Genomic DNA, 56,385 nt, shown 5'->3' with positions numbered 1-56,385 from the left:
GCCGCAGCGCGGCCGGCGCGAAGCCGGTGAGCAGGTGGTTCACCACGTCGTGGGCGTGCTCGCGCAGCTCCACGGTGCGCAGTTCCGCCGTCGCGCCGCGGCCGGCCAGCTCGTCGCGGGCGGCCGCGGCGAGCTGGTCGGCGAGCAGACGGGTGGACGACGGCTGGGCGAGCCCGGCCGAGACGACCGCCAGGGTACGGCGGGTCATCGCTGCTCCCCGTCGGCGGGAGCGGCGTCGCGGGCGGCCAGCAGGCCGGCGTGGGTGGGCGCCTCGGGCACGTGCGCGGGACGCAGCGAGTCGAACTCCTTGCGCAGCACCGGGACCACCTCCTCGCCCAGCAGGTCGAGCTGCTCCAGCACCGTCTTCAGCGGCAGGCCGGCGTGGTCGATCAGGAAGAGCTGCCGCTGGTAGTCGCCGACGTACTCGCGGAAGCCCAGCGTCCGGTCGATGACCTGCTGCGGGCTGCCCACCGTCAGCGGCGTCTCGCGGGTGAACTCCTCCAGCGACGGGCCGTGCCCGTAGACCGGGGCGTTGTCGAAGTAGGGGCGGAACTCGCGTACCGCGTCCTGGGAGTTGCGGCGCATGAATACCTGCCCGCCGAGGCCGACGATGGCCTGGTCGGGTGAGCCGTGGCCGTAGTGCGCGAACCGCTCCCGGTAGAGGCCGACCATCCGCTGGGTGTGCTCCTTGGGCCAGAAGATGTGGTTGGCGAAGAAGCCGTCGCCGTAGTACGCGGCCTGTTCGGCGATCTCCGGGCTGCGGATCGAGCCGTGCCAGACGAACGGCGGCACGCCGTCGAGCGGGCGCGGGGTCGAGGTGAACGCCTGCAGCGGCGTACGGAACCGGCCCTTCCAGTCGACCACGTCCTCGCGCCAGAGCCGGCGCAGCAGGTCGTAGTTCTCGATGGCCAGGGGGATGCCGTTGCGGATGTCCTGGCCGAACCACGGGTAGACGGGCCCGGTGTTGCCGCGCCCCATCATCAGGTCCACCCGGCCGTCGGCGAGGTGCTGCAGCATCGCGTAGTCCTCGGCGATCTTCACCGGGTCGTTGGTGGTGATCAGCGTGGTCGCGGTGGACAGCAGCAGCCGTTCGGTGCGCGCGGCGATCCAGCCGAGCATGGTGGTCGGCGACGACGGCACGAACGGCGGGTTGTGGTGCTCGCCGGTGGCGAAGACGTCCAGGCCGACCTCCTCGGCCTTGAGCGCGATGGCGGTCATGGCCTTGATCCGCTCACGCTCGGACGGCAGTCGCCCGTTTGTCGGGTCGGGGGTGACGTCACCGACGGTGAAGACTCCGAACTGCATGACCAGCTCCTCGCGTGGGGTCCGGACCGGTCGGCCCGGGATCGCTCCTCACAACATATTTGACGAGTCAACTATTCCGGTGGCCGCCCGCCCCGGCGTGGCCCGGATCACGCGCCTCCCACCGACTACCCTTGCCGCGATGACGTACCCCTGGCTCTCCGCGCCCGCCGCGCAGATCGCGCAGACCGCGCGGACGCTGCTCGGCTGGACCGTGTCGGCCGGCGGCGTCACGGTACGCCTCACCGAGGTGGAGGCGTACGCGGGCACCGGCGAGGACCCGGCGTCGCACGCCCACCGCGGGCCGACGCCGCGCAACCAGGTCATGTTCGGGCCTGCCGGGCACGTCTACGTGTACTTCGTGTTCGGCATGCACTGGTGCGCGAACATCGTCTGCGGGCGCGACGGCGAGGCGGCGGCGGTGCTGCTGCGCGCGGGCGAGGTGGTCGGCGGCGTCGAGACCGCCCGCGAGCGCAGGCCGCGCGCCGCCGACCGGGATCTGGCCCGCGGGCCGGCCCGGCTGGTCACCGCGCTCGGGATCGGGCGGGACGCGAACGGCACCTCGGCTATCGACGGCAGCGGCCCGCTGCTGCTGACGCCACCGGCGATCCCGGTCGACCCGGCGCACATCGTCGCCGGGCCGCGTGTCGGGGTCGCCGCCGCGCACGACCTGCCGTGGCGGTTCTGGCTGGCGGACGAGCCGAGCGTGAGCGTCTACCGGCGGCACACCCCGCGTCGCCGGCCCGCTCCGGCCGCCCCGGTGCGGAACTCGCCGGCCTGAATCGGCCGTTCCGGGCAACCCGGGACACCCCGCGGCGCGTCTGTGGTGGCATGACGCGCCGACCCTTCACCATGCGTTGAGGTCACGGTGTTTTACACGAAGGGCTTTCAACGGGGTGTTGACAACAGGCCATTCTTGGGTGTGGGATGGACGACATGGTCACCGTGGACAACGACCCGTTCACCGCTCCGGATGCTGCCCAGGCACGGGCGCACCGCAACTACGCGGCGCTGCTGCGGATCGCCGAGCGGCACGCCGGCACCAACTCCCGCCGCCGTCGCTACGCCCACCCCGACGTGCCCGACGCCTACGAGGCGGCCACGCTGGTGATGGCGCTCGCCGGGGGCGCCGAGCTGGACGAGGGTGAGGAGCCGGTCGACCAGGCCGACCTGATGGCCGCGCTGACGCTCATCCCGCACGTGCGCTCCGAGGTGGACGCACTGGAGGCCGGGCTGCTCCAGGTGGCCCGCGGCCGGGGCATGACCTGGCAGGCGATCGCCTTCGGGCTGGGGCTGGGCAGCGCCCAGGCGGCCCGGCAGCGCTACGAGCGGCTCACCGTCCGCACCGGCACCGGCGACTGACCGGCGGCGCGCACTGTCACAGCCGCGGGCAAGACTGTGCCCGACGACGGCACGGGGAGGACGCGATGACGCGCGAGGAGATGCTCGCCTACTGCCTGGCCAAGCCGGGAGCCTGGCTCGACCGGCCGTGGGAGGGCGACGAGGCGGTGAAGGTGGGCAGCCGGATCTTCGCGTTCCTCGGCTCGCCCGACGGTGAGGCGCGGGTCGGCGTGAAGTGCGGGGCGTCCCGCGAGGTGGCCGACGAGTGGCTGCACCGGTTCCCGGCCGACGCGCGCCCCTCCCCCTACATCGGCCGGTCGGGCTGGAACACGCTGCGGCTCTCCGGCGGCATCCCCGACGACGAGCTGGTCGAGGCGGTCGACGGGTCGTACGACGCGGTGGTGGCGAAGCTGCCGAAGCGCGAGCGCCCCACCGGTTGACCGGTGTGATCCGGGGGCAGGCGGGTGCCTGCCCCCGGATCAGCCGCAGGTCAGCGCGGGACGACCCGCTCGGCGGCCCACTCACGCCAGCCGGTCAGCTTGTCCGCCGCGGCGGCGAGCTGGTCGGCGACCGGGCCGGGCCCGGTGGAGCCGGGCGTGATGCGGGCGGCCAGCGCCGAACGCACCGACAGCACGTCGCGCACCGAAGGTTCCAGGTGCTCGCTGACGGCGGCCAGGTCGGCGTCGGACACCTCGTCCAGCGCGCAGTCCCGGGCCGCGCAGAGCGCCACCAGCTTGCCGGTGATCTCGTGCGCGTCGCGGAACGGCACGTTGCGCCGGACCAGCCAGTCGGCGACCTCGGTGGCGAGCGAGAAACCCGACGGGGCGCTCGCCACCAGCCGGTCCACCCGGACCGTCATCGTGGAGATCATCCCGGCCAGCGCGGGCAGCAGCAGCTCCAGCGTGTCGACCGCGTCGAACGCCGGCTCCTTGTCCTCCTGCATGTCCCGGTCGTACGTCATGGGCAGGCCCTTGAGCATGGTGAGCACGCTCATCAGGCCGCCGACCAGGCGGCCGGACTTGCCCCGGGCCAGCTCGGCGATGTCCGCGTTCTTCTTCTGCGGCATGATCGACGAGCCGGTGGCGAACGCGTCGTCCAGCTCGACCCAGCCGAACTCCTGCGACGTCCAGAGCACCACCTCCTCGCCGAGGCGGGACAGGTGCACGCCGATCATCGCGGTGACGAACAGGAACTCGGCGACGAAGTCGCGGTCCGCGACCGCGTCCATCGAGTTGGCGAACGAGGTACGAAAGCCCAGCTCCTTGGCGACCGCCACCGGGTCCAGCGGCAGCCCCGACCCGGCCAGCGCGCCCGCGCCGAGCGGGCTGATCGCGGTCCGCTCGTCCCAGTCGCGCATCCGCTCCAGGTCGCGCAGCAGCGGCTGCACGTGGGCCAGCAGCCAGTGCCCGAACGTCACCGGCTGGGCGTGCTGCAGGTGCGTCATGCCCGGCGCGGCGGTGTCCACGTGCCGCTCCGCCTGCTCGACGAGGGCCTCGGCCAGCTCGACCAGCCGGGCCGCCACCCCGCGGGCGTGGTCACGCAGGTAGAGCCGCAGGTCGGTGGCCACCTGGTCGTTGCGGGACCGGCCGGCGCGCAGCTTGCCGCCGAGGCTGCCCAGCCGCTCCAGCAGGCCACGCTCCAGCGCGGTGTGCACGTCCTCGTCGTCGACGGTCGGGCGGAACGCGCCGGAGGCGCACGCCGCCTCCAGGTCGTCCAGCGCGGCAAGCATCCGGCCCAGTTCGTCCGGGTCGAGCAGGCCGGCGCCGGCCAGGACCCGGGCGTGCGCGCGGGAACCGGCGATGTCGTACGGGGCGAGGCGCCAGTCGAACTGGACACTCACCGACAGCCGCGCGAGCGCCTCGGCGGGGCCGCCGGCGAACCGGCCGCCCCAGAGGCTCGTCCGGTTGGCGGGGGCGCTGTTCTCGGTCAGGCTCTTGTCGTCCACCCCACCCATTGTGGTGCCCCCCATCAGACTCCTCCCATCCGGGCGTCCCGCGCCGCCGCCATCCGGCTGGGCAGGCCCCACAACTGCACGAAACCCTTCGCCAGCGACTGGTCGAACGTGTCACCGGTGTCGTACGTGGCGAGGCCGAAGTCGTACAGGCTCGCCTCGGAACGCCGGCCGGTCACCACGGCCCGGCCGCCGTGCAGCCGCAGCCGCACCTCGCCGCTGACGTGCCGCTGCGCGTCGTCGATGAACGCGTCCAGCGCGCGCTTCAGCGGCGAGAACCAGAGCCCGTCGTAGACCAGCTCACCCCAGCGCTGGTCGACGCCGCGCTTGAACCGGGCCAGGTCCCGCTCGACTGTCACCGCCTCCAGCTCCTGGTGGGCGGTGATCAGCGCGACCGCGCCGGGTGCCTCGTACACCTCGCGGCTCTTGATGCCGACCAGTCGGTCCTCGACCATGTCGAGCCGGCCCACGCCGTGCGCCCCGGCGCGCCGGTTCAGCTCCCGGATCGCCTCGTACGGGGTGACCGTCTCGCCGTCGATCGCGACCGGGATGCCGGCGTCGAACGTGAGCACCACGTCGTCCGGGTCGCGTTCCGACGCCGGGTCGACGGTGTACGCGTAGAGGTCCTCGACCGGGGCGTTCCAGATGTCCTCCAGGAAGCCGGTCTCCACCGCGCGGCCCCACAGGTTCTGGTCGATCGAGTACGGCGACTTCGCCGACACGTCGATCGGCAGCCCCTTCTCCTCGGCGAACGCGATCGCCTTGTCCCGGGTCCAGGCGAAGTCCCGGGCCGGCGCGATCACCTTCAGGTCGGGCGCGAGCGCGCCCAGGCCGACCTCGAAGCGGACCTGGTCGTTGCCCTTGCCGGTGCAGCCGTGCGACACGATCGTGCCGCCGTGGCCGCGCGCCGCGGCCACCAGGTGCTTGACGATCAGCGGCCGGGACAGCGCGGACACCAGCGGGTACCGGTCCATGTAGAGGGCGTTGGCCCGGATGGCCGGCAGGCAGTAGTCGGCGGCGAACTCGTCGCGCGCGTCCACCACCTCGGCCTCGACCGCGCCGCAGTCGAGCGCGCGCTGCCGGATCACGGCCATGTCCTCGCCGCCCTGGCCGACGTCGACCGCCACCGCGATGATCTCCGCGCCGGTCTGCTCGGCCAGGTACGGAATGGCGACCGAGGTGTCCAGGCCCCCGGAGTACGCCAGCACGACCCGCTCGGTCACGTCGTGCTCCCTTCGACTGTGTCGTCCCGGCGGGCCCAGGCGGCGAGCCGCTCACCCAGCGCCGCCCCGCCGTCGGCCTCCCGGGCCACGACGAGGATGGTGTCGTCGCCGGCGATGGTGCCGACGATCTCGGTGAGGCCGGCCCGGTCCAGCGCGCTGGCGAGGTACTGGGCCGCGCCCGGCGGGGTGCGCAGCACCGCGATGTTGCCGCTGGAGTCGACGCCGTTGAGCAGCTCACGCAGCAGCCGGACCAGCCGGGCCGGCGCGCCCTCGGCGTCGCGCAGCGGCCGGTGCCCGTCCTCCGGGATCAGGTAGACGCCCCGCCCGTCACCGCCGCGCGCGGTCACCGCCCCCAGTTCCTTCAGGTCCCGCGACAGCGTGGCCTGGGTGACCTGGATGCCGTCCCCGGCGAGCAGGTCGGCCAGCTCGGTCTGCGAGTGGATCGGGGTGTCGCGGATCAGCTCGACGATGCGGGCGTGCCGCGCGGCGCGGGTCAGCGGAGCGGTCATGCGGATTCCTCCAGGAGAAACGTCAGCAGCGCCTTCTGGGCGTGCAGCCGATTCTCCGCCTGGTCGAACACCGCGCTGTGCGGGCCGTCGAGCGCCTCGTCGGTGATCTCCTCGCCCCGATGGGCGGGCAGGCAGTGCAGCACGATCACGTCGGCGTCGGCGTGGCCGAGCAGCGCGGCGTTGACCTGGTACGGCAGGAACGGCGTGATCCGGTCCAGCCCGTCGGCCTCCTGTCCCATCGACGTCCAGGTGTCGGTGGCGACGACGTGCGCGCCGCGTACCGCCTCGGCCGGGTCGGTGAGCACCTGGACCGAGCCGCCGGTGGTGGCGGCGATCTTCTCCGCGCGGGCCACGATCTCCGGGTCCGGCTGAAACCCGGCCGGGCCGGCGATCCGCACGTGCATCCCGGCGGTCGCGCCGGCCAGCAGGTACGAGTGGGCCATGTTGTTCGCCGCGTCGCCCACGTACGCGAGGATCCGCCCGGCGGTGCCGCCGAAGCGCTCCCGCACGGTGAGCAGGTCGGCCAGCATCTGGCAGGGGTGGTACGTGTCGGTGAGCGCGTTGACCACCGGCACCGTGGCGTGCTCGGCGACCTCGGCGATCCGGTCGTCGCCGTGGGTGCGCAGCACGATCGCGGCGACGTAGCGGGACAGCACCCGGCCGGCGTCGGCGAGCGTCTCGCCGCGGCCGAAGTGGGTGACCTGGGTGTCCACCACCAGCGGGTGCCCGCCCAGTTCGGCGATGCCCACGTCGAACGAGATCCGGGTCCGCAGGCTCTGCTTGTCGAACAGCACCGCCACCGACTTCGGCCCGGCCAGCGGCTGGTGGCCGTACCGGTCGGTCTTCATCCGGGCGGCGAGGTCGAGCACGGCGGCCTGCTCGGCGGGCGTGAGGTCGTCGTCGCGCAGGAAGTGGCGGATCATGCGGGAGCCTCCGTCGGGGTCGTGGCGTCGGACGCGGCGTCGTCGGCGGTCGCTGCGGCGTCGGTGGAAGGGTGCGGCGCGGCGGCGGACAGCGCGGCGGGCAGCGCGGCGACGAAGGCGTCGGCCTGCGCCACGGTGAGGATCAGCGGCGGGGCGAGCCGGATCACGTCCGGCTGCACCGGGTTCACCAGGAAACCCGCGTCGCGCAGCGCTGCCGCCGCGGCGGCGGAGACCGGCTGGTCGAGCACGATGCCGAGCAGCAGGCCGGCACCGCGCACCTCGCGGACCAGCGGGTGACCGAGCGCCTCGACGCCGCGCCGCAGCCGCTCGCCGACGCGCTTGACGTGGTCGAGCAGGCCCTCGTGCGCGATCGTGGAGACGACCGCGAGCGCGGCGGCGCAGCTGATCGGGTTGCCGCCGAACGTGGTGCCGTGCGAGCCGGGGGTGAGCAGGTCGGCGGCCCGGCCGAAGGCCAGGCAGGCGCCCAGCGGCAGTCCGCCGCCGAGGCCCTTGGCGAGCGTGATGACGTCCGGCTCGACGCCCTCGGCCTGGTGGGCGAACCAGTGGCCGGTCCGGCCGATGCCGGTCTGCACCTCGTCCAGCACCAGCAGCGCGCCGTGCGCGGCGGTGATCCGCCGGGCCGCGGCGAGGTAGCCGGGCTGCGGGACGACCACGCCGTTCTCGCCCTGGATCGGCTCGATGATCAGCATGGCGGTGTCGTCGGTGACCGCCTCGGCCAGCGCGTCGGCGTCGCCGAACGGCACGTGCGTCACGTCGCCTGGTAGCGGGCGGAACGGGTCGGCCTTGGCGGGCTGCCCGGTCAGCGCCAGCGCGCCCATGGTCCGGCCGTGGAAGCCGCCGTGGGTGGCGACCACGTGCCGGCGGCCGGTGAGCCGGGACAGTTTGAACGCCGCCTCGTTGGCCTCCGCGCCGGAGTTGGCGAAGAACACCCGGCCGGGGCGGCCGGCCAGCGCGAGCAGCAGCTCGGCCAGCGCCACCGGCGGCTCGGCGACGAACAGGTTGGACACGTGCCCGAGCGTCGCGACCTGCTTGCTGACGGCGGCCACCACCGCCGGGTGGGCGTGGCCGAGCGCGTTGACGGCGATGCCACCGAGCAGGTCGACGTACTCCCGGCCGGTCTCGTCGGTCACGACGGCGCCGGAGCCGGAGACGAGCGCCAGCGGCGGCGTGCCGTAGTTGTCCATCATGGTGGCGTTCCACCGCTGCACCAGCGTGCTCATGAGTCGATCACCATGGTTCCGAAGCCCTCCGACGTGAACACTTCCAGCAGCGTGGAGTGGGCAACCCGGCCGTCGACGACGTGCGCGGCGGGCACTCCCCCGCGCACCGCCCGCAGGCAGGCCTCCATCTTCGGGACCATGCCCGACTCCAGGGACGGCAGCAGCTTCGCCAGGTCGTCCGCGGTGATCTCGCTGACCAGGCTGGACGTGTCCGGCCAGTCGGCGTACAGGCCCGGGACGTCGGTCAGCACGACCAGCTTGCGGGCGTCCAGCGCCACCGCGAGCGCGGCGGCGGCGGTGTCCGCGTTGAGGTTGTGCAGCACCCCGTCGGCGTCCGGCGCGACTGTCGAGATGACCGGGATCCGGCCGGCGGCGATCAGGTCGGTGACCGCCGAGACGTTCACCGACTCCACGTCGCCCACCTGGCCCACGTCGACCGCTTCGCCGTCCACGTACGCGGGACGGCGCACGGCGGTGAACAGCCCGGCGTCCTCGCCGGAGAGGCCGACCGCGTACGGGCCGTGCGCGTTGATCAGCCCGACCAGTTCCCGGCCGACCTGGCCGACCAGGACCATCCGGACCACGTCCATCGCCTCCGGGGTGGTGACCCGCAGGCCGCCCCGGAACTCGCTGGCGATGCCCAGCCGGCCGAGCATGGCGGAGATCTGCGGGCCGCCGCCGTGCACCACCACCGGCTTCAGGCCGGCGTAGCGCAGGAACACCATGTCGGCGGCGAACGCCCGCTGCAGTTCCGGGTCGACCATGGCGTTGCCGCCGTACTTGACCACGACGGTGGCGCCGGAGAAGCGGGCCAGCCAGGGCAGCGCCTCGATCAGCGTGGCGGCCTTGGCCTGGGCCCGGGTGAGGTCAGCACTCAAGTTCATGTGGAATAGGCCGAGTTCTCGTGTACGTACGCGTGGGACAGGTCGTTGGTCCAGATGGTGGCGGTGTCGACGCCGGCGTGCAGGTCGATCCGGACGGTGACGCCGCGGCCGGTGAGGTCCACCTTGGCGCGGTCCTCGGCGGCGGCGCCGCCCCGGCACACCCAGATGCCGTTGACCGCGACGTCGACGCCGTCCGGCTCGAACACGGCGGTGGTGGTGCCGACCGCGGCGAGGATGCGGCCCCAGTTCGGGTCGTTGCCGAACAGCGCGGTCTTGACCAGGTTGTTGCGGGCCACCGTACGGCCCACCTCGACCGCGTCGTCCTCGCTGGCCGCGCCGACCACCTCGATCGCGACCTCCTTGGTCGCGCCCTCGGCGTCGGCCAGGAGCTGCTGGGCCAGGTCGTGGCAGGCGGCGGTGACCGCGGCGGTCAGCTCCTCGGCGGTCGGCTCGATCCCGGACGCGCCGCTTGCCAGCAGCAGCACCGTGTCATTCGTGGACATGCAGCCGTCGGAGTCGATCCGGTCGAACGTGATCCGGGTGGCGGCGCGCAGCGCGGCGTCCAGGGCGTCCGGCCCGGCCACCGCGTCGGTGGTGAGCACGCAGAGCATGGTGGCCATGGCCGGGGCGAGCATGCCCGCGCCCTTGGCCATGCCGCCGACGGTCCAGCCCGTACCCTGCGCCACTGTCGTCTTGGGCCGGGTGTCGGTGGTCATGATGGCCTCGGCGGCCGCCGGGCCGCCGTCGCGGGACAGGCCGCGCACCGCGTCGCGTACGCCGGGAAGCAGCTTGTCCATCGGCAGCCGCTCGCCGATCAGGCCGGTCGAGCAGACCGCGACCTCGCCCGCGCCGACGATGAGCCGCGCGTTCGCCGCGGTGATCGCGGCGGCGGTGTGCTCGGCGGTGGCGTGCGTGTCCTGGAACCCGGCCGGGCCGGTGCAGGCGTTCGCGCCGCCGGAGTTGAGCACTACGGCGCGCACGACGCCGCCGTGCACGACCTGCTGGCTCCAGAGCACCGGCGCGGCCTTGACCCGGTTGGCGGTGAAGACACCGGCGACACCGGCGTCCGGGCCGTCGTTGATCACGAGGGCGACGTCGGGCGCGCCGGAGGACTTCAGCCCGGCCGCGACACCTGCGGCGCGGAACCCACGGGGGACGGTGACGCTCACGGGGCCACTCCAAACACGGACAGACCGGTGGTCTCGGGGAGACCCACCATCAGGTTGGCGTTCTGCACGGCCTGGCCGGCCGCGCCCTTGCCCAGGTTGTCGATCGCGCTGACCACGATCACCCGCCCCGAGTCGACGTCCACGGTCGCCTGGAGGTGGCAGGCGTTCGAGCCGGCGGTGGCGGCGGTGTGCGGCCACGCGTCCTCGGGCAGCACGTGCACGAACGGCGCGTCGGCGTAGGCGGCGGCCAGCACCGCGCGCGGGTCGGCGTCGCCGGTGGGCACGGCGGTGACGGTGGCCAGGATCCCCCGGGGCATCGGCGCGAGCACCGGGGTGAAGGACAGGCCGGTCGCGCCGGTGGCCTGCTTGATCTCCGGCACGTGCTGGTGCGCGCCCACCTTGTAGGGCGACAGGTCGCCCATCACCTCGCTGCCGAGCAGGTGGGTCTTGGCGGCCCGGCCCGCGCCGGAGGTGCCGGAGGCGGCGACCACCACCACGTCGTCGGGGCGTACCGCGCCGGCCGCGATCAGCGGCGCCAGCGCCAGCGTGGTCGCCACCGCGTAGCAGCCGGTGCTGGCCACCCGCGACGCGGCGGCGATCTCGGCCCGCTGGCCGGGCAGCTCGGGCAGCCCGTAGGTCCAGGCGCCGGCGTGCTCCCCGCCGTAGTAGCGGGACCAGGCGCCGGCGTCACGCAGCCGGTGGTCCGCGCCCAGGTCGACCACCTTGACCGTGTCGGGCAGCGCCGCGGCGAGCGCCGCGGACTGCCCGTGCGGCAGGGCCAGGAAGACCAGGTCCGCGTCGGCCAGGGTCGCCGGTTCGGTCGCGGCGAAGACCAGGTCCAGGCCGGCGAGCTGCGGGTGTACGGCGGTGACCGGCTGACCGGCCTGGGTGTGCGCGGTGGCGGCGATCAGCTCGAACTCGGGGTGACCGGCGAGCAGGCGCAGCAGTTCGCCCCCGGCGTATCCACTCGCCCCGGCCACCACTGTTCGAATGCCCATACCCACCTCCGCATGACTATGCAGAGAAGGGTACCGGTCGGGGCGACCTCATCGCAAGGTCATACGGCGCGCTGCATAGCCATGAGACGACGTTCACGGGCGGCTCGCGTGCGCGCGGTGTTAAAAGGGGCCCCCTCCTCTACCGGAGGCGTTAAGAGGGGGCCCCTCCTTTCAGGCGCCGCGCAGGGTGGCGCCGAAGCGCTCGGCGGCGACAGCGACCGCCGCGTCGCGCGCCGCCACCGCCTCCTCGCCCGCGAGGGTCCGGTCCGGGGCGCGGAACGTCAGCTTGTACGCCAGCGACTTGCGCCCCTCGCCGAGCTGCTCGGAGGTGTAGACGTCGAACAGGCGGACGTCCTCCAGCAGCGCGCCCGCGCCCTCGACCAGCGCCGCCCGCACCTCGGCGGCCGGCACCGCGTCGTCCACCACGAGCGCCACGTCGATCAGCGCCGGCGGGAACGTGGAGATGGTCGGGCCGGCCACCAGGGGGGCGGCGGGCAGCGCGTCCAGGTCCAGCTCCATGGCGCTGGTACGCCGGGGCAGCTCCAGCGCGGCCAGCACGGCCGGGTGCAGCTCACCGGCGTGGCCGACGACCACGTCGTCCACCACCAGTTCGGCGCAGCGGCCCGGGTGCCAGGGCGCGCGCTCCCCGGCCCGTACCGTCACCCGGTCGGCGGGGATCCCGGCGGCGTCGAGCACGGCCCGGCCCGCCTCGATCGCGTCGGCCCAGCCGGCCGCGCGGCCCGCGCCCCACCAGCCGGCCGGCTCGATCTCACCGGTCAGCGCCACCGCGACGTGCCGCGGCTGGGCAGGTACCACCGCGTCGGCGGCGGCGAACTCCTCGTCGGTGGGCCGCCGGTCCACGCCCATCGCGGGCGGGGCGCCGGCGCCGGGACGCGGGTGGAAGACGGTGCCGATCTCGTAGATCGCCACGTCCCGCTGACCCCGGCCGACGTTGCGCCTGACGATGCCGAGCAGCGGGCCGAGCAGCGTGGTGCGCAGCAGCGGCTCCTCCTCCGACAGCGGGTTCGCCAGGCGTACCGCGGGGCGGCGCGGGTCGTCGGCGGGCAGGCCGAGCTGGTCGACCAGTTCCGGCGCGACGAACGGCTGCGCCAGCACCTCGACGTAGCCGCGCTCGGCGAGCGAGCGGGCGACGGCCCGGCGGCGCTGCTGCTGCCAGGTCAGGCCCCGGCCGGGCGGCGCGGTGGGCAGCACCGACGGCACCCGGTCGTAGCCGTCGAGGCGTACCACCTCCTCCACCAGGTCGGCCGGGTCGGTCAGGTCGGGCCGCCAGCTCGGCGGCGTCACGGTCAGCACCTCACCCGCGCCGGAGCCGACCCCGGCCGTGCCCGGGTCCTCGGCGAGCCGGTCCGCGCCGCGCGTGACTGTGCAACCGACCTGCTCCAGCAGCTCCACCACCCGGTCCGGCGAGTAGGACACGCCGACCCGCCGCGACGGCAGGTCCACCGGCAGCGTCACCGGCGTACGCGGCGCGACGTGGTCGATGTCGAGCACCTCGTCGCCGGCCGTGCCGCCGGCGAGGTCGGTGAGCAGCCGGACCGCCTTGTCCAGCGCGACCAGCGGCAGCGCCGGGTCGACGCCCCGCTCCCACCGCTTCGCCGCCTCGCTGAACAGCTTGTGCCGCCGCGCGGTACGGCCGACGGTCGCCGGGTCCCAGTGCGCCGCCTCGAACAGCACGTTCGTGGTGGAGGCGAGCACCTCGCTGGTCTCGCCGCCCATCACCGCGGCCAGCGAGATCGGACCGGTGTCGTCGCAGATCACCAGGTCCTCGGCGGACAGCGAGCGGCTCACCCCGTCCAGCGTGGTCAGCTTCTCCCCCGGCTCGGCGCGGCGCACCACGAGCGGCCCGGCGATCCGGTCCGCGTCGAAGGCGTGCATCGGCTGGCCGAGTTCGAGCATCAGGTAGTTGGTGATGTCGACGGCGAGCGAGATGCTGCGTACGCCGGCCACGGTGAGCCGCTGCCGCATCCAGCCCGGCGTCTCCACAGTCGGGTCGACGCCGCGCACCATCCGCGCCGCGAACCGGTCGCAGCCGACCGGGTCACGGACCTCCACCGGGTACGCGGGCTCGGCGGTCGCGCCGGGCGCGGGCGCGTCGGCCGGGTCGCGGAACGGCACGCCGAGCGCGTGCGACAGCTCCCGGGCGATGCCGCGCACGCTCAGCGCGTACCCGCGGTCCGGGGTGATCTCCATCTCGACCACGACGTCGTCCAGGCCGACGACGGGCCGGGCGTCGTCGCCGGGCTGGGCCTTGACGTCCTCGGGCAGCACGACGATGCCCGAGTGGTCGTCGCCCAGTCCCAGCTCCTGGGCCGAGCAGATCATGCCGTGGGAGTTGCGCCCGTACGTCTTGCGCGCGCCGATCGCGAACCCGCCGGGCAGCACGCCGCCGGGGAGGATCACCACGACCTTGTCGCCCTGGGCGAAGTTGCGCGCCCCGCAGACGATCTCCTGCGGCTCGCCGGTGCCGTTCGCGGCGCCGACGTCGACCCGGCAGAAGCGGATCGGCTTCTTGAAGCCGGTCAGCTCCTCGATCTCCAGTACCTCGCCGACGACCAGCGGGCCGGTGACGGACTCGCGCAGGTCCACCACGGACTCGACCTCGATGCCGAGGTCGACCAGCGCCTGCTCCAGGTCGCCGGTGGGCAGGTCGGCCGGCAGGTCGACGTACTCGCGCAGCCAACTGACAGAAACTCGCATGACTGTTAAACCACCGTTCCCGTAGCTCAGGCGCCGAACGCGCGGGTGAACCGCACGTCGCCCTCGGCCATGTCCCGCATGTCGCTGACGCCGTGCCGGACCATCACGGTCCGGTCGATGCCCATGCCGAACGCGAATCCGGAGTAGACCTCCGGGTCGATGCCGCAGGCGCGCAGCACCCGCGGGTTGACCATGCCGCAGCCGCCCCACTCGACCCACTGCGGACCGTCCCGGTGCTCCGGGAACCAGACGTCGAACTCCGCCGACGGCTCGGTGAACGGGAAGTAGTGCGGCCGCCAGCGGGTCTTCGCGCCCTCGCCGAACATGGCCCGGGCGAAGTGGTCGAGCGTGCCGCGCAGGTGCGCCATGGTGATGCCCTTGTCCACCACGAGGCCCTCGACCTGGTGGAAGACCGGCGCGTGGGTGGCGTCCAGCTCGTCGGTGCGGTAGACCCGGCCGGGCACCACCACGTAGATGGGCGGCTTGCGGCTGAGCATGGTGCGCGCCTGCACCGGCGACGTGTGGGTGCGCAGCACCAGGCCCGAGCCCTCGGGTGCGATGTGGAACGTGTCCATCAGGCCGCGCGCCGGGTGGTCGGCCGGGATGTTCAGCGCGTCGAAGTTGGTCCACTCCAGCTCGACCTCGGGACCCTCGGCCACCTCGTAGCCCATGCCGATGAACAGGTCACTGATCTGCTCCATCAGCACGCTCAGCGGGTGGCGGGCGCCACGCGGCCGGCGGTCGTACGGCAGGGTCACGTCGACCCGCTCCTCGACCAGCACCCGCTCGGCCTGCTCGCGCTCCAGGATCTCCTGCCGGGCGGCGTACGCGGACTCGATCGCGCGGCGGGCCTCGTTGACCCGCTTGCCGGCGTCGGCCTTCGCGGCCGGCGGCAGCGCGCCGATCTCCCGGCGCGCCAGCGACACCGGGGACCGGTCGCCGAGGTGCGCGGGGCGCAGCGCGGTGAGCGCGTCCGGGTCGGTGGCGTCGGCGAACGCCTTCTCGGCGTCGGCCACTGCTCCGGCCAGGGCGTCCGGGTCGAGCAGGGCGACCTGCTTCGGGTCGTACGGATCGTTGCGGTAGCTCATGGTGAACGGGCACTCCCTCACGGCGGCGCCGACCCTCACGGGTGGCTAGGCGAGTCTACGGACGCGCGGCTTCGCCGCAGCCCGCCGGTGGGGAGTCGTGCAGGGGGAAGGGTCAGGCCCGCCGCCCGCCGACACCGGCGGGCTGGCTAAACGAACGCCGTGGCGCGTTCATGACGAGGCGGACTCCCCTGCTGTCTCTCGCGTGCCCCGGGGGACACGCAGTGCTCTGGCGGAAGAATACAGGCAGACAGCGGCAGCCGCAGCCAGGTTCAGGCTCTCCGCGCGCCCGTGCAGCGGCACCCGGACCCGGGCGTCGGCGGCGGCGGTCAGCTCCTCGGGCAGGCCGTGCGCCTCCGATCCGAACAGCCACGCTGTCGGTGCGGCCAGCCTTCCCGCGTCGGCGAGGTCGTCCAGGTCGCTGTCGCCGTACCCGGTGGTGGCGAAGATCTTCAGGCCGGCGGTCCGCAGCGCCTCGACGGCCGCGAGCGGGTCGGCGGCGCGCACCACGTCGACGTGGAAGAGGCTGCCGGCGGAGGCCCGCACACACTTGCCGTTGTAGGGGTCGACCGCCTCGCCCGCGAAGATCACCGCGCCCGCCCCGGCCGCGTCGGCGGTGCGCAGCACGGTGCCGGCGTTGCCCGGGTCGCGGATCCCGGCGAGCACCGCGACCAGTCGCGGTCCGCGCGCCACGGCCTGCGCCAGGGGTACGTCGAGGTGCCGGCACACCGCCACCAGTCCCTGCGGCGCGACCGTCTCGGCCAGCGCGACGAGCGCGTCGTCGGTCACCTCGGAGACCGGCACGTCGGCCCGGGCGGCCGCGGCGGCGAGGTCGGCGTACCTGTCGAGCGCCGCCGGGGTGCCGAACAGCTCGACCACGGTGCCGGCGCAGACCAGCGCCTCCCGGACCGCCTGCGGCCCCTCGGCCAGGAACCGGCCGGCCTGGTCGCGGTCGCGCCGGCGGTGCAGCCGGCGGGCCGCCACGACCCTGGGGGTACGCGGGGTGAACGGTCCGGGAACGGCGTCGAGACGCCTCCCCTGCGAATGTGACTGCATGGGAGACGCCTCGATCTGCCGTACGGGGTGGGTCAGGCGGCCTGAGCCGCGGCGCCACCGGTGCCCTCGGCCGCCACGGCGGCGCGGGCCAGCTCGACGATCGCCGCGAACGAGGCGGCGTCGTTGACGGCCATGTCGGCCAGGATCTTCCGGTCGACCTCGATGCCGGCCAGGCGCAGGCCCTGGATCAGCCGGTTGTAGGTCAGGCCGTTGGCCCGGGCGCCGGCGTTGATCCGCTGGATCCAGAGCTGCCGGAAGTCGCCCTTGCGGTCGCGACGGTCCCGGTAGGAGTACTGCATCGAGTGCAGCACCTGCTCCTTGGCCTTGCGGTACAGCCGGGAGCGCTGACCGCGGTAACCGCTCGCGGTCTCCAGCAGGGTACGACGCTTCTTCTGGGCGTTCACAGCCCGCTTGACGCGTGCCATCTCAACTCCTTCTTCGGTTCAGGTGGCTCGCGTCAGCGGCCGAGCAGCTTCTTGATGCGCTTGACGTCGGCCTTGGCCAGCTCGACGGTGCCGGTCAGCCGACGGGTCTGGGTGCTGGGCTTCTTCTCCAGGTTGTGGCGAAGGCCGGCCTGCTGGGCAACGATCTTGCCCTTGCCGGTCACCTTGACCCGCTTGCCCATACCCGTGTGGCTCTTCATCTTCGGCATTGGAACGTCTTCTCCCCTGTTACTGGCCGCTGGTCTCAGCGGTCGTACCGGTCTCGCCGGCTGCTGCGGTGTCGCCGGCCGCCGGGGTCTCGCCGGCCGGAGCGGCCGGTTCCTCCGCGGCCCGGTCGCGCGGTCCACCGCGGGACGCCGTGGCGGCGACCGCGGAGGCCTTGACGGCCCGGTGCGGAGCGAGAACCATGATCATGTTGCGGCCGTCCTGCTTCGGAGCGGCCTCGACGTATCCCAGGTCCGTGATCTCGGACTCGAGCCGGCGCAGGAGCCGGTAACCCAGCTCCGGGCGGCTCTGCTCCCGACCGCGGAACATGATCGTCACCTTGACCTTGTCGCCAGCCTTGAGGAACCGCACCACGTGACCCTTCTTGGTCTCGTAGTCGTGCGGGTCGATCTTCGGCCGGAGCTTCATCTCCTTGATGACGGTCTGCTGCTGGTTACGCCGCGCTTCGCGCGCCTTGAGTGCGCTCTCGTACTTGAACTTGCCGAAGTCCATGAGCTTGCACACCGGCGGGCGCGCCATCGGCGCAACCTCGACCAGGTCCAGGTCGACGTCCGCGGCCAGCTGCAGGGCGCGCTCAAGCGGGACGATGCCCACCTGCTCACCCTCAGGGCCGACCAGTCGGACCTCACGTGCCCGGATCTGCTCGTTCACGCGTGGTTCGACGCTGATGGGGCCTCCTCGAGTCGAGTCTCCTACGGTGCCGACTCCGCGGGCTCCCGGGCGGGAGCCGACCCGGAAAGCAGAAGGCCCCGGCGTATGCCAGGGCCCACTCGACCGGTCGGCACGATCACAGGATCGCGCATCCGGCGCCGGGACGTGCCCGAAACCGGGGACCGGACCCGGCCACCGTGGCGGCGACTCGGGTGGGAGCGGGCGCTCCGCTTCACGACCGCCCGCGCGTCAGGGACGGGGGCAGTCTGGTCGACTCCGCAACACTACACCCTCGGCCCAGGCCCGCCCAAACCGGGCTCGCTGGTCAGCGGGGTGCCGACTGGCCGGCGGACAGCGCCGCCAGGTGCGCCTGGTGCAGCCGGCGCAACGCGCGGACCGCCTCGACCGCGCTCTCCTTGTCGGCGGCCTGCAACGCGACCATCGGGAGCAGGTCGTCGTCGTGCAGCTCCAGGCTGGCCCACGGGGCGCCCCTGTCGAACCGGACCCCGCGGATCACCTCCCACGGCAGCTCGTACGAGCTGAACACGTTGCGCACCCGGACGCCCTTGGCGTCGGCGACCACGCGCGGGCGGGTGAACAGCAGGAAGCCGAGCGCACCGAACACGCCCAGGCCGATCATGGCGAACTGGTCGCCGCGCTGGAACGTGCCGTAGCCGTTGCCGGTGGCGCCGGTCAGCGACGTCGCGACGAGGCTGAACACGACGAACAGCGTGACGGCCGACACCCAGCACACGACCCGGACGCGGCGGGGTCGCACGGTCACCACGGAATCGCTCACCCGACCAGTCTGCCATCCGGTTCGCGCGCATCTTCGGCCGCCACACGGTCCGGGCCGCGCCGGCGCAGGCTGGTGACCACCACGGCGAGCAGCGTGAGCAGGGCGCCGGCCAGCACCGGCAGCCGCACGCCGGGCCCGCCGGGCAGGACCAGGTCCAGCAGCAGCGCGCCACCGAGCTGCCCGGCCACCAGCGCCAGGCCGGTGCGCAGCACCCCGGCGGCGCGTACGCCGACCAGCAGGGAGAGCACGATGCCGACGCCGAGCAGGCCGCCGGCGTAGAGCCACCACTGGCCGGGCCAGCGGGGCTGGCTCGCGAGCGCGCCGGTCAGCGCCGCCACCGCGCCGATCACCACGGTGCTGACCGCGAAGTTGACGGCGAGCCCGGCGGCCGGGCCCACGGTGGCGGCGACCCGGCCGTTGAGCGCGGACTGCGTCGCCACCGCCAGCCCGCCCAGGACGCAGAGCAGCACCAGCCCGACCGCCAGTTCGCCGACCGGGCGGCCGAGCTGGGCGAGCGCGACCGCGCCGACGCCGAGCACCGCCCCGCCGACGCGGGGCACGGTGAGCGGCATCCGCCCGGTCGCGGCCAGCCCGGCCCGGTCCACCGCCAGGCCGCCGAGGCTGCCGCCGGCCACCTGGGCGATGGTGAACACCGCCACCCCGAGCACGGGCACCACCACCGGCGCGACCAGTACGATCACCGCGCCGCCCACCCCGCCCAGGTAGGTCCACCAGGGCAGCCCGGAGCGGCGCAACGCGGCCAGCCCGGCGCGCATCGACGGCAACGCCACGATCCCGGCCAGCACCAGCAGGCAGCCGCCGAGGTTGTTGACGACCGCGCCGAGGACCGGGGCGCCGGTCCGCTCCCCCATCTCGGCGTTGACCACGCCCTGGGCGGCGGACGCCACGCCACCGGCCACGACCACCGCGAGCGCGGCCGGGAGCGGCAGCGGCCTCACAGGCGGCAGGCGTGGATGTTGGTGACCAGGATCGCGCGGGCGCCCAGCTCGTACAGCTCGTCCATGATCCGGTGCACGTCGTCGCGGAGCACCATCGCCTGCACCGCGACCCAGCCCTCCCGGTGCAGCGGCGAGACCGTCGGCGACTCGATGCCGGGGGTCAGCGAGCTGGCCCGGTCGAGCAGGCCGGCCGGCACGTCGTAGGCGAGCATCACGTAGCGCCGGGCGACCAGGACGCCGTGCAGCCGGCGCAGCAGCTGCTCGTGCTGGGTGCCGCCGGGCGTGCCGGCGCGGCGGACCAGCACCGCCGAGGAACGCAGCAGCGGCTCGCCGAACACCACCAGGCCGGCCTGGCGCAGCGTCGCGCCGGTCTCCACCACGTCGGCGACCACGTCGGCCACGCCGAGGCGGATGGCGTTCTCCACCGCGCCGTCCAGGCGGATCACGTCGGCCTTGACGCCCAGCTCGGCCAGGTGCCGCTCGACCAGACCCGGGTACGCGGTGGCGATCCGGTGCCCGCCCAGATCCCGGACGTCGTCCACGTCCTGCGGGCGGGCGGCGAACCGGAAGGTGGCCTGGGCGAAGGCGAGGTCCACCACCTCCTCGGCCGGAGCGCCGGAGTCGATCAGCAGGTCCCGCCCGGTGATGCCGACGTCGAGGTCACCGGAGCCGACGTAGGTGGCGATGTCCTTGGGGCGCAGGTAGAAGAACTCGATGTCGTTGGGCTCGTCCCGGCAGACCAGGTCCTTCGGGTCGGTGCGCTGGCGGTAGCCCGCCTCGCGCAGCATCTGGGCCGCCTTCTCGGCCAGGGCGCCCTTGTTGGGTACTGCGACACGCAGCATGGGAGTGCTCCTTCGTTCGATCGGATGATCAGCGGACGGGCACTCACAGATGTCGGTAGACGTCCTTCAGTTCCAGACCGGTCGCGAGCATCAGCACCTGCGCCTGGTAGAGCAGCTGGGAGATCTCCTCGGCGGCCCGCTCCGGGCCCTCGTGCTCGGCGGCCATCCACGACTCGGCCGCCTCCTCGACGACCTTCTTGCCGATGAAGTGCACGCCCTTCGCGAGCGCGTCGACCGTGCCCGAGCCCGGGGTGCCGGCGGCGGCCTTGGCCTGCAGCTCGGCGAACAACTCCTCGAACGTCTTCACGGAAGGCGATTCTTCCAGCCGCTGCTGGTGACGGGCCGGGTGGGTCAGGCGAAGCCGACGCGGTGGGCGGACTGGGCGTCCAGGCCGCGAATCGCGAGGGCGGCGTCCAGCGCGGCCACCGTCGCCGACCAGCCCTTGTCCTCGGCCGAGCCGGGCAGCCCGGCCCGGTCCCGGGCCTGCTCGACGGTGTCCACCGTCAGCACCCCGTGCGCCACCGGCTTGCCCTCGTCCAGCGCCACCCGGGTCAGCCCCTCGGTGACCGACTGGCAGACGTAGTCGAAGTGCGCCGTCGCGCCGCGTACCACGACGCCGAGCGCGACCACCACGTCGAAGCGGCGGGCCATCGCCTGGGCCACCACCGGCAGCTCCACCGAGCCTGCCACCCGGGCCACCACGGCCCGCGCCCCGCACGCCTGCGCGGCGGCCACCGCCCGCTCGGTCATGTGGTCGGTCAGCTCGCCGTGCCAGCGGGCGGCCACCACGCCGACAGTCATGCCGGCGGCGTCCACCGCGCTCACGCCCGGCTCCCCGAAACCCGCCATCGCCCTACGCTCCGATCTCGTCACCGGCGACCGGGCGGCCCATCGGCGCCTCGGTCACCTCGTCCAGTCCGTCCAGCAGGTGACCCATCCGGTCCCGCTTGGTGCGCAGGTAGCGCACGTTCTCCGGGTTGGACCGCACGGGCAGCCCCTCCCGGCCGGTCACGGTGAGCCCGTACCCCTCCAGCCCGGCCCGCTTGGCCGGGTTGTTCGTCAGCAGCCGCATCGAGCGGACGCCCAGGTCGTAGAGGATCTGCGCGCCGGTGCCGTAGTCGCGGGCGTCCGCCGGCAGGCCCAGGTCGAGGTTCGCGTCCACGGTGTCGCGGCCCTGGTCCTGGAGCTGGTACGCCTGCAGCTTGTGCAGCAGGCCGATGCCCCGGCCCTCGTGCCCGCGCACGTAGAGGACCACGCCGCGGCCCTCGGCCGCGACCCGGGCCAGCGCGGCCTGCAACTGCGGCCCGCAGTCGCAGCGCAGCGAGCCGAACACGTCGCCGGTGAGGCACTCGGAGTGCACCCGCACCAGCACGTCCCGCCCGTCGCCGAGGTCGCCCATGACCAGCGCGACGTGCTCGGCCGGGTCGTGCTCGGCGCGGTAGCCGAGCGCCTTGAACACGCCGTACGGGGTGGGCATCCGGGCCTCGGCGGCCAGCTCGACCTGCTTCTCGGTGCGCCGCCGGTAGGCGATCAGATCCGCGATGGTGACCAGCGTCAGGCCGTGCTCGGCGCAGAACTTCTCCAGGTCCGGCAGGCGCATCATGGTGCCGTCGTCGTTCACCAGCTCGCACAGCACCCCGGCCGGGCGCAGCCCGGCCATCCGGGTCAGGTCCACCGCCGCCTCGGTGTGCCCGGGTCGACGCAGCACCCCGCCGGCGCGGGCGCGCAGCGGCACCACGTGGCCGGGCCGGGCCAGGTCGGTCGGGTCGGTGGCGGCGTCGGCGAGCAGCCGGATGGTGTGCGACCGGTCGGCGGCCGAGATGCCGGTGCTGACGCCCTCCCGGGCGTCCACCGTCACGGTGTATGCGGTGCCGCGCCGGTCCTGGTTGGTGTGGTGCATCGGCGGCAGGTCGAGCCGGTCGCACTCGTCCTCGGTCAGCGGCACGCAGATGTAGCCGGAGGTGTAGCGGACCATGAACGCGACCAGCTCCGGGGTGGCCAGCTCGGCCGCGAAGATCAGGTCGCCCTCGTTCTCGCGGTCCTCGTCGTCGACCACGACCACGGGGCGCCCGGCGGCGATGTCCGCCACCGCCTGCTCGATCGATCCGAAAGTGGTCATGCCACTGCCTCCGAGTACGTCGCCGGGATCGGGGCGGGCGCGGTCGCGACGGCCCGGGAGGTGCGCCACCAGCTGTACAGGCCGGCCGCGCAGAACGCGCCGTAGACCAGGTACATGGCGGCCGACGGGTAGAAGCCGCCGCGCAGCAGCAGCGGTACGCCGACCGCGTCGACGGCGATCCAGATCAGCCAGAACTCGACCCAGCCGCGGGCCATGCCGTACGTGGCGAGCAGGCTGCCGACCAGGATCCAGGCATCAGGCAGCGGCCCCCACGAGCCGAGCGCGGCGAGCACCGGGTACGCGGCGGCGGTGCCGACGACGGCGGCCACGAGCAGGCCGAGCCGCTCCGGCCAGGTGGCCCAGCGCGGCACCACGGCCGGCTCGTCCCCGCCACCGGCACGCCGGTTGCGCGACCAGCGCCACCAGCCGTACACGCTGACGGCGAAGAAGAAGACCTGCCGGCCGGCCTGGCCGTAGAGGTCGTGCGCCTGCGGGGTGACGAAGACGCCGCCGAGGAACACGGTGAGCAGCAGCGCGTTGCCGATCATGCCGACCGGCCAGGCCCACACCACCCGGCGCAGCCCGAGCAGCGCCGAGGCGAGCCCGAAGCCGTTGCCGACGATCTCCCGGACCAGCACCGGCGAGCCGGCCACGTGCACCTGGGCGTCGAGCAGCCAGCCGAGCGGGCCCATCACCGCACGCTTCCCGCGCCGCGGTCGCCGAGCAGCCGTTCGACGTACTTGGCCAGCACGTCGACCTCCAGGTTGACCGGGTCGCCGACCTGCTTCGTGCCGAGCACGGTGAGCTTGAGCGTGGTGGGGATCAGGCCGACCGAGAACCAGTCGTCGCCCGCCTCGGCGACGGTCAGCGACACGCCGTCGACGGTGATCGAGCCCTTCTCCACCACGTACCGGGCCAGCCCGTCGGGCAGCCGGAACCGGACGGTCTCCCACTGCGCGGCCGGCTCCCGGGCGACGATCTCGCCGACGCCGTCGACGTGGCCCTGCACCAGGTGCCCGCCGAGGCGGCTGTTGAGCGCGGCGGCGCGTTCCAGGTTGACCGGGTCGCCGGGGCGCAGCGCCCCCAGCGCGGTGCGGCGCAGCGTCTCGCCCATCACGTCGGCGGTGAACACACCGCCGTCGACGTCGACAACGGTCAGGCAGACGCCGTTCACCGCGATGGAGTCGCCGTGCCGGGCGTCCGAGGTGACGAGCGGGCCACGGATGGCGACCAGGGCGGAGTCGTCGCCGGTCTCGGTGCTCCGGACGATCTCGCCCAGCTCCTCGACGATGCCGGTGAACATGTCAGGCCTCCCTCTTCCGGGGCAGCGCGGTGATCCGCAGGTCGGGACCGACCCGCGTAACGTCGGTGATCTCCAGATCGATGGCGTCGGCGATGGTGCTCACGCCGGCGTCGAGCAGCGCGGTCGGGCCGGCGCCGAGCAGCTTCGGCGCGACGTACCCGACGATCTTGTCGACCAGGCCGGCGGCGAGGAACGCGCCGGCCAGCGTCGGCCCGCCCTCCAGCAGCGCGGCCCGCACGCCGCGGTGGTGCAGCTCCGCGAGCAGCGCCGCCAGGTCGACCCGGCCGTCCGGCCCGGCGCCGACCTCCGCGGCGGTGGCCACCCAGGTGCGGGCGGCGCCGTCGCGGACCCGGGCCTCGGCCGGGGTACGCCCCGAGCTGTCCACCACGACCCGCAGCGGCTGCCGGATGGCCAGGGTGCCGTCGCGCAGGTTGCGGGCGGTGAGCCGGGGGTCGTCGGTGAGCACGGTGCCCACCCCGGCGAGCACCGCGTCGACGGTGCCGCGCAGCGCGTGCACGTCGATCCGGGCCGCCTCGGAGGTGATCCACATGCTGGTGCCGTCGGCGGCGGCCGAACGCCCGTCGAGCGTGGCCGCGTACTTCCAGATCAGGTACGGCCAGCCCCGGCGCATCGAGGTGAGCCAGGCGACGTTGCCGGCCTCGGCCTCCTGGGCGCGTACCCCGAGGGTCACCTGGACCCCGGCGGCGCGCAGCGTGGCCGCGCCGCCGGAGGCGACCGGGTTGGGGTCGGGCACGGCGACCACGACGCGGGCCACCCCGGCGGCGATGAGCGCGTGGCTGCAGGGGCCGGTGCGGCCGGTGTGGTCGCAGGGCTCCAGGGTGACCACAGCGGTGCCGCCGCGGGCGCGGGCGCCGGCCTGGGCCAGCGCGACGATCTCGGCGTGCGGGCCGCCGGCGTAGGCGTGGAAGCCCTCGCCGACGACCTCGCCGTCGGTGTCGAGCAGCACGCAGCCGACGACCGGGTTGGGGCTGGTGGCGCCGAGGCCGCGCGCGGCCAGTTCGATGGCACGACGCATCGCCTCGTCGACGGAGACGCTCGCCATGGCCGTCTGTCCTCCCGCTCGCCGGTCGCGCGCGGGCGGGTTCGGGAGCAGCGGCCACAAAGCCGCGGACACGCGGCGGCGGAGAACCCGGGGACGGCGTCGCCGACCCCGGGGAGCCCACGCGGCGGCTGAGGGTGCTCAGCGGCCGGCAGGGGCCTCCCCCGTTCCGCGCGCTGTCTCCCATCCGGACTGTCTGGGGGCGGACGAGCCGCACCCCAACCGTCGGCCCCGGATTCTCACCAGGTCCACCGTCCGGCCGAAGCCGTCCGGGTCGCGGGCTTACCACGGTCGGACCGTGGATCACCGCCGGTTCGGAATTTCACCGAGCCCCGCCAGCGCGTGGTGGGTATACGGGAAGTCTTACACGTTCCGGCCGGGTGCGCGCCACAGAGGCGAGCTACCTCACAGGAGCGCTCAGGTGACGCCGCGCCGGCGGTCCACCGCCACGTACGAGCCGGGCTGGCTCTTGGCCACCGTCTTCATCTCCGAGGCCACCGCGATGGCCTCCAGCGGGTCGGTGAACCGCTTGCCGGAATCGGACAGCGACACCCCGATGGAGAGCGTGACGAGCGCGGCGCGGCGGATGTTGCCGCGCCGGTCCTTCAGCTCGACGAAGCCGCGTTCCCGGTCGGTGGCGTCGTAGAGCGCGTCCGCGGCCTTCTCGAAGTCGACAACGGCCCGGCTGGTCAGCGGCCGGACCTGGCTGGGCGCGCAGACGATCACGAAGTCGTCGCCGCCGACGTGCCCGAGGAACGCCGGCGGCAGCCCGATCGACACCACCGCCCGGTGCAGGCTGCGGGCCAGCGCCGAGATGAACTCGTCGCCGCGCACGAAGCCGTACCGGTCGTTGACGCTCTTGAACCGGTCGATGTCGATGTAGCCCACGGCGTAGTCGACGCCGTTGCGGACCCGGTCGCTGATCTCCCGCCGGATCCGGCTGTTGCCGGGCAGGCCGGTCAGCGGCGAGACCTCGCGGAACTCCTTGTTGCGCCGCAGCGTGGAGTTGACCCGGGCCACCAGCTCCAGCGTGTCGAACGGCTTGACCAGGTAGTCGTCGGCGCCGACGCTGAGCCCGTTGACCTTGTCCTGGGTCATCCCCTTGGCGGTCAGCATGATCACCGGCAGCGCGGAGGTCATCGGGTCGGCGCGCAGCCGCCGGGTCAGCTCCAGGCCGTCGACGCGCGGCATCATCAGGTCCACCACCGCCAGGTCGGGCCGCTGCCGCTCGATGATCTCCAGCGCCTCCTGGCCGTCACTGGCGTGCAGCACCTCGAAACCGTGCAGGCGCAGGTTGAACTCGACGAAGCGGGCGATGTCCTCGTCGTCGTCGACGACCAGGATGACGTCGGGGCGCTCGCCGGCCGCGTCCATCTCAGGCCCCGGTCATCGCACGTTCCGCCAGGCCCCGCAGGCGGCGTACCGCCTCCGCGGGATCGTCGGCGCCGTAGACGGCGGTGCCCGCGACGAACGCGTCGGCCCCGGCCGCGGCGGCCTGCTCGATGGTGTCCGCGGCGATGCCGCCGTCGACCTCGATGCGCAGCTCCAGGTGGCCGCTGTCGACGTGCCGGCGGGCGGCGCGCACCTTGTCCAGCAGCTGCGGCAGGAACCGCTGGCCGCCGAAACCGGCCTTGATCGTCATGATCAGCAACGTGTCGAAGCTCGGCAGCAGCTCCAGGTACGGCTCGATCGGGGTGTCCCGGTCGATCGCCAGGCCCGCCTTCGCCCCGGCCGAGCGCAGATCCTTGGCCAGCGCCACCGGGTCGTCGCACGCCTCGGCGTGGAACGTGACGTTGTACGCCCCGGCGTCGGCGTACCCGGGCGCCCAGCGGCGCGGATCGGTGATCATCAGATGCACGTCGAACGGGATCTCGGTCACGGCGCGCAGGCTCTGCACCACCGGCAGCCCGATGGTCAGGTTGGGCACGAAGTGGTTGTCCATGACGTCGACGTGCAGCCAGTCGGCGGCGGGCTCCACGGCACGGACCTCGTCGGCGAGGCGGGCGAAATCGGCGGCCAGGATGCTCGGCGCGACGATCGGCGGCGGTACGGTCACCGGGCCAGTGTACGAACGCGGTGATCCGGAGGTCGCGGCACGGCTCCCGGAGCGACAGGTGGTGAGCCTTCCGTCACCCGTGGTGCACCATCGGGCCGTCCGGAGCGGAAAACGGCACGAATAGTCGTCGGTGACTAGCCGATCGATTGAAAGATGACGAAACTCCTACAGGGACGGTCACGTATGCTGCACGCCCGGGCGCGGGGGACGCCGGTCGGGCCTATGGCGACCGGCTGCCATCTCTCCCGGAAGGGGCGGACGATGCGACGGTGGCTCCACGTGCTCGCGCTGGCCGGCGCCGCGACTGCGGTGCTCGCCGGCTGCGCTCAGACACACCGGGCCGATGGCGACCTGATCGACGACTGGGCGGCGCTGCCGGCGCCGCGGCTGTTCGTACCGGCGACAGACGCGTGCCTGCCCCGGCTCACCACGGTGGTGGCCGCCGCCACGTACGAGACCGTCGACTGCGCGGGCAGCCACCTGGCCGAGACGGTGCACGTCGGCACGTTCACCGGGCCGGAGACGCTCGGCGACCGCCCCGAGCCGGGCACCCCGGCGCTGCGGACCGCGCGCGCCGAGTGCGACCGGAGCGCCCGGGAGATGATCGGCGGGGACTGGCACGCCGCCCGGCTCACGCTGAACATCGCGCTGCCGACGGTGGCCGCCTGGGGCGCCGGCGCGCGCTGGTTCCGCTGCGACCTGGCCGAGACCGACAGCATCGACAACACCCGTCCGATCAACCGGGTCGGCAGCCTGCGCGGCGCGCTGGTCGGCGACAACCCGCTCGTGCACAGGTGCTTCGACCCGAAGCTGATCGGCAAGAACCTCAACTACATGGCCCCGGTGCTCTGCACCGAGCCGCACCGCGCAGAGTTCGTCGGCGTGTACGAGGAACGCGACATGAGCTGGGCGGAGTTCACCAAGGGCGCGCCCGCCACGCACCGGCGCTGCATGACGCTGATCGCCCAGTTCGCCGAGGTGCCGGACAACGCCGAGCTGCCGTACCGGGCCGGGTCCATCTACTACCCACCGTCGCAGCGGGAGTGGGAGGAGGGCGACCGGGGGGTGCGCTGTTTCCTGTGGAGCGACGACCGCAAGCTCAACCGATCGGTGCGCGGCGCCGGTCCTGAGGGGCTCCCGGTGACCTGATCGGCTGCCGTATGCTGCACCGCCGAGGCGTACCGGGGGGCCGGTCGGCTCCGGACGCACGGGGAGGTCGGTCGCGATGCGGCGTTTGTGGGTGGCGGTCACCGTGTCAACGGTGGCGGCGCTGGCGCTCGGCGGCTGCGCCGCGCCGGCCGGAGTGGACCGCGACCTGACCGACGACTGGCCCGCGTTCGCCGCGCCGGTCGGCTTCGTGCCGAGCACCGGGGCCTGTCACCCCACCGTCGCCGACGTCGGCTACCTCAGCGGCTACCAGCCGGTCGACTGCGCCGCCACCCACCGCGCCGAGACGCTGCACGTCGGCACGATGAGCGGCCCGGAGGCGGAGCGCTCCGCCCCGCCGCGCACCGGCTCGGCCGGTATGCGCGCCGCGCACGGCGACTGCGCCCGCCAGGTCACCCAGGCCCTCGGCGGGGACTGGCGCTCCGGGCGGCTGCGGCTGTCGGTGGTCTTCCCCTCGGCGCTCGCCTGGTCCGGCGGGGCCCGCTGGTACCGCTGCGACGTCGCCGAGGTGACCGACCTGGACCAGGGCGACGTGGCCGAGCGCACCGGCAGCCTGCGGGGCGCGCTGAAGCCCGGCTCGAAGCTGGCGCTGGGCTGCTTCAACCCGAAGATGAGCAAGGACGACGTGCAGGAGATGCGGCCGGTGGCCTGCACCGCGAAGCACCACGCCGAGTTCGTCGGCGTCTACCAGGCGCCGGACATCAGCTACGCCGAGTTCGAGCGCACCCCGCTGCGTACGCACAAGGCGTGCCGCGGGCTGATCGCCAAGTACGCGAAGCTGCCCGACGACGGCAACATGCAGTACCGGGCCGGCACCATCATCTACCACCCGTACGCGGAGCAGTGGCGCGACGGCGACCGGGGCGTGCAGTGCTTCCTCTGGGTCTCCGACCGGACGCTGACCCGCTCGGTGAAGGGCGCGGGCGCCAAGGCGCTGCCGATCACCTGAGCCACGGGCGGGGCGGGCCGGCGCCCACCCCGCCCGTGTCCGCTCAGCCGACCTGCAGCGTCACGTCGTCCACGACGAAGCTGGTCTGCAACGACGAGTCCTCGACCCCGGTCCACTTCAGCGTGACCGTCTGCCCGGCGTACGCGGCCAGGTTGAAGGTGCGCTGGGTGTAGCCGGTGGCCTTGTTCAGGTTCGAGTACGTGGCCAGCGTGGTCGAGCCGACCTGCACGGTGAGCTTGTCGTACGCGGTCGAGCTGGTCGTCTCGGCCGAGTCGATGTGCAGCCAGAACGAGAACGTGTAGCTGCTGCACCCGGACGGCAGCGTGACCGACTGGGACAGCGTGTCGGTACGCGAGGAGCCGTACCCGTTCAGCCACGCCTTGTACGACCCGGTGCGGGCCGCCTGGCTGGAGCTGTTGGTGATCACGCCGGAGCTGGCCGTCCACGGCGTGGTGCCGGACTCGAAGCTGCTGTTGCCGATGAGCTGGCCGCCGGTGCAGCCGCCGCTCCCGCCGGTCACGGTGATCGTGTAGCTGGCGGTGCGGGTGGCCGAGCCGGTGCCGGTCACGGTGAGCGTGAACGTGCCGGTGGTGGCCGTCGACGAGGCGCTGACGGTCATGGTGGACGAGCCGCCCGAGGTGACCGAGGACGGGCTGAAGCTCACCGACACGCCGCTCGGGGCGCCACTGGCGGACAGCGCCACGGTCTGCGCGCTGCCGGAGGTGGTGGCGGTGCTGACGGTGGCGGTGGTGGAGCCGCCCCGGGCGACGCTGCCGGAGGTGGGGCTCACCGAGACGGAGAAGTCGTTGGCGGGTGTGCCGCCGCCGACCGCGAGCGCCCAGATCGTGTACGCGACGCCGTCCGCGGCCCGGTTCAGAATGGTCGTGTTGATGTTGCTGGTGTTGTCGCAGGAGCGGTGGTAGCAGCCGTCGTACGCCGCGCCCGCGGTGCCGCCCCACTTGCTGGCCTGCGCCGACGTCTTGGTGTAGCTGGCGCCCGCCGCGTAGCCGGAGGTCTGGATGCCGGCGTTGGCGAACGAGTAGTCGTCGGAGCGGCCCTGACCCTCGGTGTTCTCCTCCGGCGAGATGCCGAACGAGTCCCAGTACGCCTTCAGCGGCGCCGCGGTGGCCGAGGTGATCCGGTTGATGAAGTAGCCGCCGTTGGGCGAGCCGACCATGTCGAAGTTGTAGTAGCCCTTGATGTAGCCGCGCTGGGTGGAGCTGAGCTGGTTGACGTAGTGCTTGGAGCCCTGCAGGCCCTGCTCCTCGCCGTTCCACCAGGCGAACCGGACCCGCTTGGTCATGGTCGGGTTCTGCGCGGCCAGCACCAGCGCGTTCTCCAGCAGCACCGACGAGCCGGAGGCGTTGTCGTTGATGCCCGGCCCGGCGGCCACGCCGTCCAGATGCGCGCCGAACATGACGACCTGGTCCGACGGGCCCTGCGGCCACTCGGCGATCAGGTTGTTGCCCGGGTAGGTGCAGGTGGAGCAGTTCTGCTCGGTGACCGTGTAGCCGGCCGCCTGGAGCTTGCCCTTCACGTAGTTGACCGACGCGGTGTAGCCGGCCGAGCCGGCGCGCCGGTTGCCGCCGTTGCTGGTGGCGATGGAGTTGAACTGGGTGAGGTGGGCCTGGATGTTGCTGAGGGAGACGTCCGGCGCGGCGAGCGCGGCGACGGCCGGGGCGGGGGCGGCGGCCGGCGCGGGCGCGGCGGAGGCGGTGCCGGCCAGGCTCGCCGTCGTCAGGGTGGCGACGAGGGCGAGCGCGAGGCTCGTGGTCGGCGTTCTGCGTCTCATGGAGACTCCTCGTGGGGGTTCGGCGGGCGGGGTGCCGGGACCGGTGGTCGAAACAGTTACATGCATCGATCAGACAGTCAACGGGCTGTCACATCCCACCGGCCCCCTCCCCCCACCGGGATGCCGCACACGCTCCATCGCTCCCCATTTCTCCGCATGACGAGCAAGGAGTTCGTGTCCGGGCACGGCGGACACGAACTCCTTGGTCGACTGCGAGAGGTGGGTCAGTTCCGGCGCAGGACCGCCAGGAACATGGCGTCGGTGCCGTGACGGTGCGGCCACAGCTGCACCGTGGGGCCGTCCCCCAGGCCCGGCATGCCGGCCGGCAGCAGCGGCCGCGCGTCGACGAAATCGACGCCGAGGCCGCAGCGCCGGGCCGCCTCGGTCACCGTCACGTGCGTCTCCACCACGTGCGGCGAACACGTCACGTACGCGACCAGGCCACCCGGCCGGGCCGCCCGCAACGCGGCGGTCAGCAGCTCACGCTGCAACCGGGTCAGCGGCGGCAGGTCCGACGGCTGGCGACGCCATCGCGCCTCCGGCCGGCGGCGCAGCGCGCCCAGCCCGGTGCACGGCGCGTCGACGAGCACCCGGTCGAAGTGCCCCTCCGGCAGCTTCGGGTCGCTGCCCACGCTGCGCCCGTCGGTGTTCAGCACGGTCACCGGCAGCCCACGGGTGGCCTGCTCCACCAGCCGCGCCCGGTGCTCGGCCACCTCGACCGCCGTCAGCCGCGCGCCCCGCGTCGCGGCCAGCGCGCCGAGCAGACCGGACTTGCCGCCCGGGCCGGCGCACAGATCCAGCCACCGGCCGTCCGGGCCGTCCAGCGGCGCCGCCGCCAGCGCGTCCGCCACCAGCTGGGAGCCCTCGTCCTGCACGTGCGCGCGGCCGTCGGCCACCGCCGCCAGGTCGCCCGGCGCGCCGCCGGGCAGATAGACCGCGTACGGCGAGAACGCGCCGGGCGCGCCGCCCACCTCGTCGGCCAGCGCCACCGGGTCGGCCAGGCCCGGCCGGGCGCACAGGTGCACCGGCGGGCGCTCGTTGTCCTCGATGAGCAGCCGGGTCGTCTCGCCCATGTCGCCGCCGAGCGCCTCGGCGAACGACCGCACGATCCACTGCGGATGGCTGTACGCCAGCGCGAGGTGCCCGACCGGGTCGGTCTCCTGCGCCGGGGCGAGCTTGGCCACCCAGGCGTCGGCGTCCCGGCTGGTGATCTCCCGCAGCACCGCGTTGGCGAACCCGGTCGCGCCCGGCCCCACCGACCGGACCAGGTCCACGGTGGACGACACCGCGGCGTGCGCGGGCACCCGCATGTGCAGGATCTGGTACGCCCCGAGCCGCAGCGCGTCGCGCACCGGCGGGTCGATGCGCTGCACGTCCCGCCCGGCCGCGTCGGTCACGATCGCGTCGAGCGTGCCGGTGTGCCGCAGCGTACCGTAGGTCAGCTCGGTGGCGAACGCGGCGTCCCGGCCGGTCAGCCCCGCCTCGCGCAGCATCGCCGGGAGCACCAGGTTGGCGTACGCGTCGTCGCGGTGCACCGCCGCGATCGCCTCGTAGGCGACCTGCCGGGGCAGGTCCACGGCCGGACGGACGGGACGCCCGCCCCGTCGGTCGCCACCGAACCGGTCCCCGCCGCGCCGGTCGCCGCCGGGCCGCTCGGAGCGCTGCCGGTCGGAACGCTGCCGGTCGGAACGCTGCCGGTCGCCGAACCGCTCGTCGCCGCGCTGACGCTCGCCACCAGGCCGGTCACCGGCGCGCTGGCGGTCGCCGTACCCCCGCTGACGCTCGCCCTCGACGGGCCGGTCCGGACGCGACGGCCCCGTCACGCGAACACCTCGCCGGCGGTGACCCGGGCGCCGCGCGCCCAGTCGCCGGCGGGCATGGCCTTCTTGCCTGCGGCGCGCACCTCGCCGAGGCGCACCGGCGTGGTGGCGGTGCCGACGAGCACACCGGACTTCGTCACGTGCAGCTCCCCCGGCTTCAGCTCCGGGCCGTCGGCCACCGGCGTGACCGGACCGAGCTTGACCCGGTCGTCGCGGAACGTCGTCCACGGGCCGGGCGCGGGCGTGCAGGCGCGGACGCGCCGGTCCACCGCGAACGCGGGGTCGCCCCAGCGGACCCGGGCGTCCTCCACCGTCAGCTTCGGGGCGAGCGAGACGCCGTCGACCGGCTGCGGCACGGCGCGGGCGGTGCCGGCGCCGATCGCGTCGAGCACCGCGACCAGCAGCCCGGCGCCGGAGTGCGCGAGCCGCTCCAGCAGGTCGCCGGAGGTGTCGGCGGGGCGGATCTCGTCGGTGACCGTGCCGTAGACCGGGCCGGTGTCCAGCCCCTCCTCCAGCTCGAAGACGCTGGCCCCGGTCACCTCGTCGCCGTGCAGCACGGCGTGCTGGACCGGCGCGGCGCCGCGCCAGGCGGGCAGCAGCGAGAAGTGCAGGTTGATCCAGCCGTGCCGGGGGATCTCCAGCGCCACCGGCGGCACCAGCGCGCCGTAGGCGACCACCGGTACGCAGTCCGGCGCCAGCTCGCGCAGCCGGTCGAGGAACTCCGGCTCGCGCGGGCGGGCCGGGGTGAGCACCTCGACGCCGTGCGCGTCGGCCCACGCGCCCACGGGCGAGCGGACCAGCCCCCGGCCGCGCCCGGCCGGGGCGTCGGGGCGGGTGACCACGGCGAGCAACTCGTGCCCGGAGGCGGCGATCGCGTCCAGGGCCGGTACGGCGACGGCCGGCGTGCCGGCGAAGACCAGGCGCATCCGGGTCACCGCCCCAGGCCAAACGGGTTGCCGGCGGCGTGCGGGCTGAGCTTGACCGTGGGCGGGGCGGCCTGGTCGTACCACTCGGCCTGCCGGATCGCCTTCATGGCCTCCTTGCGGCCGGCCGGGTCGAGCCGGTCGACGAAGAGCACGCCGTCGAGGTGGTCGGTCTCGTGCTGCACGCAGCGGGCCATCAGGCCGGTGCCGACGATCTGCAACGGGTCGCCGTAGCCGTTGAAGCCCTTGGCGATCACGTTCTGCCGGCGCTTGGTGTCGAAGTAGAGCCCGGGGATGGACAGGCAGCCCTCCGGGCCGTCCTGCTCCTCTTCGTCGGGGAACTCCAGCACCGGGTTGACCAGGTGGCCGAGGACGTCGTCGACGTCGAAGGTGAACACCCGCAGGCCCACCCCGAGCTGCGGCGCGGCGAGGCCGGCGCCGCTCTGCTCGCGCATCGTGTCGGTCAGGTCGGCGATCAGCTTGCGCAGCTCGGCGTCGAAGTCGACGACCGGGTCGGCCGGCGTGCGCAGCACCGGATCGCCGAACAGACGGATGGGCTGGACGGTCACTCGGCGTGGCTCCTTGTCTGGGTCGAACGATGCGCGTCCAGTCTACGGAGTCGGCCCGGCCGCCCCGGGTGGCGTACCGGGAACGGTGACCGGGGACGCCTCCCGGCCGACGCGCACCGGCAGCGTGGCGTGACCACGAAGCGTGAGCCGGACGCGCCGCTCGGGCCGGCCCGCCACGGCGAGGCCGGGCAGCCGGCGCAGCAGCAGCGGGAACGCCACCTGCGCCTCCAGCCGGGCCAGCGCCGCGCCGAGGCAGTAGTGCGGCCCGGCGCCGAAGGACAGCGGGTGGACCTGCGGACGCCACGGGTCGAAGCGCGCCGGCTCCGGATAGCGGCGCGGATCACGGTTGGCCGCGCCGAGCATCACGATCACCCAGCTCTCCGGCGGCAGGTCGACGTCGCCGTACCGGGCCGGCGCGGTGCTCATCCGGGACGTGAGCTGCACTGGCGAGTCGTAGCGCAGCAGCTCGTCGACGTACCCGGGGGCGAACTCCGGGTGCTCGGCCAGCGTCGCCGCCGCGCGCGGGTGCTCCAGCAGCGCCACCAGGCCGTTGCCGAGCAGGTTGGTGGTGGTCTCGAAGCCGGCCACCAGCAGCACGATCAGGTTGGCCAGCAACTCGTCGCCGGAGAGCCGGTCACCGCCGTCGTGCGCCTGCACCAGCGCGCTGGTCAGGTCGTCGGCCGGCGCCCGGCGGCGCGCCGACACCAGCTCGGTGAAGTAGGCGCGCAACTCGCTCGCGCCCCGGTCGGCGACCGCCAGCTCCTCTTCGGTGATCTCCGGTTCCAGCACGCCGGTCAGGTCGGTGGCCCAGCGCCGGAACAACGGCCGGTCCGCCGCCGGCACGCCGAGCAGCGCGCAGATCACCCCGACCGGCAGCGGGTACGCGAACCCGGCCATGAAGTCGACCGGCCCCTCGGCGGCGAGCATCGCGTCGACCAGCTCGTCGGCCTGCGCCCGCACCACGTCGTGCATGGCGGCGATCCGGCGCGGGGTGAACGCGCCCGCCGCCAGCCGCCGCATCCGGCTGTGGTCGGGCGGGTTGGTGCGCAGCATCGACCGGGAGATCGACAGAATCGCCGGGCTCTCCCGCCAGCCGGGCATGAACTGGTCGCGCAGCGCGTCGTCCAGCACCCCGAACCGGGCGTCGCGCAGGATCGCGTCGGCCTCGGCGTACCCGGTGACCACGAAGAAGACCGGGCCGGCCTGGACCACCGGGCCGTGTGCGCGCAGCAGCTCGTACGTCGGGTAGGGGTCGACACGACCCTCGGGGGACATCAGCAGCGCGAGCGCGTCGGCAGGATCCACGGTCCGCCTCCCCAGGCGTCGGAGACCCCCATCATGCTCCGCGCCGCCCGAGGGTGGTCAACCCGTCACGGCGACACGGCGGTATCCACCGCGGTCAGGCGCCCGCGCCCGGCTCCCCGGCCAGCACCGGGCCGCCGTCGAGCAGCGCATGCTCGGGCAGCGGCAGCGTGATGCCGTGGGCGTCCTCCCAGTCGTGGATCAGCCCCGGCCGGGCCTGCGTGGTGAAGAAGTCGACGGCGCTCATCCCGCCGACCACCGGCTCGTCCACCTCGGCGACCAGCCGGGCGGGGACCATCGGCAGGCCGGCGCGCACCGCCGAGCTGAGCCGCCGGTGCCCGTCGACGACGAAGAAGTACTCGCCGGTGTAGCCGATGCTCAGCGGCTCCGGCTCCTCACCGCTCTCGGCCAGCTCGGCGGCGAGGTCGGCGTCCCACAGGCCCCGCAGCGCGGACACGTCCTCGGTGGGGTAGACCCGGGTCGGGTCGAGCAGCAGCAGCGGCTGACCGGCGCGCAGCACGTCCGCGCCGAGGCGGCCCTCGTAGACGTCGATGACGTGCTGGATGACCTGCTCCGGGTTGGCCCGGGTGGTGTCGCAGATCAGGTCGTAGTTGCGCAGGCGGGCCTTGTCGACCCCGTAGCGGACGATGAACCGGCCCCGCTCGCTCTCGCTGCGCTCGCGCAGCTTGGTCCGCGCCTCCTCCAGCGAGGTGTAGCTCTCGGCCGGGCCGGACGGGCGGGCCAGCACGCGCCGGGCCGCCTCGGTCGGCTCGGTGATCATGTGCACCTTGAGCGCGTCGGTGAAGAAGTGCCAGGCCAGGCGGGAGTCCATGACCAGCGACTCGCCGGAGGCGGCGATGTCGCGCTGGAGCTGGTCGACGTAGCCGTCGACCGCCTGGTCCAGCTCGGCGTGCAGGTTGAGCTGCAGAGCGGTCATCTGCCGCTCCTGGGCCATCTGGCGGTAGAGGTCGCCGACGCTGACCCGGCGCAGCCCCAGCCGCTTGGCGATCTCGACGGACACGGTGCTCTTGCCACTGCCGAGGTCACCGTTGAAGACGATCGACTGACGAACGGTCACGACTGGTCCACCCCTGCTCACCGGCTGACTGACGACATCGAGTGTCGGCCCGACGTGCTCTGGCACCCGCCGCGCCGCGTCCCGCGCGGGGAAACCGCGCGGCTGGGCATGACGGGCGATGCTATCACCGCCCGCTACCCAATTGCCGGACCAGGTGTGCGGCAAACCCCAGCTCACGACCGTGCGCGAGGGGCCGCGTGCGCAGTGTCACGCGGCGGCGGCCGGTCAGAACAGCACGAGCGGATCGACCTGCAGGCGTACCGGATCGGCCGCCTTGCGGGCGCTGCGCTGGCCGGCGGCGGCGTGCAGCGCCTCGGCCAGCGCGGCGGCCCGGGACCGGGGCACCCGCACGAGCATCCGCTCCCGGCCCTCGTCGGCCGGCACCGGCCCGAGCACCTCGGCGCCGTCCGGCAGCCGGGCGCCGTCCAGCAGGTCACTGACCGCCTCGGCGACGCCGGTGACGCTCGCCATCCGCACCGCCGGGGGGAAGCCCAGCTCGCGCCGCTCGGCCAGCTCGCGGGCGGCGAACCAGGCGGAGTCCCAGCGCAGCAACGCCTGCACCGGCGCGAGCGCGCCGTCCGCGACCACCACCACCCGCCCGCCGGCCGTACCGGGCCGGGCCAGCGCGGCGGCGGCCATCCACCGCCGCAGCGCCTCCTCACCGGCCCGCAGGTCGGCCCGGGTCAGCAGCGCCCAGGAGTCGAGCAGCAGCACCGCGCCGTAGCCGCCGTCGGCCACCGGCTCGGCGCCCGGCGTGGCGATCACCAGCCCGGCCCCGCCCGGCACCGTGGCGAGCACCTCCTCCCGCCCCGAGGTCCGCACCGGCACGCCCGGGAACGCCCGGCCCAGCTCCTCGGCCGTGCGCCGGGCGCCGGTGACCGAGGCGCGCAGCCGCCGCCCACCGCACTCCGGGCAGGCGTACGCGGCGGCCACCCGGCCGCACCAGCGGCAGGCGGGCGTGCCCTGCGCCGAGGGCAGCGCGAGCGGCCCGGCGCAGTGCGGGCAGCGGGCCGGGGTCCGGCAGTCGGCGCAGGCCACCGACGGCACGTAACCCCGGCGCGGCACCTGCACCAGCACCGGCAGGTCCGCGCGCAGCGCGTCCCGGGCGCTGGTCCAGGCCAGGCTCGGCAGCCGCGCCGAGGCCGCGCCGGGATCGCGGGCCAGTTGCGGGTCGTCGCCGGTGGGCGCCATGGCCGGGGTACGCGCGCGCACCACCGCCCGGTCGGCCACCACCTCCCGGGCCCAGGACGTCTCCACCAGCAGCTGCGCCTCGGCGCTGCGGGCGTACCCGCCGACCAGGGCGGCGGCGTCGCCGAGCTGCGCCCGGGTGAGCAGCACGTCCCGGGCGTGCGGGTAGGGCGCGCGGGGCTCGGCGTGCAGGTCGTCGCCGTCGTCCCAGATCGCCACCAGGCCGAGCCGCTCCACCGGGGCGAACATGGCCGCCCGGGTGCCGATCACCACTGCCACGTCGCCGCGCCGGGCGGCCAGGAACGCCCGGTAGCGGCGGGCCGGGCCGTCGGCGGCGGTGAGGCGCACGTGCCGCCCCGCGCCGAGGACGGCGGTCAGGGCGGCGTCGAGCCGGTCCAGGTCACGGGCGTCGGCCACCACGACCACTGCGCCCCGGCCACCGGCCACGGTGGCGGCCACCGCGTCGGCGTACCGGTCGGCCCAGTCCTCCCCCGGCAGCGCCGACCAGACCGCGCGGGCGGGCCGGCCGTCGGTGAGCGCCCGCAGCAGCGCCGGCCCGGCCGGGTAGTCCCGCCAGCCGCGCGGGTCCACCTCCGCCCGGCCACCCGGCCTGGCGTCCGCGTCGGCGGGCGCGTCGGGGTCGGCGGGCGCGTCCGCGTCGGCGGTGACGGCCTTCTCGGCGCGGGCGTGCCGGGGCGGCACCGCCAGCCTCAGCACGTCGGCGAGGCTGCCCGCGTACCGGTCGGCGACCGCGCGGGCCAGCCGGGCCACCTCCGGGGAGAGCACCGGCACCGGCGAGACGACCTTCTCCAGGTACGCCAGTTTCGGGTGCGCGGAGGACTCGGCGCGCTCCAGCAGCCAGCCGTCGACCAGCTGCCCGGCGAAGCGCACCTTCACCCGTACCCCCGGTTGCGCCTCGGCGTCGAGCGCCTCCGGCACCAGGTAGTCGAACGGGCGGTCCAGGTGCGGCAGGGGCACGTCCACGCAGACGCGCGCGACCGGCGACCCCTGCGCGGGTCGCCGGTCGCGGCGCGTGGCGGCGGTCAGGCTCCCGCGGCCGACTTGAGGTCGGCGGCCCGGTCGGTGCCCTCCCAGGTCAGGTCCGGCAGCTCCCGGCCGAAGTGGCCGTACGCGGCGGTCTGCTGGTAGATCGGGCGGAGCAGGTGCAGGTCCCGGATGATGGCGGCCGGGCGCAGGTCGAACACCTCGGCGACGGCCTTCTCGATCGAGGCGACCGGCACCGTCTCGGTGCCGAACGTCTCGATGAACAGGCTCACCGGGTGGGCCTTGCCGATCGCGTACGCGACCTGCGCCTCGCACCGCTCGGCCAGCCCGGCGGCGACCACGTTCTTGGCCACCCAGCGCATCGCGTACGCGGCCGAGCGGTCGACCTTCGAGGGGTCCTTGCCGGAGAACGCGCCGCCGCCGTGGCGCGCGTACCCGCCGTAGGTGTCCACGATGATCTTCCGGCCGGTCAGGCCGGCGTCACCCATCGGGCCGCCGATCTCGAAGCGCCCGGTCGGGTTGACCAGCAGCCGGTAGCCCTCGGTCTCCAGGCCGAGGCCCTCCAGCTCCGGGGTGATGACGTGGTCCCGGATGTCCGGGGTGAGCAGCGACTCCAGCGAGATGTCGGCCGCGTGCTGGCTGGACACGACGACGGTGTTGAGCCGGACCGGGCGCAGCCCGTCGTACTCGATGGTCACCTGGGTCTTGCCGTCCGGCCGCAGGTAGGGGATGGTGCCGTCCTTGCGGACCGTGGCGAGCCGGCGCGCCAGCCGGTGCGCCAGCGCGATCGGCAGCGGCATCAGCTCGGGCGTCTCGGAGCAGGCGAAGCCGAACATCATGCCCTGGTCACCGGCGCCCTGCGCGTCCAGCGCGCTCTCCGACCCGCCGGTACGCAGCTCGAAGGCGTTGTCGACGCCCTGGGCGATGTCCGGCGACTGGGCTCCGATGGACACGCTGACGCCGCAGGACGCGCCGTCGAAGCCCTTCTTCGACGAGTCGTAGCCGATGCCGAGGATGGTCTCCCGGACGATGGTGGGGATGTCGGCGTACGCCTTCGTGGTCACCTCACCGGCCACGTGCACCTGACCGGTGGTGATCAAGGTCTCCACCGCGACCCGGCTGTGCGGGTCCTGGGCGAGCAGCGCGTCGAGAATGCCGTCACTGATCTGGTCGGCGATCTTGTCCGGGTGGCCCTCCGTGACCGATTCGGACGTGAAGAGACGTGTCACGGCACTCCTAAGCATGTGAAGACTTTTAAAGGTCGCTCGGCGGCAGTTTAGCCATCCTCGTTCCGCCGCGACCCCCTGAACGCGGGCCGACCAACCGTCAGGAACGTGACGGCAACCGCGGACAGACGAGGTCCCAGACGGCGTCGGCCAGGGCCTCCTTGGGCTGCTCGGCCAGCCGGTGCACGGCGCCGTCGGCGCCGATCACGGTGGCCGCGTTGGTGTCGGCGCCGAAGACCTTGTCCACGCCGACCTCGTTGACGACGATCATGTCGGCTCCCTTGCGGGCCAGTTTGGCCCGGCCGTTGGCCTCCGCGTCGTCGGTCTCCGCGGCGAAGATCACCAGCACCTGGCCGAGGCGGCGGACGCGACCCAGCTCGGCGGCGATGTCCGGGTTGGTGACCAGCTCGATGGTCGGCGCGACACCGTCGTCCGACTTCTTGATCTTCCCGGTGGCGTAGCTGGCCGGCCGGAAGTCGGCGGGCGCGGCGGCCATCACCACGGCGTCCGCGTCGACGGCCGCCGCCAGCGTCGCCGTGCGCAGCTCCTCGGTGGTGCCCACCCGGACCAGGTCCACCCCGGCCGGATCGGGCAGCGCCACGTTCGCCGCGACCAGCGTCACCCGGGCGCCCCGGGCCACAGCGGCGCGGGCGAACGCGTACCCCTGCTTGCCGGAGGACCGGTTGCCCAGGAACCGGACCGGGTCCAGCGGCTCGCGGGTGCCCCCGGCGGTGACCACCACGTGCCGGCCGGCCAGGTCGGCCTCGGCCTCGACGCCGCGGGCCAGGGCCCGGCGGGCCACCGCGAAGATCTCCGCCGGGTCGGGCAGCCGGCCCTTGCCGGTGTCCCGCCCGGTGAGCCGCCCCACGGCCGGCTCGATCACCCGGACGCCGCGCGAGCGCAGCGTGGCCACGTTCGCCACGGTCGCCGGGTGCTCCCACATCTCGGTGTGCATGGCCGGCGCCAGCAGCACCGGGCAGCGCGCGGTCAGCAGCGTGTTTGTGAGCAGGTCGTCGGCGAGGCCGTGGGCGGCCTTGGCGAGCAGGTCAGCGGTGGCCGGGGCGACCACGACCAGGTCGGCGTGCTGCCCGAGCCGCACGTGCGGCACCTCGTGCACGTCAGACCAGACGTCGTCGGCCACCGGCTGGCCGGACAGGGCCGCCCAGGTCGGCGCCCCGACGAAACGGAGCGCCGAGGCGGTCGGCACCACCCGGACCCGGTGACCCGACTCGGTGAAGAGCCGGAGCAGCTCACATGCCTTGTAGGCCGCGATGCCGCCGCCGACCCCGAGGACGATCTCGGCGGGCATCGGCGCGGGCGCGGTTACGGCTGGTCGGTCGGCTCAGCGGTGAGCAGGCCCGCGTTGATCTCGCGCATGGCGATGGAGAGCGGCTTCTCCTGCGGGGTGGTCTCCACCAGCGGGCCGACGTACTCCAGCAGGCCCTCACCGAGCTGGCTGTAGTAGGCGTTGACCTGACGGGCGCGCTTGGCGGCGAAGATGACCAGCGCGTACTTCGAGGTGGTCTTCTCGAGCAGCTCGTCGATCGGCGGGTTGGTGATGCCCTCGGGGTTGGTGGCGATGGATCCCACGAATTAAACCTCTGCGTCTCGTGCGCCGCCCGCGGGCGGTCGGGCCGGAGCCAGGAAGGACGAACCGAGCAATCCTACCAGCTCCGCCGCGGCGCGCTCGGTGTGGTCGTGTGCCACGGCGTGGGCGAAGAGGGCCGCGACGTCCGGGTCGGCCCGGTACGCCGGCGGCGCGAGCAGCACCAGCCGGGCGCTGGGCGCCGCCGCCCGTACCGCGAGCGCGCCACCCAGGTCCAGCGGCAGCAGCACCGGCCGGCCCGCGGCGAGCCGCGCCCGTACCTCGGCCCGGGGCACCCCCCGGCGGTACGGCCCGATCCGGCACCACTCCAGCAGTTCCCCGGCGGCGATCAGCTGGTCGAAGGCGGGCGCGTCGAGGAAGACGCGGTCCACGCCGTCCCGCTCGTCGGGGCGCGGCGGCCGGGTGGTGGCGACCACCGGCACCCAGACAGACGCAAGGCGCGCCCGGACCGCCTCGACCACACTGCTCCGGCCGGCCCCGGAGGGACCGGACAGGACAGTGAGCCGAGCCGCCGAGCGCGCCTCGTCATCCGTGCTCACCGCTTGTTTCTACACGGCGGGCCGTTCAGTTCGCGGCGAACTCCCCGAGCAGAGCCTTGCGCTGCTGCTCGCCGAGGCCGCGCAGGCGACGGCTGTCCGCGATCTTGAGCTTCTCCATGATCTGGGTGGCCCGGATCTTGCCGATGCCCGGCATCGCCTGGAGCACGGCCGAAACCTTCAGCTTGCCCACGACGTCGTCGGACTCGGCCCGCTCGAGGACGGTGGCGAGGGTGGTCTTGCCCTGCTTGAGCTGCTCCTTCAGCTCAGCGCGGGCCTTGCGGATCTCCGCGGCCTTCTCCAGCGCGGCAGCGCGCTGTTCGGGGGTCAGTGACGGGAGCGGCACCAGTTCTCCTCAGGTCCCTAGTACGGCGGGCGGAGCGCCCCACCGCATCTGTGAAACGTGGTGTCGCTGGCAACCAAAGGGGTCCGTGGTTCCCAGCGCGGGGAAAACTAGCGGTCAACGGAGATTTCGGCAACGTGGGCGCGCGATGATCAACGGAAAGTGACCGAGCCGTCAGTCAGCCTACGGCGTCCAGGGTGCTCCGGCACTCGGCCAGCGCCCGGTCGGCGGCGGCGCGCAGAGCGTCCGGGTCCGGTCCCGCGCCGAGCACCTCCCGGGAGTACGACGGGAGCACCGACGGCAGCGCGGCGCCGAAGACGGTGCGCAACCCGGCGGGCGTGCCGCCCTGCGCGCCCAGGCCCGGAGCGAGCAGCGGACCGTTCACCGAGCCGAGGTCGTGACCGGTCTCGCCGACCGTCGCGCCGACCACCAGACCGAAGCTTCCGAGCGGCTCCGCACCCCGGTTGAGCTGGGAAATCTCGTCGATCACGGTCTGCGCGACGGTGCGCCCGTCGGCCCCGACGGCACGCTGCACGGAGGCGCCCTCCGGGTTCGAGGTGAGGGCCAGGACGAAGACCCCGCCACCGTGCTCGGCTGCGGTGGAGAACATCGGCGCGAGTGAACCTACTCCCAGGTAGGGGCTCGCGGTCACCGCATCGACATACATCGGGCTGGATGGATCGAGGTACGCCGACGCGTACGCGGCCACCGTCGAGCCGATGTCGCCGCGCTTCACGTCAAGCAGAACGAGCGCTCCCAGATCTCGCAACTGTCGGATAGTTGACTCAAGCACCCCGACGCCGCGCGAGCCGAAGCGCTCGAAGAACGCCGACTGCGGCTTGACCACGGCCACCCGGTCCCCGATCGCCTCCACCACGGTGCGGCAGAACCGGTCGAGTCCGTCGACGTCGTCGGTCAGCCCCCAGCCGGCCAGCAACCCGGGGTGCGGATCGATCCCCACGCACAGCGGCCCTCGCTCCGCCACGGCCCGGTGCAGTCGGGCGCCGAACGTCTCCATCGCGTCTCTCCTCTCCCCGCGGCCCCGGGCCGCCTGGGCGTGTCCGGCGACGGCCTTCCCGTCGCGCCCTGTCGAACTCGGCCGGGCTCAGCCGGCCTTCACCGCCGCGGCCACCCCGGCCGCGATCCGTGCCACGTCCGCGGCGTCGCAGACGTACGGCGGCATGGTGTAGACGAGATCCCGGAACGGGCGCAGCCACACCCCCTGCGCCACCGCGGCGGCGGTCGCCCGGGGCAGGTCCACCTCGTGGTCGAGCTGCACCACCCCGATCGCGCCGAGCACCCGTACGTCGGCCACGCCGGGCGCGCCGCGCAACGGCGCCAGGCCGGCCCGCAGGCCCTCGGCGATCCCCGCCACCCGGCCGGCCCAGTCCCCGGCCCGCAGAAGCTCCAGGGAGGCGTTGGCGACCGCGCAGGCGAGCGGGTTGCCCATGAACGTCGGTCCGTGCGCCAGCACCCCGTCGGCGGAGATCGCCCGTGCCACCTCGGGCGTGCAGAGCGCCGCGGCCAGCGTCAGGTACCCGCCGGTGAGCGCCTTGCCGACGCAGAGCACGTCCGGGGCCACCCCGGCGTGCTCGGCGGCGAACATCCTCCCGGTCCGGCCGAAGCCGGTGGCGATCTCGTCGAAGACCAGCAGGATGCCGTGCTTCCGGGTCACCTCGCGCAGCACACGCAGATAGTGCGGGTGGTGGAACCGCATCCCGCCGGCGCCCTGGACCACCGGCTCGACGATCACCGCGGCCAGTTCGTCGGCGTGCCGCTCCACGGCGTCCACCAGAGCCGCCTCGTACGCCGGGTCCGGCGGCGCGTCGAAGCCGGACGGCGGCGCCGGCGCGAACACCTGCCGGGGCAGCACGTCGCCCCAGAGGTGGTGCATGCCGCCCTCCGGGTCGCAGACGCTCATCGGGTGGAACGTGTCACCGTGGTAGCCGCCCCGCCAGGTGCCCAGCCGGCGGCGCTGCGGGCGTCCCCGCGCCCGCTGGTACTGCAGGCACATCTTCACCGCGACCTCGACGCTCACCGAGCCGGAGTCGGCCAGGAAGACGTGTTCCAGGCCGTCCGGGGTCAGCTCGACGAGCGTGCGCGCCAGGCGTACCGCCGGCTCGTGGGTGAGCCCGCCGAACATCACGTGGCTCATCCGCCCGAGCTGGCCGGTCACCGCGGCGTCGAGCGCCGGGTGCCGGTAGCCGTGGATCGCCGCCCACCACGACGACATGCCGTCGACCAGCTCCCGCCCGTCCGCCAGCCGCAGCCGCACCCCTTGCGCGCTGTCCACGACGTACGGCGCGCCGGCGGAGGGCATCGCGGCGTACGGATGCCACACGTGCCGCCGGTCCGCGTCCAGAATCTCCTCAGGCGTCACGTCTCCTCCTTCACCCCTCCCCGCCGCCCCCTCTCTTCCCCCGCGATCTTGCGGTTGCTGCCCCTGCCGCGCCCGGAATGAGGGGGTGTGCCGGGGCCGCGAGTGCAAGATCGCGAGGAAGAGAGGGGTGGGTCAGGGGTGGGTGGTCCGGGTTATGGCTCTCGTCAGGGCGGGGCCGCGGTAGATGAAGCCGGTGTAGAGCTGGACCAGGGACGCGCCGGCGTCGAACATGCGCGTCGCGTCGTCCGGGTCGAGGATGCCGCCGACGCCGATCACAGGCAGCCGCCCGCCGGTCTCCCGGTGCACGAAGGCGACCATCTCCCGGGCCCGTACGGTCAGCGGCCGGCCGGACAGGCCGCCCGTCTCCGCGCCGCGCGCCCGGTCGGCCGGGGCCAGCCCGTCCCGGGCGAGCGTGGTGTTGGTGGCGATGACCCCGGCGGCGCCCCGGTCGAGGCAGACCTCCAGCAGCTCGGCCACGGCCGGCTCGGTGAGGTCCGGGGCGATCTTCACCAGCACCGGCTTCTCCCCCACCAGCGCGGCCAGCAGCGCGTCCAGGTGGGACCGGTCCTGAAGCGAGCGCAGCCCCGGGGTGTTCGGTGAGGACACGTTCACGGCGAAGTAGTCACCGTGTCCCTTGAGCGCCCGGTAGGAGTCGAGATAGTCCTCGACCGCCTGGTCCAACGGGGTCACCTTGGACTTGCCGAGCGAGATGCCCAGCGGTACGCCGAGCGGGCGCGGCAACGCCGCCAGCCGGTCGGCGAGGGCCGCCGCGCCCGCGTTGTTGAAGCCCATCCGGTTGATCACCGCTTCGCTGTCGCGCAGCCGGAACAGCCGGGGCCGGGGATTGCCCGGCTGGGCGTGCGCGGTCACGGTGCCGACCTCGACGAAGCCGAAGCCGAGCGCCGGCCAGGCGGGCAACGCGAGTCCGTTCTTGTCCATCCCGGCGGCCAGCCCGACCGGGTTGGGGAAGCGCACCCCGAACACGGTGCGCGGCGCGGACCGGAAGTACGCCCGTCGCAGCGCCGCGAGAACGGCCGGCTGCCGCGACACCGCCGCGAGCCGTTCCAGGGTCCACTCGTGCGCCCCCTCGGCGTCCCCGCCCGCGAGCGAGAACAGCCGGGGCCGCACCACCTTCTCGAAGATCACGCCCCGGCCCCCCGCCCGCTCTCCCCGTTGATCATGAGGTTGGCGACGGATTTGGAGATCCACATCGCCGCCAACCTCATGATCGGCGCGGTCAGGCGCGGGGTCACTCGCCCGCCCGGAGGGCGGCGTGCAGGTCCTGCAGGGGGCGGACCTTCAGGTCGCCCCGGATGCGGGCCTCGATGCCCATGACCGCGGCTGCGGCGCCGGGGACCGTGGTGACGCAGGGGATGTCGACGCTCACCGCGGCGCTGCGGATCTCGTACCCGTCGGAGCGGGCGCTCGCGCCGGAGCCCTGCGGCGTGTTCACCACCAGCGCCACGTCCCCGCCGAGGATCAGCGAGACCGCGTCCGCACCCTCACCCGACTCGTAGTGCTTGCGGATCTGCTCGCAGGCGATGCCGTGCCGGCGCAGCACCTCGGCCGTGCCGGTGGTGGCCACGATCTCGAAGCCCAGGTCGGCCAGGCGCTTGATCGGGAAGATCATGCCGCGCTTGTCCCGGTTGGCGACCGAGACGAAGATCTTCCCGGCGGTGGGCAGCGACCCGTACGCGGCAGCCTGCGACTTGGCGAACGCCTGCCCGAAGCCGGTGTCGATGCCCATCACCTCGCCGGTGGACTTCATCTCCGGGCCGAGCAGCACGTCGATGCCCTTGCCGGAGGGGGTGCGGAACCGCTTGAACGGCAGCACCGCCTCCTTGACCGCGATCGGCGCGTCGGCCGGCATGGTGCCGCCGTCGCCGGTGGGCGGCAGCATCCCCTCGGCGCGCAGCTGCGCGATGGTGGCGCCGAGCGCGATCCGGGCCGCCGCCTTGGCCAGCGGCACCGCCGTGGCCTTCGAGACGAACGGCACGGTACGGGAGGCACGCGGGTTGGCCTCCAGCACGTAGAGCATGTCGCCCTGCAGCGCGTACTGGACGTTGAGCAGGCCGCGCACCCCGACGCCGCGGGCGATCTCCTCGGTGTAGCGGCGCACCTGGGCCAGGTGCGAGCCGGCCAGGGTGATCGGCGGCAGCGCGCAGGACGAGTCGCCGGAGTGGATGCCGGCCTCCTCGATGTGCTCCATCACGCCGCCCAGGTAGACGTCGCCGTCGGCGTCCACGAGCGCGTCCACGTCGATCTCGATGGCGTCGTCCAGGAACCGGTCCACCAGCACCGGGCGGTCCGGCGAGATGGCGGTGGCCCGGCCGATGTAGTCGCGCAGCGTGGCGTCGTCGTACACGATCTCCATGCCGCGCCCGCCGAGCACGTACGAGGGGCGGACCAGCACCGGGTAGCCGATCTCGTCGGCGATCGCCTTCGCCTCGTCGTACGAGGTGGCCATGCCGTGCGCGGGCGCGCGCAGCCCGGCCCGGGACAGCACCGCGCCGAACGCGCCGCGCTCCTCGGCCAGGTGGATCGACTCCGGGGACGTCCCGACGATCGGCACCCCGGCGTTCTTGAGCCGCTGGGCCAGGCCGAGCGGCGTCTGCCCGCCGAGCTGGACGATCACCCCGATCACGCCGGGGCCGCCGGCGGCCTTGCCGGAGGAGTCCTCGGCGTGCCAGACCTCCAGCACGTCCTCGAACGTCAGCGGCTCGAAGTAGAGCCGGTCGGCGGTGTCGTAGTCGGTGGAGACGGTCTCCGGGTTGCAGTTGACCATCACCGTCTCGTAGTCCACGGCCCGGAGCGCCTGGACCGCGTGCACGCACGAGTAGTCGAACTCGATGCCCTGACCGATCCGGTTCGGCCCGGAGCCCAGGATCAGCACCTTCGGCCGCGCCGAGGGCGCCACCTCGGTCTCCGAGTCGTAGGTCGAGTAGTGGTACGGCGTGGTCGCCTCGAACTCGGCCGCGCAGGTGTCCACCGTCTTGTAGACCGGCCGTACGCCGAGCCGGTGGCGCAGCGTGCGGACGCCGTCCTCGGCGGCCAGCTCGGGACGCAGCGCGGCGAGTTGCCGGTCGGACAGGCCGGCGCGCTTGGCCCGGCGCAGCAGACCGGCGTCGAGCACCGGCGCGGCCACGATCTCGGCGCGCAGCTCGACCAGCGAGGCGATCTGGTCCAGGAACCACGGGTCCATGCCGCCGGACGCCTCGGACACCTCGGCGATCGACGCGCCCAGGCGCAGCGCCCGCTCGACGGTGTAGAGCCGGCCGTCGTGCGGCGTCCGCAGCGCCGCGAGGGTGTTCTCCAACGTGGCGCCGTCCGGGTCCGGAGTGGTCCAGAAGCCCGACGCCTTGGTTTCCATCGAGCGCATCGCCTTGTTCAGCGCCTCGGTGAAGTTGCGGCCCAGGCTCATCGCCTCGCCCACCGACTTCATGGTGGTGGTCAGCTCCGGGTCGGCGCCGGGGAACTTCTCGAACGCGAACCGGGGGATCTTCACCACCACGTAGTCGAGCGTCGGCTCGAACGCCGCAGGCGTCTTGAGCGTGATGTCGTTCGGGATCTCGTCCAGCGTGTAGCCGATGGCCAGCTTCGCGGCGATCTTCGCGATCGGGAAGCCGGTGGCCTTCGACGCCAGCGCCGAGGAACGCGACACCCGGGGGTTCATCTCGATCACGACGATCCGGCCGTCGGCCGGGTTGACCGCGAACTGGATGTTGCAGCCGCCGGTGTCCACCCCGACCTCGCGCAGCACCGCGATGCCGAGGTCACGCAGCCGCTGGTACTCCCGGTCGGTGAGCGTCATCGACGGCGCGACGGTGACGCTGTCGCCGGTGTGCACGCCCATCGGGTCGACGTTCTCGATCGAGCAGACCACCACCACGTTGTCGTGGCGGTCGCGCATCAGTTCGAGCTCGTACTCCTTCCAGCCGAGCACGCTCTCCTCGATGAGCACCTCGTGCACCGGGCTGGCCGCGAGGCCCGAGCCGGCGATGCGCTCCAGGTCCTCGTCGGTGTGCGCCATGCCGGAACCGAGGCCGCCCATCGTGAACGACGGCCGGATGACCACCGGCAGGCCCAGCTCGGCGACCGTCTCGCGGACCTCGTCCATCGAGTGGCAGACCCGCGAGCGCGGCACCAGCGCGGACGGATCCTCCAGGCCCAGCCGTACGCCGGCCTTCGCGACGATCTCCTTGAACAGCTGCCGGTCCTCGCCCCGGTTGATCGCCTCGATGTTCGCGCCGATCAGCTCGACGCCGTACTTCTCCAGCACGCCGGCCTCGTGCAGCGCGACGGCGGTGTTCAGCGCGGTCTGCCCGCCGAGCGTCGGCAGCAGCGCGTCGGGGCGCTCCTTGGCGATGACCAGCTCGACGAACTCCGGGGTGATCGGCTCGACGTACGTGGCGTCGGCGAACTCCGGGTCCGTCATGATCGTCGCCGGGTTGGAGTTGACCAGGCTGACCCGGATCCCCTCGCTGCGCAGCACCCGGCAGGCCTGGGTGCCGGAGTAGTCGAACTCGCAGGCCTGTCCGATCACGATCGGCCCGGAGCCGATCACCAGGACGTGCTTGAGGTCGGTCCGCTTAGGCATTCTTGCGCCCCTCGATCAGCTCTGCGAAACGGTCGAAGAGGTAGTCCGCGTCGTGCGGGCCGGCCGCCGCCTCCGGGTGGTACTGGACGGTGAAAGCGGGGATGTCGACGCCCCGCAGCCCCTCGACCACGTTGTCATTGAGGCAGACGTGTGACACCTGGACACCGCCGAACTCGGTCTGGATCACCTGATCCGGCACCACCGCGCCGTCCCCGGCGCCCGGCACCTGCACCGCGAAGCCGTGGTTGTGGCTGGTCACCTCGACCTTGCCGGTGGCCCGGTCGAGCACCGGCTGGTTGATGCCGCGGTGGCCGTACCCCAGCTTGTAGGTGCCGAAGCCGAGCGCCCGGCCGAGGATCTGGCTGCCGAAGCAGATGCCGAACAGCGGGATCCGCCGGGCCAGCACCTCCCGGGCCAGCGCCACCGGACCGTCGGCGGTCGCCGGGTCGCCCGGGCCGGGCGAGAAGAAGACCGCGTCCGCGCCGGTGGCGAGCAGGTCCTCGATCGTCGACCCGGCGGGCAGCACGTGGGTGGTGACGCCGCGGGCGGCGAGCCGGCGCGGCACGTTGCGCTTGATGCCCAGGTCCACCGCGGCCACCGTGAACCGGTGCTCGCCCTCCGCCTCGACCACGTACGGCTTGGCGGTGGTCACCTCGTCGGACAGGTTCGCGCCGACCATCTGCGGCGAGCGGCGCACCCGCTCCAGCAGCGCGGCCGGGTCGTCCTCGACGCTGGAGATGCCGACCCGCATCGCGCCGCGCTCGCGCAGGTGCCGGGTCAGCGCCCGGGTGTCCACGCCGCTGATGCCGACGACGCCCTCGGCGGCGAGCCGGTCCTCCAGCCCGCCGTCGGCGCGCCAGTTGGAGCTGATCCGGGCCGGGTCACGCACCACGTACCCGGCCACCCAGATCCGGTCGGACTCGTCGTCCTCACCGTTGACGCCGGTGTTGCCGATGTGCGGCGCGGTCTGCACCACCACCTGCCGGTGGTACGAGGGGTCGGTGAGCGTCTCCTGGTAGCCGGTCATGCCGGTGTTGAAGACCGCCTCGCCGAAGGTCTCCCCGACGCTGCCGTACGCCTCGCCGTGGAACGTGCGCCCGTCCTCGAGGACGAGAATCGCAGGACGTCTCTTCACTTAACTGCCTTTCCGTCCAGGACCGTCGGCTCGCCGCGCAGGAAGGTCGCCACGATGCGACCCGGCAGCGTCATGCGGGCGTACGGGGTGTTACGACTACGGCTGGCCAGCTCCGCCGGTTCGATGACGCGGCGGGCGGCGGGGTCGACAAGGGTCAGGTTGGCCGGCACGCCGGGCGTCGGGTCGACGCCGTGCCCGGTCAGGCCGGCGATGCGGGCCGGCGTGCGGGACATCCGCTCGGCGATCAGGTCCCAGCGGGGGCCGAACACGTCGAGCGCGATGGACAGGGCGGTCTCCAGGCCGAGCATGCCCGGCCGGGCGTACGCCCACTCGCACTCCTTGTCCTCCACGGCGTGCGGGGCGTGGTCGGTGGCGATGATGTCGATCACGCCCTCGGCCAGCGCCTCCCGCAGCGCGGCGATGTCGGCGGCGGTGCGCAGCGGCGGGTTGACCTTGAAGACCGGGTCGTAGCTCTCCGCCTTGGCGTCGGTCAGCAGCAGGTGGTGCGGCGTGACCTCGGCGGTGACCCGTACCCCGCGCGCCTTGGCCTGGCGCAGCACCTCGACGCTGCCGGCGGTGGAGACGTGGCAGACGTGCAGGCGGCTGCCCACGTGCTCGGCCAGCAGCACGTCCCGGGCGATGATCGCCTCCTCGGCGACGGCCGGCCAGCCGGTCAGGCCGAGGCGGGTGGACACCTCGCCCTCGTGCATCTGCGCGCCCTCGGTGAGCCGGGGCTCCTCGGCGTGCTGGGCGATCACGCCGTCGAACGCCTTGACGTACTCCAGGGCCCGGCGCATCAGCCGCGGGTCGGACACGCAGTGCCCGTCGTCGGAGAAGATCCGCACCCCGGCGGCGGAGTCGGCCATCGCGCCCAGCTCGGCCAGGCGCTCGCCGGCCAGCCCGACGGTGACCGCGCCGATCGGCTGCACGTCGACCAGGCCGGCCTCCCGGCCGAGCCGCCACACCTGCTCGACCACGCCGGCGGTGTCGGCGACCGGCGAGGTGTTCGCCATCGCGCACACCGCCGTGTAGCCGCCGAGCGCCGCGGCCCGGGAACCGGACTCGACGGTCTCGGCGTCCTCCCGGCCGGGCTCGCGCAGGTGGGTGTGCAGGTCGACCAGGCCGGGCAGCGCGACCAGGCCGGTCGCGTCGACGACCGTGGCGTCGTCGGCGGCGAGTCCGTCGCCGACGGCGGCCACCACGCCGTCGCGGATGAGCAGGTCGGTCGGCTCGCCGCCGACCACACTGACGCCTGTGATGAGGTACGCGGTCACCGGTTGTTCCCTCCGAGCAGCAGGTAGAGCACGGCCATCCGCACGGAGACCCCGTTGGCGACCTGTTCGACGATGGTGGAGCGGGGCGAGTCGGCCACCTCGGGCGTGATCTCCATGCCCCGGTTCATCGGCCCGGGGTGCATGACGATCGCGTGCTCGGGCAGCCGGCGCATGCGCGGCCCGTCGAGCCCGTAGCGGCGGGCGTACTCGCGGGCCGACGGGAAGTAGGAGTCACCCATCCGTTCGCGCTGCACCCGCAGCATCATCACCACGTCCACATCTGGGAGAACGGCGTCGAGGTCGTAACAGACGTCGGTGCCGGGGGCCAGGGCGGCGGCGATGTCGACCGGGATGAGCGTGGGCGGGCCGATCAGGGTGACCTTCGCGCCGAGCGTGGACAGCAGCAGCACGTTGGAGCGGGCCACCCGGGAGTGCAGCACGTCGCCGACGATCGCCACGTGCAGGCCGTCGAGCCGGCCCAGCCGGGACCGCATCGTGTACGCGTCGAGCAGCGCCTGGGTGGGGTGCTCGTGGGTGCCGTCACCGGCGTTGACCACCGACCCGTCGACCCACTCGGCCAGCCGGTGCGGCGCGCCCGAGGCGGGGTGCCGGACGACCACCGCGTCCGCGCCCATCGCCTGGAGCGTCAGCGCGGTGTCCTTCAGGCTCTCCCCCTTGGCCACGCTGGAACCCTTGGCAGAGAAGTTGATCACGTCGGCGCTGAGCCGCTTGGCGGCCGCCTCGAACGAGATCCGGGTCCGGGTGGAGTCCTCGTAGAAGAGGTTCACCACGGTGCGCCCGCGCAGCGCGGGCAGCTTCTTGACCTCGCGCCCGGCCACCGTCGCCATCTCCGCGGCGGTGTCCAGGACCAGGGTGGCGGTGGCGGCGTCCAGGTCGGCGCCGGAGAGCAGGTGCCGGATCATGCGGGAGAGCCTCCGTACAGCCGTACCTCGTCGGCGCCGTCGGTCTCGGCGAGGGTGACCTTCACGTTCTCGGCCAGCGCGGTGGGGATGTTCTTGCCGACGTAGTCGGCGCGGATCGGGAGCTGACGGTGACCGCGGTCGACCAGGACGGCGAGTTGCACCGAGGCCGGGCGGCCGACGTCGCTGAGCGCGTCGAGCGCGGCCCGTACGGTGCGGCCGGAGAACAGCACGTCGTCGACGAGGATCACCCGCTTGCCGTCGATCCCGCCGGACGGCAGGTCGGTCGGGCCGACCGCGCGGGTGGCGTGCCGGCGCAGGTCGTCGCGGTAGAGCGTGATGTCGAGCACGCCGACCGGGACGGTGACGTCCTCGAACGTGCTGATCCGGTCCGCGAGGCGGCGGGACAGCGGCACACCGCGGGTGGGGATGCCGAGCAGCACGGTGTCGGCGGCGCCCTGGGTCTTCTCCAGGATCTGGTGGGCGATGCGGTCGACCACCCGCGACACGTCCGCAGCGGCGAGGATCACCTTCACCGAGGGTTGTCGCGGCGGTGACGAATGGGCAGCCGGTGGGTAGGCCACGGCGGACCTCCTTCCCCGCCTCACGGGACGGGTCGTTAAAGGACGTCTGGGTCGGCTCCGGGGGCCCGCGCGGGGCCCGGACCGGGGCTTCACGCCACGTTACCAGCGGTCACCGGGCCGCCCGCCGCCGGTACTGACCTGCTGGTCAGCCCGGAGAAATGGGGACAAGCCACACGAGCGTCCTAGACGTCGTGGACAGCAACACTTGACCGCGTGTCGCAATCCCCGTACCGTCACGCTCCGTAGCGATAGCTGGGAGAACCCCGAGCAGCACTGGGAGTGTCCGAATGCCCTCTGAATACGCCAAGTCGCTGGGCGCCCGCCTGCGCTCCATCCGCCAGCAGCAGGGCCTGTCCCTGCAGGGGGTGGAGGAGAAGTCGAACGGGCGGTGGAAGGCCGTGGTGGTCGGCTCGTACGAGCGCGGCGACCGCGCCGTCACCGTGTCCCGCCTGGCGGAACTGGCCGACTTCTACCGCGTTCCCGTCTCGGAGCTGCTGCCCGACGGCAGCGGGGTGCGTCACGAGCCCACCAGCAAGATCGTGCTGGACCTGGAGCGGCTCTACGACGAGGCCTCCGAGGACCTGGCCTACGTCGCCCGCTACGCGCGCGCCATCCAGCAGCAGCGCGGCGACTACAACGGCCGGGTGCTCTCCATCCGCGCCGACGACCTGCGCGCCCTCGCGATCGTCTACGACGCCTCACCGTCGGGGCTGATCGAGCGGCTGACCGAGCACGGCGTGCTGGTCGCCGACCCGCGGGCGTTCTTCGCGTCCTGACATCCGCGTACGAGAAGGGCCCGTGCCGTCCGGCACGGGCCCTTTCGTCGTCGGAGCGCGGGGCTCAGCGGCTGGCGTACTCGGCGATCCGGCCGAGGATGCCGTTGAGGAACCGGGGCGAGTCGTCCGTCGACATCTGCCGGGCCAGCTCCACCGCCTCGCTGATCGCCACCGCGTCGTCGATCTCGTCGACGTAGAGCAGTTCGTACACGGCGATCCGGGCCAGGTTGCGGTCGACCACCGGCATCCGGTCCAGCGTCCACCCCTCGGCGTAGCTGGCGATCGTCTCGTCGATCCGGTCGAGGTGCGCCGCCACGCCCTCGACCAGCCCGACCGCGTAGCCGAGGTGGTCGGGGCGCGGCTGCTCGATCCGCTCCAGGTAGCCGGCGAGCACCTCGACCGGCGGGCGGTCCCGCAGGTCGGCCTCGAAGAGCACGTCCAGCGCCCGCTTGCGCGCCTTGCGACGCGCGGGCATCTGCTGCTTGGGACCCTCGGCCATCAGGCTCGGCCGAGGTAACGGCCGTCGCGGGTGTCGACCTTGATCTTCTCACCGGTGGTGATGAACAGCGGCACCTGCACTGTGGCGCCGGTCTCGACGGTGGCCGGCTTGTTGCCGCCGGTCGACCGGTCGCCCTGCAGGCCCGGCTCGGTGTAGGTGACCTCGAGCACGACCGAGGTCGGCAGCTCGATGTACAGCGGCACGCTCTCGTGGGTGGCGACGGTCGCCTCGGCCTCGGGGAGGAGGTAGTTGGCGGCCTCGCCGACGGTGCCGCCGGGGACGGTGATCTGGTCGAACGTCTCCAGATCCATGAAGACGTAGTCCTCGCCGTCGGCGTACAGGTACTGCATGGTGCGCTTGTCCACGGTCGCGGTCTCGACCTTGGTGCCCGCGTTGAAGGTCTTGTCGACCACCTTGCCGGACAGCACGTTCTTCAGCGTGGTGCGCACGAAGGCACCACCCTTACCGGGCTTGACGTGCTGGAACTCGACGACGGCCCACAGCTCGCCGTCCAGGTTGAGTACCAGGCCGTTCTTCAGGTCGTTGGTGGTGGCCATTTCCTGCCTTGATCATCAATTGGCGGACAGACCGTCCAAGTCTACTCGCCCTGTCGAATCGGACTCGCACGCTGAGCCAGATGCTGCAGCGCCAGCCGGTAGCCGTCCACGCCCAGCCCGCAGATCACCCCGGTCGCCACCGCGGAGACCACCGAGTGGCGCCGGAACTCCTCCCGGGCGTGGATGTTGGAGATGTGCACCTCGACCAGCGGGCCGCGCAGCATGGCGCAGGCGTCCCGCACCGCTACCGAGTAGTGCGTCCAGGCCGCCGGGTTGAGCACCACCGCCGCCTCCTCGTCGGCCGCCTCGTGCAGCCAGGCCAGCATCTCGTGCTCGGCGTCGGTCTGCCGGACCACCACGTCCAACCCCAGCTCCCGGCCGTGCCGCTCGCAGTCGGCCACCAACTGGGCGTAGCTGGTCACCCCGTACACGTCGACCTGGCGGGTGCCGAGCCGGCCCAGGTTCGGCCCGTTGAGCACGTACACCCTCATGAGCTGATCTCCGCGTACGCGGCGGCGAGCAGGTCGTCCGGCGGCGCCTCCAGGATCGCCGGGCGGGCGATCCCGTCGAGCACCACGAACCGCAGCCGGCTGCCCCGGGCCTTCTTGTCCACCCGCATCGCGGCCAGCAGTTCCGGCCAGGCGTCGGCCCGGTAGCCGGTGGGCAGGTCGAGCGCGGTCAGCACCCGGCGGTGCCGCTCGGCGTCGGCCGCGTCGAGCCGGCCGGCGAGCCGCGCGAGAGTGGCCGCGTAGACCAGGCCGACCGACACCGCGTGACCGTGCCGCCAGCGGTACCCCTCCACCTTCTCGATCGCGTGGGCGAGGGTGTGCCCGTAGTTGAGCACCTCGCGTACCCCGGATTCGCGCAGGTCACCGGCGACCACGTCGGCCTTCACGCGGACCGCGCGCTCGACCAGTTCCCGCAGCACCGGCCCGGCCGGGTCGAGCGCGGCGGCCGGGTCCCGCTCGACCAGGTCGAGGATGACCGGGTCGGCGATAAACCCGCACTTGACCACCTCGGCCATGCCGGCGGCCAGGTCGGCCGGGGGCAGGCTGTCCAGCGTCGCCAGGTCGGCCAGCACGCCGGCCGGCGGGTGGAACGCGCCGACCAGGTTCTTGCCGGCGGCCGTGTTGATGCCGGTCTTGCCGCCCACCGCCGCGTCGACCATGCCGAGCAGCGACGTCGCGACCGGCACCCAGCGCACGCCGCGCAGCCAGGTCGCGGCGACGAAACCGGCCAGGTCGGTGACCGCGCCGCCGCCCACCCCGACCACCGCGTCGGTACGGGTGAACCCGGCGTCGC

Annotated in this window: 57 protein-coding genes and 1 riboswitch (2 of these 58 running past the window's edge); of the genes, 6 read left to right on the top strand and 51 right to left on the bottom strand. The window is 73.6% G+C overall.

Translation table 11 applies throughout. From position 1 onward, the window contains the following. A protein-coding gene (locus PVK74_RS02675) for a CE1759 family FMN reductase (RefSeq protein WP_210871718.1) crosses the window boundary here: on the bottom strand, positions 1-208 show its 5' portion. 419 nt of this gene lie to the left of the window's left edge; the window shows 208 of its 627 coding nt (coding positions 1-208); the start codon lies at positions 206-208; its stop codon lies off the left edge, out of view. After that, positions 205-1,305, bottom strand: coding sequence for an LLM class flavin-dependent oxidoreductase (locus tag PVK74_RS02670; RefSeq protein WP_043324916.1), 1,101 nt, complete (start codon positions 1,303-1,305; stop codon positions 205-207). Before PVK74_RS02670 ends, PVK74_RS02675 begins: the two co-directional genes overlap by 4 nt. A 139-nt stretch (positions 1,306-1,444) precedes the next feature. Here PVK74_RS02670 and PVK74_RS02665 point away from each other — a divergent pair, with 139 nt between their 5' ends. The 3 genes from PVK74_RS02665 to PVK74_RS02655 all read left to right on the top strand — a co-directional run bounded on the left by PVK74_RS02665 (position 1,445) and on the right by PVK74_RS02655 (position 3,083). Next, entirely contained in the window at positions 1,445-2,083 is a 639-nt protein-coding gene (locus tag PVK74_RS02665; RefSeq protein WP_043324917.1) for a DNA-3-methyladenine glycosylase, read from the top strand. Positions 2,084-2,229: 146 nt separating this feature from the next. Then, a complete protein-coding gene (locus tag PVK74_RS02660; protein WP_030502457.1) occupies positions 2,230-2,664 on the top strand; it encodes a hypothetical protein in 435 nt (144 codons plus the stop codon). A 65-nt stretch (positions 2,665-2,729) separates the two neighbouring features. After that, positions 2,730-3,083, top strand: coding sequence for an MmcQ/YjbR family DNA-binding protein (locus PVK74_RS02655; RefSeq protein ID WP_274478075.1), 354 nt, complete (start codon positions 2,730-2,732; stop codon positions 3,081-3,083). 50 nt (positions 3,084-3,133) lie between these two features. On the opposite strand, the gene argH is transcribed toward PVK74_RS02655, so the two are convergent. The 25 genes from argH to rpe all read right to left on the bottom strand — a co-directional run bounded on the left by argH (position 3,134) and on the right by rpe (position 26,857). Next, positions 3,134-4,597 (bottom strand): argininosuccinate lyase, encoded by a 1,464-nt coding sequence (gene argH, locus PVK74_RS02650; protein ID WP_274479239.1) that lies wholly within the window; start codon positions 4,595-4,597, stop codon positions 3,134-3,136. A 14-nt stretch (positions 4,598-4,611) separates the two neighbouring features. Next, positions 4,612-5,817: an argininosuccinate synthase gene (locus PVK74_RS02645; protein WP_274478074.1), complete on the bottom strand. Its 1,206-nt coding sequence runs from the start codon at positions 5,815-5,817 to the stop codon at positions 4,612-4,614. Continuing rightward, on the bottom strand, positions 5,814-6,326 hold the full coding sequence (locus PVK74_RS02640) for an arginine repressor (protein WP_043324920.1): 513 nt from the start codon (positions 6,324-6,326) through the stop codon (positions 5,814-5,816). Before PVK74_RS02640 ends, PVK74_RS02645 begins: the two co-directional genes overlap by 4 nt. Further along, a complete protein-coding gene (gene argF, locus PVK74_RS02635) occupies positions 6,323-7,249 on the bottom strand; it encodes an ornithine carbamoyltransferase (protein WP_043324921.1) in 927 nt (308 codons plus the stop codon). Before argF ends, PVK74_RS02640 begins: the two co-directional genes overlap by 4 nt. Continuing rightward, positions 7,246-8,490, bottom strand: coding sequence for an acetylornithine transaminase (locus PVK74_RS02630; protein ID WP_274478073.1), 1,245 nt, complete (start codon positions 8,488-8,490; stop codon positions 7,246-7,248). Before PVK74_RS02630 ends, argF begins: the two co-directional genes overlap by 4 nt. Next, complete coding sequence (gene argB / locus PVK74_RS02625; protein WP_043324923.1) at positions 8,487-9,374, bottom strand: acetylglutamate kinase; 888 nt, start codon at positions 9,372-9,374, stop codon at positions 8,487-8,489. Before argB ends, PVK74_RS02630 begins: the two co-directional genes overlap by 4 nt. Further along, entirely contained in the window at positions 9,371-10,543 is a 1,173-nt protein-coding gene (argJ, locus tag PVK74_RS02620; RefSeq protein ID WP_113973129.1) for a bifunctional glutamate N-acetyltransferase/amino-acid acetyltransferase ArgJ, read from the bottom strand. Before argJ ends, argB begins: the two co-directional genes overlap by 4 nt. After that, positions 10,540-11,541 (bottom strand): N-acetyl-gamma-glutamyl-phosphate reductase, encoded by a 1,002-nt coding sequence (argC, locus tag PVK74_RS02615; protein ID WP_274478072.1) that lies wholly within the window; start codon positions 11,539-11,541, stop codon positions 10,540-10,542. The genes argJ and argC overlap by 4 nt, the downstream gene beginning before the upstream one ends. A 171-nt stretch (positions 11,542-11,712) precedes the next feature. Further along, positions 11,713-14,259 carry a phenylalanine--tRNA ligase subunit beta gene (gene pheT, locus PVK74_RS02610; RefSeq protein ID WP_187693145.1) on the bottom strand — a complete coding sequence of 849 codons (2,547 nt, stop codon included), beginning with the start codon at positions 14,257-14,259 and terminating at the stop codon, positions 11,713-11,715. Between the two features lie 26 nt (positions 14,260-14,285). Beyond that, positions 14,286-15,347: a phenylalanine--tRNA ligase subunit alpha gene (gene pheS / locus PVK74_RS02605; RefSeq protein ID WP_043324926.1), complete on the bottom strand. Its 1,062-nt coding sequence runs from the start codon at positions 15,345-15,347 to the stop codon at positions 14,286-14,288. A gap of 168 nt (positions 15,348-15,515) precedes the next feature. Beyond that, a complete protein-coding gene (locus tag PVK74_RS02600; protein ID WP_274478071.1) occupies positions 15,516-16,400 on the bottom strand; it encodes a TrmH family RNA methyltransferase in 885 nt (294 codons plus the stop codon). A gap of 32 nt (positions 16,401-16,432) precedes the next feature. Then, positions 16,433-16,825: a 50S ribosomal protein L20 gene (gene rplT / locus PVK74_RS02595; RefSeq protein ID WP_043324928.1), complete on the bottom strand. Its 393-nt coding sequence runs from the start codon at positions 16,823-16,825 to the stop codon at positions 16,433-16,435. Positions 16,826-16,857: 32 nt separating this feature from the next. Further along, positions 16,858-17,052 carry a 50S ribosomal protein L35 gene (gene rpmI, locus PVK74_RS02590; RefSeq protein WP_026267805.1) on the bottom strand — a complete coding sequence of 65 codons (195 nt, stop codon included), beginning with the start codon at positions 17,050-17,052 and terminating at the stop codon, positions 16,858-16,860. Positions 17,053-17,071: 19 nt separating this feature from the next. Further along, complete coding sequence (gene infC / locus PVK74_RS02585; RefSeq protein ID WP_043324929.1) at positions 17,072-17,719, bottom strand: translation initiation factor IF-3; 648 nt, start codon at positions 17,717-17,719, stop codon at positions 17,072-17,074. Positions 17,720-18,044: 325 nt separating this feature from the next. Then, positions 18,045-18,518 carry a PH domain-containing protein gene (locus PVK74_RS02580; protein ID WP_030502474.1) on the bottom strand — a complete coding sequence of 158 codons (474 nt, stop codon included), beginning with the start codon at positions 18,516-18,518 and terminating at the stop codon, positions 18,045-18,047. Continuing rightward, entirely contained in the window at positions 18,515-19,477 is a 963-nt protein-coding gene (locus PVK74_RS02575) for a DMT family transporter (protein WP_113973132.1), read from the bottom strand. The genes PVK74_RS02580 and PVK74_RS02575 overlap by 4 nt, the downstream gene beginning before the upstream one ends. Continuing rightward, the gene (hisG, locus tag PVK74_RS02570; RefSeq protein WP_043324931.1) at positions 19,474-20,319 is read right to left on the bottom strand and encodes an ATP phosphoribosyltransferase; all 846 of its coding nucleotides are present in this window, start codon (positions 20,317-20,319) and stop codon (positions 19,474-19,476) included. The genes PVK74_RS02575 and hisG overlap by 4 nt, the downstream gene beginning before the upstream one ends. Before the next feature lie 43 nt (positions 20,320-20,362). Beyond that, positions 20,363-20,626, bottom strand: coding sequence for a phosphoribosyl-ATP diphosphatase (locus PVK74_RS02565; RefSeq protein WP_043324932.1), 264 nt, complete (start codon positions 20,624-20,626; stop codon positions 20,363-20,365). 44 nt (positions 20,627-20,670) lie between these two features. Then, on the bottom strand, positions 20,671-21,168 hold the full coding sequence (gene ribH / locus PVK74_RS02560) for a 6,7-dimethyl-8-ribityllumazine synthase (protein ID WP_043324935.1): 498 nt from the start codon (positions 21,166-21,168) through the stop codon (positions 20,671-20,673). Between the two features lie 4 nt (positions 21,169-21,172). Then, positions 21,173-22,438, bottom strand: a complete 1,266-nt coding sequence (locus PVK74_RS02555; protein WP_113973134.1) for a bifunctional 3,4-dihydroxy-2-butanone-4-phosphate synthase/GTP cyclohydrolase II — start codon at positions 22,436-22,438, stop codon at positions 21,173-21,175. Continuing rightward, positions 22,435-23,130: a nicotinamide riboside transporter PnuC gene (pnuC, locus tag PVK74_RS02550; RefSeq protein ID WP_030502479.1), complete on the bottom strand. Its 696-nt coding sequence runs from the start codon at positions 23,128-23,130 to the stop codon at positions 22,435-22,437. The genes PVK74_RS02555 and pnuC overlap by 4 nt, the downstream gene beginning before the upstream one ends. Then, positions 23,130-23,741, bottom strand: coding sequence for a riboflavin synthase (locus PVK74_RS02545; RefSeq protein ID WP_064448497.1), 612 nt, complete (start codon positions 23,739-23,741; stop codon positions 23,130-23,132). The genes pnuC and PVK74_RS02545 overlap by 1 nt, the downstream gene beginning before the upstream one ends. A gap of 1 nt (position 23,742) precedes the next feature. Further along, positions 23,743-24,804, bottom strand: coding sequence for a bifunctional diaminohydroxyphosphoribosylaminopyrimidine deaminase/5-amino-6-(5-phosphoribosylamino)uracil reductase RibD (gene ribD / locus PVK74_RS02540; RefSeq protein WP_043324937.1), 1,062 nt, complete (start codon positions 24,802-24,804; stop codon positions 23,743-23,745). A 168-nt stretch (positions 24,805-24,972) separates the two neighbouring features. Beyond that, positions 24,973-25,145, bottom strand: a riboswitch (FMN riboswitch). Positions 25,146-25,218: 73 nt separating this feature from the next. Continuing rightward, positions 25,219-26,175, bottom strand: coding sequence for a response regulator (locus PVK74_RS02535; RefSeq protein WP_043324938.1), 957 nt, complete (start codon positions 26,173-26,175; stop codon positions 25,219-25,221). Between the two features lies 1 nt (position 26,176). Next, positions 26,177-26,857 (bottom strand): ribulose-phosphate 3-epimerase, encoded by a 681-nt coding sequence (rpe, locus tag PVK74_RS02530; RefSeq protein ID WP_043324939.1) that lies wholly within the window; start codon positions 26,855-26,857, stop codon positions 26,177-26,179. A 261-nt stretch (positions 26,858-27,118) separates the two neighbouring features. Here rpe and PVK74_RS02525 point away from each other — a divergent pair, with 261 nt between their 5' ends. Both PVK74_RS02525 and PVK74_RS02520 read left to right on the top strand, forming a co-directional pair. Next, entirely contained in the window at positions 27,119-28,006 is an 888-nt protein-coding gene (locus PVK74_RS02525; protein WP_043324940.1) for a septum formation family protein, read from the top strand. 76 nt (positions 28,007-28,082) lie between these two features. After that, entirely contained in the window at positions 28,083-28,973 is an 891-nt protein-coding gene (locus PVK74_RS02520; RefSeq protein ID WP_043324941.1) for a septum formation family protein, read from the top strand. A 43-nt stretch (positions 28,974-29,016) separates the two neighbouring features. Here the strand turns inward: PVK74_RS02520 and PVK74_RS02515 are convergent, their stop codons facing one another. From PVK74_RS02515 to pyrR, 20 genes are all read right to left on the bottom strand, one after another. Next, positions 29,017-30,765, bottom strand: a complete 1,749-nt coding sequence (locus PVK74_RS02515) for a M28 family peptidase (protein ID WP_069087683.1) — start codon at positions 30,763-30,765, stop codon at positions 29,017-29,019. 224 nt (positions 30,766-30,989) lie between these two features. After that, on the bottom strand, positions 30,990-32,588 hold the full coding sequence (locus PVK74_RS02510; RefSeq protein ID WP_274478066.1) for an RsmB/NOP family class I SAM-dependent RNA methyltransferase: 1,599 nt from the start codon (positions 32,586-32,588) through the stop codon (positions 30,990-30,992). Then, positions 32,585-33,511 carry a methionyl-tRNA formyltransferase gene (gene fmt / locus PVK74_RS02505; protein ID WP_064448545.1) on the bottom strand — a complete coding sequence of 309 codons (927 nt, stop codon included), beginning with the start codon at positions 33,509-33,511 and terminating at the stop codon, positions 32,585-32,587. The genes PVK74_RS02510 and fmt overlap by 4 nt, the downstream gene beginning before the upstream one ends. Before the next feature lie 5 nt (positions 33,512-33,516). Beyond that, a complete protein-coding gene (gene def, locus PVK74_RS02500) occupies positions 33,517-34,077 on the bottom strand; it encodes a peptide deformylase (protein ID WP_043324943.1) in 561 nt (186 codons plus the stop codon). Positions 34,078-34,119: 42 nt separating this feature from the next. Further along, positions 34,120-35,382, bottom strand: a complete 1,263-nt coding sequence (locus PVK74_RS02495) for a cytochrome P450 (RefSeq protein WP_104114317.1) — start codon at positions 35,380-35,382, stop codon at positions 34,120-34,122. 94 nt (positions 35,383-35,476) lie between these two features. Beyond that, the gene (locus PVK74_RS02490; protein ID WP_113973136.1) at positions 35,477-36,457 is read right to left on the bottom strand and encodes an AAA family ATPase; all 981 of its coding nucleotides are present in this window, start codon (positions 36,455-36,457) and stop codon (positions 35,477-35,479) included. A 225-nt stretch (positions 36,458-36,682) separates the two neighbouring features. Next, on the bottom strand, positions 36,683-38,629 hold the full coding sequence (locus PVK74_RS02485) for a primosomal protein N' (RefSeq protein WP_210887312.1): 1,947 nt from the start codon (positions 38,627-38,629) through the stop codon (positions 36,683-36,685). Between the two features lie 59 nt (positions 38,630-38,688). Then, positions 38,689-39,894, bottom strand: a complete 1,206-nt coding sequence (gene metK / locus PVK74_RS02480; protein ID WP_030502493.1) for a methionine adenosyltransferase — start codon at positions 39,892-39,894, stop codon at positions 38,689-38,691. An 82-nt stretch (positions 39,895-39,976) separates the two neighbouring features. Continuing rightward, entirely contained in the window at positions 39,977-41,185 is a 1,209-nt protein-coding gene (coaBC, locus tag PVK74_RS02475; RefSeq protein WP_113973138.1) for a bifunctional phosphopantothenoylcysteine decarboxylase/phosphopantothenate--cysteine ligase CoaBC, read from the bottom strand. A 14-nt stretch (positions 41,186-41,199) separates the two neighbouring features. Next, a complete protein-coding gene (gene rpoZ / locus PVK74_RS02470) occupies positions 41,200-41,466 on the bottom strand; it encodes a DNA-directed RNA polymerase subunit omega (RefSeq protein WP_013285517.1) in 267 nt (88 codons plus the stop codon). 3 nt (positions 41,467-41,469) lie between these two features. Continuing rightward, a complete protein-coding gene (locus PVK74_RS02465) occupies positions 41,470-42,021 on the bottom strand; it encodes a guanylate kinase (RefSeq protein ID WP_187694059.1) in 552 nt (183 codons plus the stop codon). 25 nt (positions 42,022-42,046) lie between these two features. Next, a complete protein-coding gene (mihF, locus tag PVK74_RS02460) occupies positions 42,047-42,364 on the bottom strand; it encodes an integration host factor, actinobacterial type (RefSeq protein WP_013285515.1) in 318 nt (105 codons plus the stop codon). Between the two features lie 175 nt (positions 42,365-42,539). After that, positions 42,540-43,379: an orotidine-5'-phosphate decarboxylase gene (pyrF, locus tag PVK74_RS02455; RefSeq protein WP_274478064.1), complete on the bottom strand. Its 840-nt coding sequence runs from the start codon at positions 43,377-43,379 to the stop codon at positions 42,540-42,542. 87 nt (positions 43,380-43,466) lie between these two features. Next, positions 43,467-44,741: an adenosylmethionine--8-amino-7-oxononanoate transaminase gene (locus PVK74_RS02450; RefSeq protein ID WP_064448507.1), complete on the bottom strand. Its 1,275-nt coding sequence runs from the start codon at positions 44,739-44,741 to the stop codon at positions 43,467-43,469. A 132-nt stretch (positions 44,742-44,873) separates the two neighbouring features. Then, positions 44,874-45,887, bottom strand: coding sequence for a quinone-dependent dihydroorotate dehydrogenase (locus PVK74_RS02445; protein WP_043324949.1), 1,014 nt, complete (start codon positions 45,885-45,887; stop codon positions 44,874-44,876). A gap of 103 nt (positions 45,888-45,990) precedes the next feature. Beyond that, positions 45,991-49,338, bottom strand: coding sequence for a carbamoyl-phosphate synthase large subunit (gene carB, locus PVK74_RS02440; RefSeq protein WP_064448508.1), 3,348 nt, complete (start codon positions 49,336-49,338; stop codon positions 45,991-45,993). After that, a complete protein-coding gene (carA, locus tag PVK74_RS02435; protein WP_166456327.1) occupies positions 49,331-50,473 on the bottom strand; it encodes a glutamine-hydrolyzing carbamoyl-phosphate synthase small subunit in 1,143 nt (380 codons plus the stop codon). The genes carB and carA overlap by 8 nt, the downstream gene beginning before the upstream one ends. Continuing rightward, positions 50,470-51,747 carry a dihydroorotase gene (locus PVK74_RS02430; protein ID WP_274478062.1) on the bottom strand — a complete coding sequence of 426 codons (1,278 nt, stop codon included), beginning with the start codon at positions 51,745-51,747 and terminating at the stop codon, positions 50,470-50,472. Before PVK74_RS02430 ends, carA begins: the two co-directional genes overlap by 4 nt. Further along, the gene (locus PVK74_RS02425) at positions 51,744-52,670 is read right to left on the bottom strand and encodes an aspartate carbamoyltransferase catalytic subunit (RefSeq protein WP_030502502.1); all 927 of its coding nucleotides are present in this window, start codon (positions 52,668-52,670) and stop codon (positions 51,744-51,746) included. The genes PVK74_RS02430 and PVK74_RS02425 overlap by 4 nt, the downstream gene beginning before the upstream one ends. Continuing rightward, positions 52,667-53,251 carry a bifunctional pyr operon transcriptional regulator/uracil phosphoribosyltransferase PyrR gene (gene pyrR / locus PVK74_RS02420; protein WP_043324953.1) on the bottom strand — a complete coding sequence of 195 codons (585 nt, stop codon included), beginning with the start codon at positions 53,249-53,251 and terminating at the stop codon, positions 52,667-52,669. Before pyrR ends, PVK74_RS02425 begins: the two co-directional genes overlap by 4 nt. A 287-nt stretch (positions 53,252-53,538) precedes the next feature. Between pyrR and bldD the strand changes: the two genes are divergently transcribed. Next, complete coding sequence (gene bldD, locus PVK74_RS02415) at positions 53,539-54,027, top strand: transcriptional regulator BldD (protein ID WP_013285505.1); 489 nt, start codon at positions 53,539-53,541, stop codon at positions 54,025-54,027. A 64-nt stretch (positions 54,028-54,091) separates the two neighbouring features. Here bldD and nusB read toward each other — a convergent pair whose 3' ends face one another. The 4 genes in view from nusB to aroB are tightly spaced (at most 41 nt apart) and all read right to left on the bottom strand, a layout consistent with a single transcriptional unit that may run on beyond the window. Next, entirely contained in the window at positions 54,092-54,502 is a 411-nt protein-coding gene (gene nusB, locus PVK74_RS02410; protein WP_174534511.1) for a transcription antitermination factor NusB, read from the bottom strand. Positions 54,503-54,525: 23 nt separating this feature from the next. Then, entirely contained in the window at positions 54,526-55,083 is a 558-nt protein-coding gene (efp, locus tag PVK74_RS02405) for an elongation factor P (protein ID WP_013285503.1), read from the bottom strand. Between the two features lie 41 nt (positions 55,084-55,124). After that, entirely contained in the window at positions 55,125-55,574 is a 450-nt protein-coding gene (gene aroQ, locus PVK74_RS02400) for a type II 3-dehydroquinate dehydratase (protein WP_113973142.1), read from the bottom strand. After that, on the bottom strand, positions 55,571-56,385 hold the 3' portion of the coding sequence (gene aroB, locus PVK74_RS02395) for a 3-dehydroquinate synthase (RefSeq protein ID WP_043324955.1). Its footprint extends 262 nt past the window's final position; only the last 815 of its 1,077 coding nucleotides appear in the window; its start codon lies off the right edge, out of view; its stop codon occupies positions 55,571-55,573. Before aroB ends, aroQ begins: the two co-directional genes overlap by 4 nt.

Source organism: Micromonospora chalcea (genome assembly GCF_028768405.1).
Lineage (GTDB): Bacteria > Actinomycetota > Actinomycetes > Mycobacteriales > Micromonosporaceae > Micromonospora > Micromonospora chalcea.
The sequence above is the reverse complement of the archived record's forward strand: the minus strand, read 5'-3'. Positions and strand labels throughout refer to the sequence as shown.

Bases quoted from the DNA above. Each gene is read 5' to 3' on its own strand.
- argH (WP_274479239.1), bottom strand. From the start codon at position 4,597: ATGGGTGGGGTGGACGACAAGAGCCTGACCGAGAACAGCGCCCCCGCC.
- argB (WP_043324923.1), bottom strand. From the start codon at position 9,374: ATGAACTTGAGTGCTGACCTCACCCGGGCCCAGGCCAAGGCCGCCACG.
- PVK74_RS02670 (WP_043324916.1), bottom strand. From the start codon at position 1,305: ATGCAGTTCGGAGTCTTCACCGTCGGTGACGTCACCCCCGACCCGACA.
- PVK74_RS02640 (WP_043324920.1), bottom strand. From the start codon at position 6,326: ATGACCGCTCCGCTGACCCGCGCCGCGCGGCACGCCCGCATCGTCGAG.
- pheS (WP_043324926.1), bottom strand. From the start codon at position 15,347: ATGAGCTACCGCAACGATCCGTACGACCCGAAGCAGGTCGCCCTGCTC.
- rplT (WP_043324928.1), bottom strand. From the start codon at position 16,825: ATGGCACGCGTCAAGCGGGCTGTGAACGCCCAGAAGAAGCGTCGTACC.
- pheT (WP_187693145.1), bottom strand. From the start codon at position 14,259: ATGCGAGTTTCTGTCAGTTGGCTGCGCGAGTACGTCGACCTGCCGGCC.
- nusB (WP_174534511.1), bottom strand. From the start codon at position 54,502: ATGCCCGCGCGTCGCAAGGCGCGCAAGCGGGCGCTGGACGTGCTCTTC.
- PVK74_RS02515 (WP_069087683.1), bottom strand. From the start codon at position 30,765: ATGAGACGCAGAACGCCGACCACGAGCCTCGCGCTCGCCCTCGTCGCC.
- efp (WP_013285503.1), bottom strand. From the start codon at position 55,083: ATGGCCACCACCAACGACCTGAAGAACGGCCTGGTACTCAACCTGGAC.
- bldD (WP_013285505.1), top strand. From the start codon at position 53,539: ATGCCCTCTGAATACGCCAAGTCGCTGGGCGCCCGCCTGCGCTCCATC.
- PVK74_RS02555 (WP_113973134.1), bottom strand. From the start codon at position 22,438: ATGACCACTTTCGGATCGATCGAGCAGGCGGTGGCGGACATCGCCGCC.
- pnuC (WP_030502479.1), bottom strand. From the start codon at position 23,130: ATGGGCCCGCTCGGCTGGCTGCTCGACGCCCAGGTGCACGTGGCCGGC.
- PVK74_RS02600 (WP_274478071.1), bottom strand. From the start codon at position 16,400: ATGCAGTCACATTCGCAGGGGAGGCGTCTCGACGCCGTTCCCGGACCG.
- PVK74_RS02665 (WP_043324917.1), top strand. From the start codon at position 1,445: ATGACGTACCCCTGGCTCTCCGCGCCCGCCGCGCAGATCGCGCAGACC.
- aroQ (WP_113973142.1), bottom strand. From the start codon at position 55,574: ATGAGGGTGTACGTGCTCAACGGGCCGAACCTGGGCCGGCTCGGCACC.
- ribD (WP_043324937.1), bottom strand. From the start codon at position 24,804: ATGGCGAGCGTCTCCGTCGACGAGGCGATGCGTCGTGCCATCGAACTG.
- PVK74_RS02535 (WP_043324938.1), bottom strand. From the start codon at position 26,175: ATGGACGCGGCCGGCGAGCGCCCCGACGTCATCCTGGTCGTCGACGAC.
- metK (WP_030502493.1), bottom strand. From the start codon at position 39,894: ATGCTTAGGAGTGCCGTGACACGTCTCTTCACGTCCGAATCGGTCACG.
- PVK74_RS02425 (WP_030502502.1), bottom strand. From the start codon at position 52,670: ATGATCCGGCACCTGCTCTCCGGCGCCGACCTGGACGCCGCCACCGCC.
- argC (WP_274478072.1), bottom strand. From the start codon at position 11,541: ATGGGCATTCGAACAGTGGTGGCCGGGGCGAGTGGATACGCCGGGGGC.
- PVK74_RS02545 (WP_064448497.1), bottom strand. From the start codon at position 23,741: ATGTTCACCGGCATCGTCGAGGAGCTGGGCGAGATCGTCCGGAGCACC.
- ribH (WP_043324935.1), bottom strand. From the start codon at position 21,168: ATGGCGGGTTTCGGGGAGCCGGGCGTGAGCGCGGTGGACGCCGCCGGC.
- rpmI (WP_026267805.1), bottom strand. From the start codon at position 17,052: ATGCCGAAGATGAAGAGCCACACGGGTATGGGCAAGCGGGTCAAGGTG.
- hisG (WP_043324931.1), bottom strand. From the start codon at position 20,319: ATGCTGCGTGTCGCAGTACCCAACAAGGGCGCCCTGGCCGAGAAGGCG.
- carB (WP_064448508.1), bottom strand. From the start codon at position 49,338: ATGCCTAAGCGGACCGACCTCAAGCACGTCCTGGTGATCGGCTCCGGG.
- pyrF (WP_274478064.1), bottom strand. From the start codon at position 43,379: ATGGAGACGTTCGGCGCCCGACTGCACCGGGCCGTGGCGGAGCGAGGG.
- PVK74_RS02630 (WP_274478073.1), bottom strand. From the start codon at position 8,490: ATGAGCACGCTGGTGCAGCGGTGGAACGCCACCATGATGGACAACTAC.
- PVK74_RS02655 (WP_274478075.1), top strand. From the start codon at position 2,730: ATGACGCGCGAGGAGATGCTCGCCTACTGCCTGGCCAAGCCGGGAGCC.
- PVK74_RS02660 (WP_030502457.1), top strand. From the start codon at position 2,230: ATGGACGACATGGTCACCGTGGACAACGACCCGTTCACCGCTCCGGAT.
- PVK74_RS02520 (WP_043324941.1), top strand. From the start codon at position 28,083: ATGCGGCGTTTGTGGGTGGCGGTCACCGTGTCAACGGTGGCGGCGCTG.
- coaBC (WP_113973138.1), bottom strand. From the start codon at position 41,185: ATGCCCGCCGAGATCGTCCTCGGGGTCGGCGGCGGCATCGCGGCCTAC.
- argF (WP_043324921.1), bottom strand. From the start codon at position 7,249: ATGATCCGCCACTTCCTGCGCGACGACGACCTCACGCCCGCCGAGCAG.
- fmt (WP_064448545.1), bottom strand. From the start codon at position 33,511: ATGCGCCTGGTCTTCGCCGGCACGCCGGCCGTCGCCGTACCGGCCCTG.
- PVK74_RS02525 (WP_043324940.1), top strand. From the start codon at position 27,119: ATGCGACGGTGGCTCCACGTGCTCGCGCTGGCCGGCGCCGCGACTGCG.